The sequence below is a fragment of the Bradyrhizobium iriomotense genome, assembly GCF_018130765.1.
GTDB classification, from domain to species: domain Bacteria; phylum Pseudomonadota; class Alphaproteobacteria; order Rhizobiales; family Xanthobacteraceae; genus Bradyrhizobium; species Bradyrhizobium iriomotense_A.
This window is the reverse complement of the sequence record NZ_JAFCJZ010000038.1, coordinates 1-48851: the sequence shown is the minus strand read 5'-3', so window position 1 is coordinate 48851 and position 48851 is coordinate 1. Positions and strand designations below refer to the sequence as shown.

Here is a 48851-nt window from a genome sequence, read left to right as displayed (position 1 = left end):
GAGCAGGACGTCGGTTCGGCGCAGATCAACCAGGCGATCCAGCAGCTCGACAAGGTCGGCCAGCAGAACGCCAGCGCCTCCGAGCAGGTGTCCTCGACTTCGGAGGAACTCGCCTCCCAGGCCGAGCAGCTCCAGTCGACGATCGCCTATTTCCGTATCGAGCAGGGTGGAAGGGGCCAGGCCGCGCCGATCGACCGCGCGGTGAGCCAGTTGCGCGCCAAGGCGACGACCATGGCGGCCGTCGAGCGTCCGGCCAAGAAGCCGATGGCGAGGCCCGCGCGCGCCGTGAAGGTTGCCGGCGGCGGTGGCGGCTTCGCCTTCGACATGAACGACGGCGAGGACGACCGCGACGCCGAGTTCCAACGCTGAGTGTCTTTGTGGGATCGGCCCCCCAATCGGGGGGCCGATCTGTCTTCAGTCATTGCGTAGACGTGTAGGATTCAAGATGGCCCGTTCGGCCCGACATTCAGTGCAGGCGGCCGTTCTGGGCTGGAGCATGCGGCCATGATGCCCGCCGTGCAGGATACGGCCGTGCATCTGTCGGACCGCCACTTCCGGACCATCGCCGAATTGATCGAGGGCCAGGTCGGCATCAAGCTGCCGAAGGGCAAGCGGCTGATGCTGGAGGGGCGGCTGCACAAGCGCGTGCGCGCGTTGAATTTTTCCGACCTCAACGAATATGTCGACAACCTGTTCGAGGCCGACCATTTCGACACCGAGCTCACCCATCTGATCGATGTGGTGACGACCAACAAGACCGACTTCTTCCGCGAACCGCAGCACTTCATCTTCATGCGGGACGTCGCCGTCCCCGCTTTGCTCAAATCGCATGGCCGCAGGAACGCGAACCTGAAGATCTGGAGCTCGGCGAGCTCCACCGGCATGGAAGCGTACACGACCGCGATGGTGCTGGACGACATGACGCGGAACGGCTCGCGCTTCCAGTATCGCATCCTCGGGACCGACATTTCGACGGCCGTGCTGCGCCTCGCCAGGACCGCGATCTACACCCGCGACGTGCTCGCGCCGGTGCCTGAGAACTTCGTGAAACGATATTTCCTGTCGTCACGGGACAAGTCGCGCGGCGAGGTGAGGGTTGTGCCGGAGCTGCGGCGCATGACGCATTTCATGCGCATGAACCTCATGGACGCGTCGTATCCGGTCGATCGCGACGTCGACATCATCTTCTGCCGCAACGTCCTGATCTATTTCGAGCGCGAGACGCAGCGCAAGGTGATCCAGCAATTGTGCAGCCATTTGCGGCCGGGCGGCTATCTGCTGGTCGGACATTCGGAATCGATGATTCACAGTGCCGTGCCAGGCTTGAAGCAAGTTCAGCCAACCATTTTCCAGGTCTAGCCGGAGCGCAACCACAATGCCGAGGGAGAAAGTTCGCGTGCTGATCGTGGACGATTCGGCGTCGGTGCGCCAAATCCTTCAGACGATCCTTTCCGAAGACCCCGATATCGAGGTGATGGCGACCGCCTCCGATCCCTTCGTCGCGGCCCGCCGCCTCGAGAAGGAGCTGCCCCACGTCATCATTCTCGATCTCGAAATGCCGCGCATGGACGGCATGACGTTCCTGCGCAAGATCATGGCGCAACGTCCGATCCCGGTGATCATCTGCTCATCGCTCACCGAAGAGGGCTCCAACGTTATGTTCGAGGCGTTCGAGGCGGGCGCGGTCGACATCGTTCCGAAGCCGAAGATCGACACGCGGCAGGCGCTGTTCGAATGCTCGACACGGCTGCGCGAGGCGGTGAAGTCGGCGGCTCGCGCGCGGGTCCGTCCGCGCTCGGAGCGCCGCGTGGTCGAGAAGAAGCTGACGGCCGACGCCATCATCCCGCCGCCGGTGCAGGGCAAGGTCCGGCCGACGACGGAACGCATCGTCTGCATCGGCGCCTCGACGGGTGGGACCGAAGCGCTCAACGACGTCCTCGAGATGTTGCCGTCGCATTGTCCGCCCATCGTCATCGTCCAGCACATGCCGGCGGGTTTTACCGCGGCCTTTGCCAGACGCCTCGACAGCGTCTGCCAGATCCGGGTCAAGGAAGCCGAGGACGGCGAGCCGGTGCTGCCAGGCTGTGCCTATATCGCGCCCGGCGCACGTCACATGCTGCTCCAGCGCATCGGTCTGCGCTATCAGATCGCGATCAAGGACGGCCCGCCGGTGTCGCGGCATCGTCCCTCGGTCGATGTGCTGTTCCGCTCGGCGGCCCAGCATGCCGGCGCCAATGCGCTCGGCGTCATCATGACCGGCATGGGCGATGACGGCGCGCGCGGCATGCTGGAGATGCGCAAGCTCGGCGCCTCGACACGGGCGCAGGACGAAGAGAGCTGCGTGGTGTTCGGCATGCCCAAGGAAGCCATCGCCCATGGCGGCGTTGAGAAGGTCGTGTCGCTGCACAATATCCCGCGCGAGATCATGGCCTGGTACCAGGCCGGACATGCCGTGATGGCAGGTTGAGCGCAATGTCCGCCATTCCGCCCAACACGCTCACCGGGTCGGTCGCGGCGATCGAGGATGTCTCGTCGCGCATCGAGGACGTCTTCGCGCGGGTCGGTCACGAGCTCGGCCGTGGCCACATCATCTTCAAGGAGCTGAATCAGGGCCTCGCGGCGCTCTCCGGGGAGCTCTCCGGCGCGGAGATCGAGGGCGCCGCGACCGCCTTGCAGGAGATCGCCGCCCGGCTCAGCGAGCTGGCGCAGGCGCTGCCGGCCGAGAGCGCCCTGCTTGCGACGATCGGCACGAGCACGGCGGAGGCGTCCTCGCTGCTGAAGCCCTTGTTCAAGCACATCCAGATGATCACCATCATCGCGCGCAGCGCACGGATCGAGGCGGCCTCGCTCGAGGGCGACCGCGAGGGCTTTCTCGCCTTCACGCAGGAAGCCTATGATCTCGGCAAGGCCGTACAGCGCTCGCTCGAGGGCTGCGCGAAAGACCAGCAACGTCTGTCGGAAGCCGTCGCCACCGCCTCTGGCCGCCAGAAGGAGTTCGAGAGCCGTTACCGAAATGAGCTGGTGTCGGAGAGCGCCGCGCTCGGCGCGGCGTATAGCGGGTTACGCGACCAGCGCAGCAAGAGCAGCCATCTCGCCGACCTCGCTGGCGCCAGCACCAGGAAGATTGCCGAAGCGGTCGGCAGCGCGATCATCTCGCTGCAGGCCGGCGACAGCACGCGCCAGCGTCTCGAGCACATCTGTCACGGCCTCGGCCTCGCGTCGGGGCCGACCCCCAGCCTCGTGCCCGAACCGGTTGCGAGCGACGACGGCGCGCGCGCGATCTGCCAGTTGCAGGCGGCCCTGCTCAGGGACGCTCAGCGCGAGTTCGGTGGAGATATCGGACAGATCGTCCGTGCGCTGACGGCCATCCTGCACGATGCCGGCAGCGTCGTCGGCCACGGCCGCACGCTGTTCGGCGGTGAGGACGGCGGCTCGTCGTCGTTCCTGGCGCGCATCAAGCAGACGCTGGCGCATGCCTCGACGTTGATCTCCACTTGCGAGGGCGCCGGCCGTGCGGTCGACGACGCGCTTGCGATCGTCGAGGACACGCTGGCGAAGTTTCGCCAAGCGATATCGGGCCTTGCCGAGGCCTCCGTCGACATCACCCTGATCGGGATGAATGCCGGCCTCAAGGCCAGCCATCTCGGCAGCCGCGGCAGCGCTTTCGTGGTGATCGCCAACGAGCTCAAGGCAACCGCGGACCAGGTCTCGGCGGGGGCCGGGCGGTTGAGACCCGTGCTCGACGGTATCGAGCGTTCGGCAAAAGAGCTGAAGGAGCTGCGCGTGCAGGGCGATCCCACGCAGCTTGCCAAGCTCGAGCCGCAGATCCTCCAAGCGCTGCGCGAGGTCGAGGCGGGCAACGAACGGCTCGACAAGCTGATGAGCCGGCTCGTCGACGAAGGCGCCGAATTCGAGGGCCTGATGAATTCGGCGCAGGGCCTGATGACCACGCTTGGCGAAGGCTCCGCGGCCTTGCCTGCCGTTGCGGCGCGCCTCGAGACCGCGAGCGCGGGCGCGCAGCGGCCGCAGGCGCATGACGAGGCTCTGCTCGACGATCTCTTCGCGCGCTACACGATGGAGCGCGAGCGGGACGTTCATCGCGAATTCCTGCAGACGCTCGGGCTTGCGTCGATCGCCGCCACGCGGCGCGTCGAGGCGGTCGAGGCCGCCGATGACGGCATAGAATTGTTTTGATCTCCGCGCCGCCGCCGCGTGTCTCGGCAGCAATTCGACGGATCGGGTTTTCGGGGCGTTAACCTTGCCGACAGCGCCGGCGGATTGGTCATTGTCGCGCCCCAGAGTTGGTCGCAAATAGCCACTCAATTTCACGGCGAGAAATTTCGTATGTTGAGGGACGGCAAATACGCTGCCTGGTTCAGGACCGCGCGCGGCCAGGGCACCGGCGTGGTGGATCTCGCCGAGGGCCGGATTTCAGGCAGCGACAGCTTCTTCACCTATGGCGGCTCGTATCGTGTCGATGAGAAGCGCTTCTCGGCAGTCTTGACCGTGAACCGGCATTCTGACGGTCCGCCGAACGTGTTCGGGCCAGACCAGGTCGAGGTCGACCTCTCGGGTGTATGTAACGGCCTGCTGGCGACCTGCACGGGAACGGCCAGGGAAGCGCCCGACGTGAAGTTCGAGGCGACGCTGATCTACAGCCAGGAGGATGCGCCGGCCTCCGACGCCCGCTGCGCGGTGGTGAAGCTCAACGCCGACAAGCTGCCGAAGGGCCTCGACAACCGGACCCGGCCACGCCCGTGTTCACGCCGACCAAGACTCCGCTGTCCTGAGGCGCCGGTGTCTTAGCTTTGCATTGACGCTGTTGCCGCGAAAACATCGGGAGACTGCACTGCAGCAACCCTGCTTTTAGAGGTGACCTCTAGGTTGAGGCCCATAACAAAAGGCGGACAGGGACATGCCTCAGATTTGGATGACATATGACGAACTCGCGACACTCAACGGCTGCAGCGCTGCCGAGGCACGGCTGCAGGCGCTGCATCTGTCGCTCGATCGTCGCAAGAGCCGCGACGGGAACACGCGCGTCAAGCTGAACCCCGCATTGATGGGCCGGTTCTTCGAGACCATTCGCGAGGCCGACTTCGCGCTCGACGATGCGATCGCGGCGCTGCGCGAGACCCATCGGCAGATGTCCGGCGTTCTCGCGACCGAGCAGGAGAGCCTCAGGCGCGGCGTGGCGTAACTTCGCCGCCTTAGGCCGGTGGCCGCGGCAGGAAAGCCAGGATGGTTTGGGCCAGAAGGACGCCGACGGTGCCGCCGGCGGCCTTCTGCAGCACATCTATGAGCCGTGGATCGCGATCCGGCGTTACCGCTTGCAGAACCTCGAGCCCGATCGCGACCGCCACCACGAACGCGCAAGCCAGTTTGAGCCGCCCGGGTAACAGGAAGGACAGCAGGAAGCCCAACAGGCCATAAGCGCTGAAGCGCTCAATGACGACGACCCAATAGGCCTCCGCGTGGCCCATGAGCGCCGGCCTCCCCGCGAGCTTGGCGAGCGTGGCATAGATGATGAGCGCGAGGCAGATTCCCGCGGCTGCAATGAGATGGTTGCGGCGCATGACGCCAGCATAACGGCTCGGCCGGTCGGCCGCTTTCGAAAGCCAAGAACATCGTTAAGGCCCCGACGTCCCGGCGGGGGATTTCATCCTCGCGGCTCGCGTTGGGACATGCTCGGGCGACACATTCTGCAGCCTGTCCGAATTCAGGCCAGTGATGCGGTCCGAACCAGATCGATATCAAAGATCAGGAAAGAGTTTGTCATGACTCCGCTTCCCGCATTCCTTTCGGAAACAATGCAGGGCGCGGGTGAGGGTTCCGCCCCTTGCCAGTGGCGAGCTGATCGCCCCTGCCCATCTTCTGGTCATCGAACGAAACGCACCGCGGCCGCCATCCCGGCGCGAATGGCGCCGACAACAGCGCGGCGCCTTTGGGCGAAGAGCGAGCGCATTGATCGGCGGTCAGTCGAAAAGCTCGTCCCGGCTCCGCCTTTGTCCGATCTGCCGCTTTGCTGTCCACGGCGCGGGACACCGTGGCCAAGGTTTACTCTTGGCTGACGTTCAATTTCCAATATATTGCGAATGTTTTTACGTGTTTCCGAATAGCGTGTGAGCAATGATGCCTCGGGGAAGCCGGCACTATCCGATTCTTGATGTTTATCGCGCTATCGCATCCTTTGCCGTGCTGCTTTATCATATTGCCGGATCCCTTCAGATCTCGGGCATGGCAAGTCACGCGTATGTTGCCGTTGACTTTTTCTTCCTGCTGAGCGGCTTTGTCATCGATCGTGCATACGGCGCGCGCTTGGAAGATCCGTCGTTCAAGCTGGAATTTCTGTTGCTGCGTTTCGTCCGCCTTTGGCCGATGATCGTTCTGGGCACCTTAGTCGGCGCAGTTGTTTCGGTTGGCAGCCTCCTGAGGGGGCATGCGCTGGACCTGAGCCAGATGGCCGTGGTGCTGGCGTTCGGTTTGCTCCTTTTGCCCTTTGGCCGGATGCCCCTGACCACATCCATCTTTCCGTTCGATGGGCCGCTTTGGTCTCTCTTCTATGAAGTGGTGGCAAATGCCGCATACTGTTTCGCGTTTCGGTGGCTGCGCATTCCGGTGCTCTCGATCCTCGTGGTTCTCTTCGCGATCGGTCTGGTCGTGGCATCGCTCGAACAGGGCGATCTCGAATTGGGTGCAAGAACCGGAGAAATCGCCGCAGGTTTTCTCCGTGTCGGCTTTTCATTTTTCGCCGGCGTCTTCATGTCGAGGATCGGAACGGCGTCAACCGTCAGCGGTACGACGGCCATCACCTCCGTCGCGGTCCTGATTGGTGTGCTGTTCGCACCTCTTCCCCAGCATCCGGTCTATGATGTTGCATGTATTCTTGTCATATTCCCGCTCTTGATATGGGGGAGCGCCGGGACAGCCGTGCCGCCGGGCTGGAGGCAGGCCTGCAGTTTCGTTGGCGAGCTTTCCTATCCGCTGTACGCGGTGCACTACCCGATCACGCGTGTCTTCTTCTATTTTCAGGACACTCTCGCCCTTGGCAGAACGGCACTCTCCTTTTCGATCGTTCTGGAGGTGATCACCTGCCTCGGCGCTGCGTATGTTGCGGCGAAATTTGTCGATCAGCCCGTGCGTGATCGGCTCGGCTCATGGGTCGAGCGCATGCGTTCGCCTCGTGTGGCTCCGCTGACCGGCAGGACCTAGCTCGCGCAGGCACTAGGACGGCGGCCTCGGCAGGAAAGCCAGAATCGTCTGGGCGAGAATGACGCCGAAGGCGCCGCCGGCGGCTTTTTGCAGCACATCGATGAGACGGGGATCGCGGTCGGGCGTCATCGCCTGGAAAACCTCGAGCGCGACCGCGACGGCAATCACGAAAGCGCAGGCCAGCCTGATGCGGCCCGGCAGCAGGAAAGAGAGAAGAAAGCCCAGCAGGCCGTAGGCGCTGAATCGCTCGATGACGACCACCCAATAAGCTTGAGCGTGTCCGACGAGCGCCGGCCTGCCAGCAAGCTTGACGAGCGTGGCGTAGACGATGAGTGCAAGGCAGATGACGGCAGCTGCAATGAGATGGTTTTGACGCATTGGCAGCATCATAGTCATTCGATCGGAGCAACGCTCCGAAAGCCGGGAATATCGTTAAGGTTCCGAACGGAGGTTGGGCCACCCGTAGATATATTCCAACGGTGTCGCGTGCTTGAACCGCCGTTCAAACGGCGTGCGCGGCTCTTGGTTCTGCCGAAGGCGCCGCATCGACAGCGCTCGTATGCCCGAAACCTTCGTCGACGCAACCGCGCCGCCGCTCCGGCTTGGGCAAGATCGTGCCCGGTGCCCTCAACCCTTCTTCGTACCCTTCGATTTCAATGACAGGCCGAGCCGCAGGGCCATGCGTTTGATAGCGTCGGGCGATCGCCCTAGCAGTCTCGCCGCCTCTTCCAGCGAAGTCGAAGACTTCGCCAACTCCATGAGCCGGCGGTCCTCCTTGAACGACCAGGGCCTGCGCGCCATAACCGAAATCATCCTCTCGTCGACACAACGACAAAGCCGCCAAGCGGACCCACGTTCGCTCGACGGCTTTGCTTGGGTGGGGCCGGGCTTGGGGGAGCCCGGTGAGAAGATGGATATGCGATCCTGCAGCATTCGCAACAAACACCGCGGATTAAGCTAACCGCTCAACCTTACCGGGATGAAATCGGCACGCGGCGCTCCGTAGTACCACGGAGTTTTCGCCCGCCGAGGTTGACCCCGCGCCCGATAGTCGCGACGGAGTTCGAATCCCTGCGAGGATGCGGGGCGGGGACGTGTCCGATCTCGCCGCGATCGGGCCGGGGCCCTTGTGCGAAGCCGGGGCCTTCGAAGTCGGCGCGCAACCGCCGCATCTGCGAATGACGAGCGTCGCTCCAGATCCGCAGACATCGCCTCGCCACGATCACTTGGGTGCGATTGCAGAAGCGTTGTCACGACGGCCGCTCCTCGCGGAGCACGGAGTCGATTTGAATCGAATTACCGCGCGGCGCTGATCACAGCCGTGCCGAACCAGAATTAATCCAATCGCGACGGCACGCTTGCCGCACTCAATCTCTACGAGCAGCCTTGCGTTGCTCTCAGGCGAGTCGTCACGAGATCGTCCAATTCACCCGGCTATGATCGCATTAACGACAACGGACCGTCCAGAAAACCGAGATGCTTCAGAAAGCGCGAGCGGCGTTCCCTCTCACCAAGCTGAGAGAACGGGTATTTGAAGGTGCGTTCTTCAGCGTCGCGCTGATCGCGATGGCAGGCTGGGTCTATTTCATCACGCTGTTGCTGGTGAGACTGTTTCTCTGGTCCTTCGGCTGATGCAGACGAAACGATCAGTTCGCGTGCATTGTGCTGCGAAAAACACCCTGCTCTGACGACAAAATCAGCGACGCCCATCATGATGTCGACACAACTCGAAGCTGAGAATGCTGCGTCACGAAGACAACACGCTCGGCAACTGGAAGAAATCAGAATGATGGTGGCTGCGATCCTGCTCTCGATTCTCGCGGGCTTTGGTGGAGGCTATGCGACGCGCGCCTGGCGATCGCGCAGGCGCAGGGTGCGTCATCCGCTCTACCAGCCTTACGATCCGGCGCTGTCGCCACAGAGTGCGTCTCCGGCGAGAGGGTGGCGTGCATTCTGAGGAAATACAACCTTGAACGATCGATGGTGTGGCTGATCCCTTGTCATTCCGCTTCGCGAAAGCACGGAGCTGTGGCAGCTTCGCCACCGCCGTCTCGGCATGATTGGAGGCTGCCATGACCAGGCCGACGAACAACGCTCACCGGCGATATTTTGTCGATGCGGCAGGCCGGCGTGTTCTGATCGGCCTGACGTGCGAGGAAACATTCGAATTCGAGCGGCTCGACAGCAAGCTGGTGCTCGATCCGGCGGCTGGCCAGGCCGAGCCCGACGGCCGCGAAATCTGGTCCGCTGCCGGCGAGCAGCGCTGGCTGGAGCTCTACGAGAAGCACGAGGGCGCCTGGAGGACTTGGAAAGTGCAACACGCACCGACCAATCCATGATTCGATCGCGCACGAAGTCGCGCGGCGCTTGATCATCGGGCGCCCGCGCAAGTCGATATTGGCGGCCGGCAGTTCTATCGAGCCGAGAGCCTAGGGCATGATCCGGAAAAGTGCGAAGCGGTTTTCCGGAGAGATCATGCGTAAACAACAACCCAAAGCGCGATGACGATTCATCCAAATCTCATCGCGCTTTAGGCGCAGTCATCCTGACCAGGCGGCGCTGGGAATAGCTTTGCAAGGCGATCCACACCCATTCCGCGTTCCCTCGCATCGAGAACGCGCCGGGCGATGACGTGCCGAAATTTCCATCCAGGTCCTTCGAATTGATCCGCTGCCCAAATCTGGGGCTTCGGGCGCCCGTCGAGGCCGCGGATCCACACGAAGTAGTACTGGTCCATTTTCTCGTGCAGCTTTCGCGTCAAAGGCGGATGATCCGCCGATGTCCTGCACGTCGGCATGACCCTTCGCAACAGGACATCGATGCGGTTAGCCCAGACCGATGCGCTTTTGCTGATAGCCGCGACCGAGAATGTTCTCCCACCACATCCGATTGTCGACGAACCATTGGACGGTCTTGGCCAGCCCGCTCTCGAAATTCTCGTCCGCGCGCCATCCAAGCTGGTTTTCGAGCTTCGAGGCATCGATCGCGTAACGACGATCGTGCCCTGGGCGGTCAGGGACGAACGAAATCAGGCCCCGCCGAGAACCTGCCCCGGAAGGCGAGATTTCATCCAGCAGATCGCAGATGCCTTCCACGACGTGCAGGTTGCTGCGTTCGTTGCGTCCACCGACATTGTATGTTGCGCCGACCACGCCTCGCTCGAGCACGAGTGCGAGCGCCTTGGCGTGATCCTCGACGTAGAGCCAGTCCCGAATATTCTGCCCGTCGCCATAAACCGGCAACGCCTCTTCGGCGAGCCCCTTGATGATCATGTGGGGAATGAGCTTTTCGGGGAAGTGATACGGCCCGTAATTGTTCGAGCAGTTCGTTATCATCGTCGGCAGTTCGTAGGTCTCGCGCCAGGCGCGGACCAGATGGTCGGACGAGGCTTTGCTCGCCGAGTAGGGCGAGTTGGGTGCGTAGGCGGTCGTCTCCGTGAAGTAACCGTCCTTGCCGAGCGAACCGAACACCTCGTCGGTCGATATGTGAAGAAAGCGGAATCGTGAACGGCGATCCGCTGACAGGCCTTTCCAATACCGCAAGGCTTCCTGCAGCAGCGTGAACGTGCCCACGATGTTGGTCTGAATGAATTCCCCGGGCCCATCGATCGAGCGATCGACGTGGCTTTCGGCTGCCAAATTCATGACCGCGGCGGGCTGGTACCGTTCGAACAGCTTCCTCAGCGACGGCGCTTCGCAAATGCACTGCTTCTCGAACGCATAGCGCGGATTGCCGGCGGCGTTGGGGAGCGACTCGAGATTTGCCGCGTAAGTGAGCTTGTCGATGTTGACGACGCGTGCGTGCGTATCCCGAAGAAGATGACGGACGACTGCCGAACCGATGAAACCTGCACCGCCCGTGACGAAAATCGTGGAGCCTTCAAAACGCTGAGTCATCTTGCCTCAATTCAGACCGTGAGCGGCGAAGGAACGCGCCACCGATTGCAGATATTGTCCGTAGCTGCTCTTGGCGGTCTTCTCGGCAACCTTCGTGAAGGATTCCAGGGAAATGTAGCCGCGCCGCAAGGCGATTTCTTCGGGGCACGCGATGCGCAGCCCCTGCCGCTGTTCCAGAATCTGCACGAAGTGGCTGGCTTCGACCAGGGAGGCGTGCGTTCCAGTGTCGAGCCAGGCAAATCCGCGCCCAAGCACCTCGACGAACAGGTCGCCGCTGTCGAGATATGCGTTGTTCACGTCGGTAATCTCGATCTCCCCGCGCGCGGAAGGCTTGATCTTCGCGGCGATGTCGAGCACGCGATTGTCGTAGAAATAGAGACCGGTCACGGCCACATTCGACTTCGGTTGCGCGGGCTTCTCTTCGATCGATCGAGCGCGCCCGTCGGCGCCGAGCTCAACCACGCCATATTGTTCGGGCGTGTTGACGACGTATCCGAAGATCGTGGCGCCGCTCTTGCGTGCCGCGGCCTTGGCGAGCATCTCGGGAAGTCCGTGTCCGTAGAAGATATTGTCTCCCAGAACAAGCGCGACCGAATCCTGTCCTACAAACTCGCGACCTACGATGAAAGCGTCGGCGAGCCCACGCGGAGTTTCCTGCGAGGCATACGAAAACTTGACGCCGATTTCTGTTCCGTCGCCAAGCAGCCGCTGAAACAGCGGCTTGTCCTGCGGCGTAGAGATGATGAGAATGTCGCGGATTCCAGCGAGCATCAGGGCCGATAGCGGATAATAGATCATCGGTTTGTCAAAAACCGGAAGCAGTTGTTTCGACACCACGGTCGTGACGGGATAAAGGCGCGAACCTGTTCCGCCAGCGAGTATTATTCCCTTCATCGGACCTCTCTGGTTGCTAGCGAGAAAATATCAGATAGAGTGCGCTGCACAAGATTATTGTCAGTGCCGAGGCTGAAGTCCTGCGAATGAACGTTCTCACGACAAATCTACCCGAAGTTCTGATCGTCGAGCCGAAGCTGTTCGGCGATCAACGTGGCTTCTTTTTGGAGTCCTATCAATTCGAGCGATACGTGCAGAACGGCATTACGCGGCCGTTCGTCCAGGACAATCTTTCGCGCTCGCGTTTCGGGGTGCTGCGTGGCTTGCATCTGCAAAATCCCCTTACGCAGGGCAAGCTCGTCACCGTGCTTCGAGGTCGTGTTCTCGATGTTGCAGTCGATGTCCGCGTAGGAAGCCCAAACTTTGGGCGGCATGTTGCCGTTGAACTGAGCGAAGACAATCGCAGGCAATTGTGGGTTCCTCGTGGCTTCGCCCACGGTTTTGCCGTTCTCTCCGAGACGGCTGATTTCTTCTACAAATGCGACGAGTATTACAGTCCGAGGGATGAAATCTCCGTGCGCTGGAACGATCCGGCCATCGGCATCGACTGGGGTGTCGCAGATCCGTCACTTTCGCCCAAGGATGCCGAGGCGCCGCTGTTGGCGGACGTGAAGGGTCTCCCCCGTTACGGGGAGGTCTGAGATGAAGATCCTTCTGACCGGCGCTGCGGGGCAAGTTGGCGGCGCACTGCTCCAGTTGCTCCAGGACCGCGCGAACGTCGTTGCGCCGACGCGCGAGACGTTCGACCTGTCGCAACCGGCGGGCCTCGCTGAAAAGCTGGACTCGATTGTGCCGGATCTGATCATCAATCCGGCGGCTTACACGGCGGTCGATCGCGCAGAAGACGAGCGCGAGGCGGCATTTCGGGTCAACGCTGAATCCCCTGGGGTCATCGCCCAATGGGCTGCGCGCCGCCGCGTCCCGCTGGTGCACTTCTCGACCGACTACGTCTTCGACGGCTCCGGCGACCGTCCGTGGCGCGAGGACAGCGCTCCGCGTCCTCTCTCGGTGTATGGCGAAAGCAAGCTCGCTGGTGATCAGGCGATTGCCGAGGCGGGCGGACCTCATCTAATCGCGCGCACATCGTGGGTCTATGCCGCGACGGGTGCGAATTTTCTCAAGACGATCGTGCGGCTGGCAGGAGAACGGGAAGAGCTGCGGATTGTCGCTGATCAGATTGGTGCGCCCACAACTGCGGGTGCGATCGCACGCGCGATGATTGCGATGCTGCAACCAGCGGGCGAGGATGTTGCTGCAATGTTCGGCAGACGGGGTGGGATCGTCAACCTGGTTTGTGCCGGCGAAACGAGTTGGCACGGTTTTGCGACCGCGATCGTTTCCGGGCTGCAGTCTCGCGGGGCCACATTCGCCGTGAAGCAGATCGTTCCGATCGCTTCGGGTGAATTTCCCGTCAAGGCCAAGCGGCCCTTCAATTCGCGCCTGGACCTGTCGCGTCTGCGAGAACGGTTCGACATTGTTATGCCGAGCTGGCAGGAGGCGCTTGATCGCGAACTGGACGTTCTCAAGGCAAAAATGTGACTCCCTTGGTCTCCGCCGCTTTCCTGCGACGGGGCGCAACGATCCGGGCTTTAATGTTTGTTAACCATCCCGGAGCCATTTTCTGGTTTGGCGCTTCAAACCGGAAATGCACGCATGTTCCAGCTCTTCCTGCGGGCCCGCACCCATAACTTCCTGAAAGATCGCTTCGGGGGAGAGCAGACATTCCGGGCGCGCTCGCCCGAGCGGGACGCCGAAACCGATCGCACGCGCATCGAAGCCATCATGACCGCGATCGAGGATGCGCTCCACGCGGCGGAGCGGGAACAGTCGGGCTTGAACCGCCGGGTCGAAGACGTGCTGGCGCGTGCGGCGGTGACCATCGGCAACGGCGACGACGAATATCTCGAGCGCGAGGCGCTCGACAACCATCACCAGGATTTGTTTGACAAGGAAATTCTGAACGGCCAGCGCCGGCTCAAGGAGCTCGGCGCTTCGATCGCTCATTTCAAGTTTCTGAAGGCGGCGATGCTGAGCCGCTTTCCGGAATACAAGCCTCCGGCAAGCTCCACCAATTAGAGTGTCGGGCGTAGGCCGCTAGATCGCGAGCATGCTGTTGCCCTGGATGGACAGCAGCGTCAGATTTCCGGTGGCATAGGCGCCGGTGTCGATGTTGGCGCGGTTCTCCAGCAGCTCGGCCTGCCGCACCGGCGTGTGACCGTGCACGACATACTTGCCGAACCGCCTCTTGCTCTGGAGGAATTCGTCCCTGATCCACAGCAGATCCGACTCGCGCTGTTCGGAGAGCGGAATGCCCGGGCGCACCCCGGCGTGGACGAAGAAGAAATCGCCGCATGTGAATGTCGGCCGCAGCTGGCGCAGGAATGCGATATGCTCCGGCGGCATCGCGGATGTGAGCTCGCGCACGAGATCGGACTGTTCGTCCTTGCTGAGGCCAGGCGCCGCCGACACGCCGTAAGACATCATGGTCTGGAGCCCGCCGAACTGAAACCATTCGGTGGTACGCGTGGGGTCCTCCAGCACCGAGGTGAAATAGGCCTCGTGATTGCCCTTGAGAAACACCGTGTTGCGGCGGCGGCTGCGCCTGATCAGGAGGTCGAGGGTGTGGCGCGAATCCGGTCCGCGGTCGATGTAGTCGCCGAGGAAGACCTCGATGGCGCGATAGGGCCGGCTGTTCGCCATGTCCGCGTCGATGACGGCAAACATCTGTTCGAGCAGATGCGCGCAGCCGTGGATGTCGCTCATCGCATAGATGCGCACGCCATTGGGTAGCTTCGGCCGGGGCGAACTTTTGGGCGCGGTCGTGGGCATGGGGTGCAACTCTTTCAGAGAGCTTCGCCCGGGATGTCAATATCCTATCGACCAAAACGGGGCGCCACGAGCCGCTTTTTCTCGACCTTCCGCCCATAAAGGTTGATTTGTGCGGCTGACCGATATCCCGCCGCCTGGCGAGCCGTCGATCCCCAGCGCCTCCAGCCGACTAGCCGAAGCTCCGGCCGTCGAACGAAGGCGCGGCCTTGCCGCGATAGGCGGACGCCCGCACGCGGACCACAGCCGCGCCGCAGAAATAGCCAAGCTGGAGCACCGCCGCAAAAACAAGAATCGTGACAACGGTGTGAGCCGAATCATGTCCCTGCCAGGTCAAGCCGGCACCGAGGATCGCCGCGCCGACAACGATGACGGGTGGCAGGATGAAGATTCGGAATCGGCCTCCCAGCAACGATCCGATCAACAGGCTGAAGATGGCAACCGTACTCACGACACAACTCCCAGAAATTGGTCACGAGTGTTAATGGCCGCGAGCTAATAACGGATTAAGCGGCATGGTTGAACAGCCGTTCAAATGCGCGCGACATGTTGCGCTCAAATGACGCGATTTGACGGAAATCGTGGCGTGATGCCCGCATAATTGTCACGTGTGTGACAGTAGTTTGAGCATTCTCTTGCAGCGACGCTGCGTTGCAGAAAAATCGGTTTGATTTTTTCGGTGCACTGCCGCAATGTCGCTTTGTTTAGTTAAGATATACTTCGGCGCACGTCGAAAATTTTGGATCGAATGCTCGCATTCATTGCGAGAGCGTGACGAGGCAGCGAGGTTCGGATGGCTGTAGCAACTTACGGTTCGGAAAACTATTATTCGGGTATATCGAACCGACGCGGTGCCCTCCAGAGACCCCTCCAGGTGGCCTTGATCGCCGGTGACTTCGTCGCGGTGCTGCTGAGCTATTTCGCGGCGAGCGGGTTGTATCGCGTGCTCGTGGTCGAGCAGGACTCATCCGTCGGAGCCGGTCTCGTCGTCGCTGCGGTGTTTGTGATGATCGCCTACTTCCAGGGCGTCTACGATCACCATCGCCTGCTGAACACGATGTGGCAGCTGCGCAAGAGCCTGGCGGTCTGGGTGATCTCGCTGACTATTCTCGCCGTCGAGGCGTTCTTGCTCAAATCGTCTGCGGATCTGTCGCGCGGAACCACGCTGCTGTTCGCCGCGACCGGCGGCATCGCCCTGGGCGGACTGCGCGTGTTGTGGCGCGTGGGTCTCACCTCGAGCTATGCCAAGGGCCGTCTCGTCGACCGGAAGGTCGTGCTGCTCAGCCTCAAGCCGCTCGACTTCACCTCGACCCGCTTCAAGGATCTGCGCAAGCACGGCTTCAACGTCGTGCGGCATTTCGTGCTCGAGCCGTCCGAGGAGGGCGCAGGCTGGGATCGCGAGATCCGCGACATCATCCGTCAGGCCCGGACGGCCGACGTGGAAGAATATCTGCTGGTGATCGACTGGGACGAGATGCCGCTTCTCCAGAAGCTGAGCCAGCACCTGCGCGTCGTTCCCCAGCCGATCCGCCTTTTGCCGGATTTTCCGATCGCCGATCTGGTCTCGCGTCCGTTCCAGCCAGTCAGCGGCACGGTCGCGATCGAGATCCAGCGCGCGCCGCTCAGCGTGTTCGAGCAGGCGCAGAAGCGCTGCCTCGACATCGGCATTGCCTCGTTCGCGCTTTTGTTGCTGGCGCCGCTGCTGGTGACGGCCGCGATCATGATCAAGCTCGATTCCAAGGGCACGGTGATCTTCAAGCAGTTCCGGCGCGGCTTCAACGGCAAGCAGTTCGAGATCTGGAAGTTCCGCTCGATGACCGTGGCAGAGAACGGTCATGTCGTTACGCAGGCGACCAGGAGCGACGCGCGGGTCACCCGTGTCGGCCGCGTGCTGCGGCGGACCAGCATCGACGAGCTGCCGCAGCTCTGGAACGTTTTGCGCGGCGAGATGTCACTGGTCGGGCCGCGCCCGCATGCGCTCGCGCACGACAATTATTACGATCCGATGATCAGCAACTACGTCTACCGCCATCATATGAAGCCGGGCCTGACGGGTTGGGCCCAGGTCAATGGATTTCGCGGAGAAACGCCGACGATCGATCTGATGGAAAAGCGCGTCGAGTACGATGTCTGGTACGTCAGCAACTGGAGCATCTGGCTCGACGTCAAGATCATCTTCAAGACGGCCCTGGCCTTGATCCATCAGGAAGCGTACTGACGGCACGCCTGTATGCGCCGGCCGGCGGCCGGCGAAGGGCTGGTGCCGCCCCTGACATGATGTTCGAGCCAACGATCGCCGAACATGCGTCCTGTCGCAACCAGCCGGTGTCGCCCCGCGACGTGGTTTGTCGTGGGGCCCGCGTCGCGCTTCGTTATCCGTAGAAGCCTGTTCTTCCGGACGTGCCGGTCTTGGCGCGGCACGATAGCTCCGGCGGAGAATCTGCCCCGGGGGAATCAGCGATCGAATGTGGCCTTCAGCTCGAAGGGGGCTTTCGTCGGCAGGTTGATGACCACGGGAGTGGGCCCCAGCCGTATCGTGTTCGATTTCGCCCCTTGCTGGCACAATGGCGCGAACTCCGCTTCTATGCCGTTGGGAAATTCGAACGTCGCCGAAGAGTTGTCTTGCGAGGTCCAGGCGATCAGCTGTTTTCCTGCGGATGTCGTTGTCTCGATCACGAACAAACCGGGGAAGGGTTGCTCAAGCCTCATCTGGCCCGCGCCCTTGATGACACGAATGGCCTCGCGGGTCGCGCATGCAGCAGGCTTTGGTTCGAAGGCGTAGTCATACAGGCCGAAATTGTCTTCGAGGGCGGCGGGATCCGGACCTTGATCCTTCATTTCGTAGATCCAGGCCCCCTTTATCCAAGGCGTGGCTGCCGTCCAAAGCAGGAATTGCGCGATATTGTTCGCTGCCATTTGCGTGGAAATGGGGCACATCTTCGACGTCGTCGGCCATCCGACCTCTGTGACGAAGATGGGGATGTTCGACCTGGCCTCGTCCAGCAACTTCCGCAAGGTGCTGACTTGACGTATCGCAGCCTCGGCGGTTCGGTTGGACACCTCGCGCTCGCAATGATTGTAGAGGTGAACCGACAAGCCGCTGGCACCTTCCAGCGCTCCGGACCGCACGAGCGCCATGGTCCACTTCCAGTCCGGATCCATTCCGACCGCCCCGACCAGCACCGTCGCCTGAGGCGCCACGCTGCGTATTCTGGCGAGGGCTTGCTTCGCGAGGGCTGAATAATTGGCCGCCGCGCGCGGATCGCTCGGATCGCCTTCGCCGACCAGGAAGGGGCGCCCCAGCACGGCGTTCATATTCCATTCGTTCCAGATCTCGTAAATCGGGTTGCGCTTGGCGGTTGCCAGAACGGCCTTTGCCGCAAATTCGCCGAAGCTCTTTCGGCCGACGTCGGTCAGAGGGGGCTGGCCGTCGGGAACGAGCGGATTTGGGTGACCCAGGATGAGCAATGGCCTTGCCTGAGTTTGGTCGAGAAAATCAAACAGCTTGGCTGGCTCTCGAGCGACTTGAGTTGGCCCGCCGCCGACCGCAGGCGCTGCCTGAAACAGGCTCCAGGCGAGATCGTCCCTGACTGAATCGAAGGCATCGGAACGCAACACCTGCGCAGACTTTTGAGGAGAATAGCCATATTCTCCCCCTATCCCGAAGTGCACGCCAAGACCGATGATCGGCCGCTCGGCCCGTTCGGCCAACGGCTGCTTGCCAACCCAGAAGGATGTCGTTTGATTGGCAGCATAGATTTTGCTGAAGAGCAGACCTGCTGCGATGAATGCAACCGCCAACCCAATTTTCGCAGCTCGGACCATCTTCGCCTCTATTGTGTCAGGTAACGAACGTACATGCGGATTCTCTTCGTCTCAGCCTTCTTTCCGCCCTTTGTCCAAGGTGGAGCCGAAATTTCCGCGCGCAATCTGGCGGCGTGGCTCCATGCGAACGGCCATGAGGTCGCCGTCCTGACCACAGCGCCGACGCCCGCGGATGAGGTGAGGGGGGCGATCGTTGACGGTCTCAAAGTCTGGCGCTTTCATATGCCTCGGCCGTACACCGTGTTTGAAGCGGCTCAGAAAGGCGGTTTACAGAAATCCGTCTGGCATCTTCAAGACCATTTTGATCCTCGTAACGAACGGATCATGCGTCAGGTGCTCGACGAGTTTAGCCCCGATCTGGTCAGTATCCACGTCCTGCAAGGCCTCGGTTGGAATGCCCTTCGCGTGATCGGTGCCAGGAACATTCCCGTCGTCTTCACGCTGCACGATCTCAGCCTCGCCTGTGTGAGGATGGCAATGTTCAGGGACGGCCGGGAATGTGAAAGTCTATGCGCACCGTGCGCGTTTTCGTCCAGAGCGAAACTCGCCTTCCTCCGCTCCGTTCCACGGCTGGGGTTCGTGTCGCCTTCGCTCGCCATTCTTCGCCGTTTATCGGCGCTTCAGCCGCTCCAGGGCTGGGCCCAGGCCCATATCCTCAATCCCAACAAATCGCCGACCCCGACGGTCGAGAGAAGCCCATCCAGGACCGTCCGTTTCCTGTATGTCGGTCGACTGCATGAATCCAAAGGATTGTACGTTCTGCTAGAGGCCATCGAGCCGCTCGCGGCGCGCCATGATTTCAAGCTGACGCTGGTGGGGACCGGCCCCAGCGAGGACGATCTCAAACGGCGCTTTGGCCATCATCGCTGGGTCGAATTCACCGGGCATGTTTCGGTCCAGGACGTCACCAACCGGATGATGCAAAGCGACCTCCTTCTCGTGCCGTCCGTATGGTTCGAAAACTCGCCCGGCGTGATCATCGAAGCTCTCGGGCGCGGCCTTCCCGTCATGGGAAGCAACGCGGGCGGAATACCGGAACTCGTCATACACGAGAAAAACGGTGTCCTTGTGGAGGCCGGCGATGTAAGAGCCTGGAGCGCAGCGATAGAGGGAATACTTGATCATCCGGAGCGTCTCGACGCCTACAAGGACAGCGCCGACGCAGCCATGCAGGAATTCGATCAGGATAGTCTGGGGCGGCGCGTTGTTGCCTTCTACGAAAAAGTGAGGACGCAACCGGCATGAATTCCCACTCGACTGAGCAGCCGGTGGCCGGCGCAACAAGCAGGTACAGGCAGGACGACTACGCGGTCGATAATCCGGACTGGCACGAGGACGACGCGCCGTGGAAGGCTGCGCATATCCGGACGATCCTGGAGCGTAATCATGTTCAATGGAGCACGCTTGCCGATATAGGCTGCGGCACGGGTGCGATCGTCGGCATCCTGTCCAAGCACTATCCGCAATCGAGAATGGAAGGATTTGAGGTCTCGCCCTATGCTCACGAACTGTCTCGCAAACGAGCCTCGGAGAACCTGAGCTTCAGCATGGAGAATGCTTTCCAGTCTGGGAAGCAGTTCGACGTGACCATGGCGATCGACGTGGTGGAGCACGTCGAAAATCCCTTTGAATTCCTCAGGGCGATGCGGACCATGTCGCGTTGGCAGGTCATCCATGTTCCGCTCGACATGAATGCTCTTGCGGTCGGGCGCGGCTGGGTGTTGCCCGAAGCCCGTCGCGCGCTGGGGCATATCCATTATTTCTCCCGGGACAGCGCATTGTCGATGATCGCGGAAGCCGGCCTGGAGACGATCGACTGCTTCTATACGGCCTGGGCGATCGACCAGTCGTACAAGACCTGGAAGAAGCGGCTGGCCGCATGGCCACGGCGATTGGCGTTTCGTGCCGCTCCCGACGCCACGGTTCGACTCGTGGGCGGATGGTCCCTCATGGTTCTCAGCCGTTCGAACCCGACATAAGCCGTCGAAGTCGTTGAAGCATGGCTGATGTCTTCCTGAATGGTCGGTTCCTCTCGCAGTCCCTGAGCGGTGTTCAGCGGTTTGCGGCGGAAATCGTCAAGGCAATCGATCAATTGATCGATCGGCAGCAACTGCCTGCCGGGCTGAGCGACGCGCGCTGGACCCTGCTGGTGCCTTCGAATGCCGAGGAACGTCTTGCGCTGAAGCACATCCGCATTGAAAGGGTCGGAACGCGAACGGGACACGCCTGGGACCAGATCGATCTCGCAATGGCGGCGCGGAGCGGTACGCTCATCAGCCTCGCCAATTCCGGGCCCGTGCTCCATCGCCGGCATCATATCGTAATCCATGATGCGCAGGTGTTTCGCCATCCCGAGTTCTTCAGCCGCAGCTATGCGTCCTTCCATCGCGGCCTTGGATGGCTTTATGCGAGGACCGCGAACCTCATCACCGTGTCGAAGTTCTCCCGGAGCGAGCTCTCGGCTGTGCTCGGTGTTCCGCCGGATGCCATTACGGTCTGCTCGAACAGCGCGGAACATCTGGCGGGAGTCAAACCGGCCCCTTCGATCCTTGAGCGGTTCGAACTCGGTCAGGGCAAGTATTTCCTGGCGATCGGGTCGACGAAAAAGAACAAGAACATCCGGCTCGCAACGGACGCAATCAAGTCGATCCCGGCAACCCATCGGCTCGTGATCGTCGGCGGGCAGGATGAACGCGTCTTCCGGCACTCCGGTCCGATCGCCGATGAGCGCGTGGTGCGTGTCGGGCAGATCTCCGATGAGGCGATCGCCGCACTGTACCAGCACGCGGCGGCATTGATCTTCCCAAGCTTCTACGAGGGCTTCGGCGTGCCTCCGCTCGAGGCGATGCTATTCGGCTGCCCGGTGATCGCGTCGGATATCGCCGTGCTGCGCGAAATTTGCGGTGATGCGGCCGAATATTGCAGCCCAACCGATGCAGGCCAATTGTCGCGTCTGATGCTCGATCGGATCGAGAAGGGACCGCTGTCTGCTGCCGAGCAACAACGTCAGGCCGGCCGGCTGGCCCAATATACCTGGACCTCCTCGGCTCTCGCGTTGCTGAACTCGATATAGCCGCGTCTCATGCCACGGGCAGGCGGCGAGCAGCCTGACGCAGCAACCGCGATCTGAAGCGCGCCAGGGACGTGGCGGCGACGATTAGTCAGACGACGGTGCCGGCGCGCGTCCCTGGTAGTTCGATGCGACCGTAGCGGTCCTCGTGGGGGCAAACAGGTTCTGCATCGAGCGGGCATTCAGCAGGGGGGCTTCTATCAGGCGATGGAAAGCGAAGGCCGTCAGCTGGCAGATGACCAGGATCGCCACAAAATACACGGCGTGCGGTATCGCGACCGACTGGTCGATCTTGACCGCGATCTTCACGAGTAGCGAGATCAGCGGATAGTGGATGAGATAGAGCGCATATGACGCCGCGCCTGCCTCCTCCAGCGGGGCAATTCGCCGGTTCAGGTATCGCATCGAACACGCGCCGTAGATGATACCCGCCGCGCCAAGCCCGAACAGCAGGAGCTCCGCCTTTGCGGGAATCTGCTTCGAGATCCCGAAGTAGAACGTGACGGCGAAGACGATCAGGCCGGCGAAGAGGAAAAACGGGCCGCCGGCGGAATATCCGCGAACATAGAGCCACGCGATGCCAGCCCCTGCCAGGAAAAGCAGGTGGTTGTTGTTGAAGATGAAATCGATCAACCAGCCTTTGCCGTCGATCAGCGCGAGAGGCAGGCCGACAAGGCCCCAGGCGAGCAGAAGACCGAATCCAATTCGTCGATTCCACAGGAAGACGGCGAACATCGCGTAGAAGAGAATTTCGTGACGAAGTGTCCACTCCGTCGCCAGGATGACCTCTTCCTTCACCGGCAGGATCAGGAGCGACAGGATGACGTCGCTGCCGCTCGGCACTCTCGTGGAAAAGCCGAGAAACGACAGGATGATCAGGGGAACGAGCACGATCCAAAGCGACGGATAGAGGCGGCGAAAGCGTTTTGCCACGAACCGGGCGATGGCGCTGCCGTTACCCTCGGAATCGCGATGATGCGCGAGGTAGATGACGAAGCCGCTCAGGACGAAAAACAGCTGAACGCCCGAATGGCCCGCCTTGAACAATGGAAAGGTGCTGGTGCCGAAGTATTTCGGCATCAGCATGGTCACCTCGCAGTGGTAGGCCACGACGAGCAGCGCTGCGATGCCTCGGATCCAGTTCAACTGCAGCAGTTGTCCTTGCCGTGGCACCTGGGTTTTTCCTGTCGGCAGTTCGGGCTTCATGAAAGATGACTTCCCTCGTCAGGTCGCAGCGTGAGAATGCCGATGCCCAAAGCTCAGCCGGTGCGCCCGGTGATCTTGTCCACGCCAGGGGGCCGGAACAGCGGCACGGCAAACCGCGACTTGAACAGAAGAAGGCTGCGAATATGCGTCCTTCCTGCAAATGTGAGAGGACCGGCGGCGCTTGACCGCTGATGGTCGTGAACCAGCTTGGCCCCGGGAATGCCTTTGATCCTGTGTCCCGCCCGCCAGAGACGAGCGCAGAGATCGACATCCTCCATGTACAGGAAATAGCTCTCGTCCATTCCCTGGATTTGCTCGTATGCGGTGCGCCGGACGACAAAGCCCGTTCCCATCACCCATTCCGCATCGAACGGTTTTCCGGTCACCCAAGCGTCCTTCATCAGGTGCTGTTCGGTGCGCCCGGGCACCATGGCTCCGATCCAGTCCACGCGCCGGGCAAGGACGTCGAACACCGAGTAGAAGCGGCGCGCCGAGTATTGCCGGCTTCCGTCGGGATTGACGAGGTCCAGCCCGACCAGGGCGGTTTCGGGACTCCGCTCCATGAAGTCCACGACGGAAGCAACGCTGTTGAACTCGAAATAGGTGTCGGGATTTAGGACGAGAAGATAATCGGCCGTGGTTTTCGCCACGCCGAGATTCACGCCGGCTCCAAAACCGCCATTGTGGTCGGCGACGACCGTTCGAATGTCGGGCAGGGCCTTGCGAACTTCGTCGATCGAGTTGTCTCCGGAACAGTTGTCGACGACCAGCACGCCGTCCGAATCCACTACACGATGCTCGAGCATCGATTTTACGCAGCGAATGGTGAGGCGAGCGGTTCTGAAATTGACGATGACGGCCTGGAGCTTCCCAGAACTGCTCATCGCGCGAGATTCCTGCAGAGTTGAAGGCTTAGTCATGCAAAACGTGCTCGCTATGACAAACCGCGTCCATGGCGGACGTCCCGCCTCCGTGTGACGTCACAACTGCTGCTGATCCTTTGCATGGGTCTCGATTTTCCTGGATGTGCTCGGCGACTCTGGTCAGTCTTGATGCGGTCATACCATAACTTTCCGAATGACCCCCGTCACAAACTCAGCCGGAGAGCCTCTATTTTCAGCGAGAATCTGCACGAGTAACATGCACTAACCCAAATTTTGCAGAAGCGACTGTGCAACTTTATGGGGTGCGAACGCCTCTCGTATTTCCGCGACGGTCTCGGCGGGGAGACGTTTGCCGGAATTCAGCGATGCGGTCATTTGTTCCGCCCATGCGCCGACGTTTGTCGGATCGGCAACATATTCCGCTTTACCCAGGGTTGCTTCGGGAAGGGAGGTCACGCCGCTGACGAGCGTCTGGACTCCCATGCCCATCGCCTCCGCTGCCGGCATGCCGAAGCCCTCGTAGAGAGAGGGCAAGACGAAGAGCCTTGCGTTTCGATAGAGCTCGCCGAGATCTGCGTCCGACAATATACCCGTCATCACGATGCGAGCCGCGGTCTTCTCGCTCGCATTTTCCAAGATCAGGCGCTTCTTCTCGTCCGAGGCTTTGCCGGCAAGATACAGTTCGATGTCGGGATTCGATTGGGCCACCCGGTCGAAAGCCTTGATGAGTACTCCGAGGTTCTTGTGCGGGAAGGGGTGGCTCACGGTGAGGATGTAAGGCCGGCTCGCAAGCTTGCGGGTTGCCTCGCCGACTTCGCCCTGTTCGAGCCTGGCCCACTCGATGGCATTGTAGATGACCTTGCACTTGCTGGCCGCTACGTCTCCGAAATGGCGTCGAACGTACTCCTTCTCGGAATTGGAGATCAGGAATACGAGGTCCGCCGTCTCGAACATGCGGGGAAGATAGAAGTCGAGCCAGGCCTTCCTCTTGCTGGAATGGTACTGCGGCAGCACCTTGTACTGGATGTCGTGGAGTATCACGGCCGACCTCGCCCGGCTGCCGGGACGCCGCGGCGGAAGGAAATAGTTCGGATAGACTGCCCAGCCGTTCCCCGACCTTCGCCATTCGAACATAAGCTCTTCGACGAAGCGGCTGTTCTTGCCGGGAAGCGGGTATTGCCGCTGCTGCGCGATCGCAGGAGTTTTCGCCATCCACCGCAGAAATTCGGGGGAGAGGCGGGCCGGATCGGAAAACGCGAGCGTCAACGCGGCCTTGGCCTTGTCGAGCCCGTGAATCAGGTTGTAGATCGCGGATTCAGTGCCGCCGATCTTGTGGTGATGTATTGCGAACAGGGGAATGATGAGTTCACTGGGCATTGCTTCGCTTGACTTTGATCGTGCCAAGAATGAGCTGAGGTCGTTTTCGGGGCGGGTTTTGCGGCAACATCAGTTGAGCACCCGAATGGTGACCGGAGCGGACGCATCGATGTCGTAGATGACCGGATTTGGCTCCACATCGCCTTGAGGACCCGAGGTCGGCGCGCCCTCGTCGCACATCCGCCGCCCCGATGCGTCGGGCAAGTTCAGCGCGTATCGCCCTCTGACGGTCGAGCCCGAGGACCAAAGAACGATGCTTTGCCGCGCGCCGCGTCGAGCCCTGAAAACGAAGATGTCCGGGAGCGGTTCCTGGATGTCGACGTGATCGGCCGAGCGAACGAGATCCGTTGCTTCGCGCACAAAGCAGGCGGCCGGCTTCGGCTCATCGTTGAAGGTGAATAGCCCGAAGTTGTTTTCTCTGTCTGTCGGACTGGGACCGATGTTCTTCAATTCATGCACCCAAATGCCCTTGATCCAGGGTATGGCGGCGCTCTGCATGATGAATTGAGCGAAATTGTTGCCGGCAACCAGCGGCATTACCCCACACGGTTCAGCGGATGTCGGCCAGCTGTATTCGGTCACGTAGATCGGCGTGACGGCTCCGCCACGGTCCTGCATCAGTTCCTGTTGCAAACGCTTGACCCGGCCGATCAGTTCGGTGGCGGTTCTGTTTTGCGGCTTCAGGCAATGATTGTAGAGATGAACGGATAAGCCGTCGGCGCCGTTCAGAGCGCCGTCGCGGACGATCGCCCTGGCCCATTTCCAGTCGATATCGTCCCCCACCGCTCCAACGATCACGTGAGCATGCGGATTTGCGCCCTTGATGGCTCGAACTCCGGAATTCGCAACGCGCACATAGTTGACAGCCGATCGGGGGTCACCGGCCGGTCCTTCGCCGACCAGTCTCGGCAGACGCGTCCCCGTGCCGATGTCGATGTTCCATTCGTTCCAGATCTCATAGATCGGATCGTATTGCCGTGTCAGCTCGACGACTTTCTTGAGGTAAGCATCGAATATGCCGAGCGCGTCATCGGAGATCGGCGGGACACCTCCCGGCACGGACGAGTTTGCTGCTCCGACATTCAGGACGGGCTTCAATTTTGTCTGGGGCAGGAAATTCATCAGCCGCTGTGACTTGACCAGGACCGGCCCTTGAGGCGGAAAGCTGAAGGATTGCCACGGCAGGTAGTCGCGAAACGATGCAGCTCCGATCTGCGCCAACTCGTGCAACGCCGTGCTTGCCGAATCGTATCCGAGCGTGCGTACGAGGCCGAAATGTATGTTTGATCCTATCAGCAACGGGGTTGCCGCATTGGTGCGCGCGACCGGCGGCAGGGTGACGGTTTTATCCGCGGCCGCCGACCGGTCGACACCGGACATGGTGATGCCGCACAGCAGGCACCACGGAAGTGCGCGACGCAGCACCGAAGAGAACGATACGCCGGCGCGTGCCCGACGCGACTCTGCAGGCTCATGGCCAGGCTTGCCGGTCAAAGTTCCCCGGGCCTTCATTGGCTCGCATGCCCGCGGAAGTTGCGAATCTCGTCGATGAACTTGAGGTATTTTGCACCCAGAAAGTCCTGATCGAATTCGCGGGCGCGGCCCATGGCATTGGCTTGGTAGCGGCGAAGCGTGTCGCGGTCCGACAAAACCTTTTCGAGGCCGGAGCGCCACGCCTGAACGTCTCCCGGAGGCAGCAGCAGTCCCGTTTCATCATGTTCGACCAGCTCGGGAATTCCGCCGAAATTGCTGCCGATCACCGGAACGCCGACGCCGAGGGCCTGGATGACGACGCCCGGCGAATTCTCCAGCCAAATCGACGGGATGCAAAGCACGTCACTCGTTGCGATATGATTGATGGCCTCCTGCAGCGGAACGTGGCCCGTGAAACGGATCCACGAATGATGACCAAACCGCTTTCGCAAGGCTGGCTCATGTCCGCCGCCGCCGACGATCGTGAAGGTGAACGGCCAACGATCAACGAGCCCTTCGGCGGCTTCCAGTAGAACATCGATGCCCTTGGCCTCATGCAGCCGCCCGGCGTAGACGAAGCGGACTGCGGCCGACTCGGCACGCTGGACCGTCGGCGACGGGTACTTGTTCGCGTTGAGAATGTGCGCGGTCGGAAATCGCTTCAGCGGCTGAAACTCGGCATTCCGCTCGAGATTGGCGCGGGACGGAGAGCAGAAACCGATTCTGCGCATCGACAGAATTCCGCGCCGCTTGACGCCCGCCGACAGCTTGCACACGCCGCACTGCGTTTCGCAGGTCTTTCCGTCGACGAACATCGTCAGCCGCAGGCAGGACAGCGCCAGGTCCGGCATCACGTACATCATCGGGAGATCGCGCTTGGCGAACTCCTGCAGAACGTTGTGTCCGATGCCCGTCAGATAATGCACGTTGCAGAAGTCGGGCTTGAACGCGTCGAGCACGCGGCCGACGATACGCGAATTTCTCGGATCCAGATGATCTTGCAGATGCCACAACGGCTTCAGGTAGGTTTCATCGACACGCCCCTGTTTGTAGATCGGGTATGGGCGCGGCATGTAGATGCTCCAGATTCTCATGCCATCGACCAACTCGCCGAACTTCTCCTCTTCGCGAGACTTTGCAGCCGTGAGTACGCCGATTTCATGTCCCTGCTTCAGGAGCCAGGACGAGAGGTTGAAGGCAGAGATTTCAGCACCACCGAGCACATTCGGGGGAAACATGGCCGAGACGACCAGAATGCGCATACGTTCAAGCTCCAAAAGATCAGCGAATCCGGGTTCGTTTAGCTGCAGACCCAGCGCCTTTTTATGACGTGCTCGGGCCATCCTGCAGTATCCAGGCCAAATGCAGGGCCCACCGCTGCGTCACGATGAAGTGAGGCAGCAGGACCGCGCACAACCAGGAGTACTGGAAGCGAACGCGGCGCTGCATGATTGCAACGCCGCGTTCCCGGTATCACCAGTTTGTGTCTGTTATCGCGTCAGCGTCTGAATGTTAACGGCCGTGTCCGTTCCTGCGAGCATGAGCGTGAAGAATTTGATCAGCTCTGTGCTCGGCGATTCAGACACCACGATTGCGTCGTGATCTCGGATCTGGAAGGAGTCGGCGAAGAACAACCCGTCCGGCTTGCTCCAGTCAAAGTTGTAGACCGTCGGAACCAGCTCGCCAGGGAAGCGTTCCACGTCGATCCCAGCGGATTTGAGCAGATTCCGCGGCTCGAGACGGAGAACATAGACCGAAGGTGAATTGGCGCGATTGCCGTCGAGGCCGCCGGCCTTCGCAATCGCTTCAGCCAACGTCATCCTGTCGTTTTCGAACGTGAACCTGCGATTGTTGGTGCCGCCGATCGAGCCGGGCGAGGGCGTCGATCCGAAGACCATGAACACCCGCGGTTCCCGTGACAGATAGACGACATCGCCCGGCGCGAGGAACGCATCCTCTTCGGGATGGCGCACGATCGAGCTCATCGTTTCGACGTACGTCTTGCCGCCTCGCTTGATCCGGACCTTCGTTTCCCACGATGGATTTTTCGGACCGCCCGCGCGCGCGATCGCGCCCATCACGCGAATTCCGCCCGGATCGACTGGAAATCTGAGCGGCGCATTAACCTCGCCGAGCACGCTGATCTGGTTCCCGCGCTGCTCAACGACGGAGACGACGGCCTGCGGATCGATCGCGCGGTTCTTGATCCGCTCGCGAACGATGTCGGCTACCGCACGGGCGGTCAGCCCGGCAGCCTTGATGGTGCCGGCATAAGGCACGGTGATGTTGCCGGATTGGTCGACCTGCTGGCGAGGTATGTCAACGAAGTTGCCCGGTCGAACGCTGGCCTCTCGCGGAATGAAGAGGCCGCCGGACTGGGCTTCGAACACGGTGACGGTGACGATATCGCCGACGCCAATGGTGATGTCCTTGTAGTTTCCGCCAGGCAGATTGCGGAAATTGCCGCTGACATGGTCGCTGATCGAATTTGCCGACTTCAGAATATTCGGATCGACCGCGAGAAGCGCGTAAGGCACCGGCGGGCTGGGCGCGACCGTCAGCGCCGCATTGGTGACGACTGAAGCCCCGTTCGGCGCATCTTGTGGCGTAAACCCGGCGCAGCCGGCCAGGCAAATGGCAGAGACGGCAAGCGCAGGAGAAATTTTGAAAATTGATGCCAGCAAAACGCGCGTCCTATCTCAACTCTTACCCTGTGCAAGCTCTTAGCAGTCGCACCATGTGAGACCAAGTCTGGATGAGGTTGCAGCGGACCATTGAAAGTCACTGTTGCATTCCAGCCACGTCGTTGCGCTAGAAGGCAAATTTGGCGAGATGTTTGGGCGACGTCGTGATCACCGCTGCGTAAACTTTAAGCAGCTCTTGGTGCGTCCCGTCGATGCTGAACACTGACACGAACCGCTCGTAGCCAGCCTCTCCCAGTGCTCGCAAATCAACGCGTGAGGCTCGCCTTAGTCCCGCCACGAGTGCCTTCGTTCCGGCGGGATCGCAGATCAAGCCGGTCACTCCGTCCTCGATGATTTCTGGCAGTGCGCCTGCGCGAAACGCCAGGATCGGCTTGTGCGCGCGCATGGCCTCCAGCGCGACGAAGCCGAAGGCCTCCCACCGCGATGGGATCACGCAGAGATCTGCCTGGTCGAGCTGGGCCTCGATGTCCGTTCGCGCGAGCCAGCCCAGAAGGGTGACACTGGGCGGCATGTTATGGTCGCCTTCGCCTTCCTCGCTGACGACCGCGGAGCCGATCATTCGGACGTCAATAGACGCTTCGAGCTGCCTCGCAGCCTCGATCAGGAAGTCGTACCCTTTTTGACGATCGAGACGCCCGATGAACAGGACCTTCAGCTTCGATGTGCTCCAACCGGCGTCATCGTGGCTGATATTTGGGCGCTCGTTTCGCATGCCGCTCAAGACGAGGCTGAGCTGCTTTTCCGGGATGCCGGCGTCCCGCGCGGCGGAGTACTCGTTTTGCGAGATACAGATGATTCTGTCGGTGACCTTGGCGAGCAGCCGCTCCGCGATTTTGGCGACGGCGTTGCTGAAGCGCGACGTCTCGCGGGAGAAGGCCCAGCCATGCGCGCAGTAAACGATGGCAGGTCGTTTGCGCATGAAAACGAACGCCGTGCGCACGATCAGACCGGCGAGCGTGGAGTGAACGTGCACGATGTCCGGCTTGGCAATCTGCACTTGCCGCATCGTCTCAAGCGCCAGTCTCAGCAGGCTGGGCAAGTTCCGGCCTGAGCGGTCGAAGGAGACGATATTGGAATCTGCAATCCCGATCAGGTCGGCCCGGTGGTCCGACGGAACGATGTAGCACACGTTTTCCTTGCCAAAAGTCTGGCACTGAAGCGCGTGCAATTCGGTAAAATAGGTCGCGATCCCACCGCGAATAGTCTCGGCAACGTGGATGATCTTTAGCCGAGGGGAATCAGACGTCATTCGGAAATTGACTTGATGGAGACATATGCAACCCACACAACAAACACCCGGTCTTCAACGGTATTCCTGCTCCCGCCCTGGGCAAGCCCGGTGCGGGCCGAGCATCTTCGCTGACAGACTTAACCAAAACGAGCTTTGTGGCAATTCAGCGCCCCCGCTGAATTTTGCGGGATGCGGCTTCCTGGTCCACCCTTTGCTGATCTCTGGATTGTATACGTAGACACCGACTTGGCCTCGAATGGCCACGCCATCCGATCTGCCGTTCACCGCCAATGTCTATATTTCCGCCCGCATGATTGCAACGCGAATATAACGGCACTTCGCGCGCCTGCCGGCGCGCGAAGTGCCGGAAGAACGACAAGTGCCGGATCGCGAGGCAGTCTGCGCGATCCGTGCAGTCTACACGAGCAGGAAATTGTCGTGCGTAAGGCTGGTCGACTTGACATGCGCGATCAGAATCGAGTCGCCCTCGCCGAGATGAACGATGGCGTCCGCTCCGGCCTGGGTGATGTTCAAGTGAGCGAAGTCGGGTGCGAACGATTTTGATATCTGGATGACGTCGTGGTTCGCAGCAGCACCCGCATGGAAACCGGAGATCTGATCGTTGCCGCCGCTGAAGACGAAAGTCGTCGAAGTGGCCGCCGTGAACAGGTCGTTTCCGTTGCCGCCCTTCAGCGTTACGCCGACTGCGTTCGCCGTCTCGACATGCGTGCCATCGGACTTGAGCAGATCCGTCTTCTGCAGGACGCCCGAGGCATTGTAGGTCTTGTCCTGCACGCCGGACGGCAGGAAGGTATAGACGTCCTTCGCGCCACTGCTCTGGGTCACGACTTTGGACGCCAGCAAGCTCTTCTCGTCGTAGTAGGTCGCGGTCGAGCTGCCGTCCGCGCCGGCCTCGAAAGTATAGTCGAGGGTGCCGTCGGCATGGGTGCGCGTCGCCGACGTCAGCTTGCCGGCGCCGTCGACATGCTGAACGATGTCGACGTAGGACTGACCGACGACGCCGTAGGCATAGTTGTCCTGGCTGTGGTCCGCGTGCAGTACGTACATCCTGGTCTTCACACCGTCCGTGAAGAGAGACGTCAAGGTGGATCCGTCCGCGTTGGTGAGGCTCTCCTGAGTGATCGATCCCGTGGCATTGAACAGGTCGTGGACCGACGATCCATCCGTATGGTGCACGGTCTGGGCCAGCTTCGTGCCGTGACCGTCGTATTGCGTGCTGGTCTTCGTCCCCTGGGTGTCGACGACCTCTGTGTATTCCAGGGTACCATCGCCATGCGTGCGCACGATTGACGTCAATTGCCCTGATGCGCTGACATGCTGGACGATGTTTTCGTACGTTTCACCCGCGATGTTGAACGCGTAATTGTCCTGACTGTGATCGGCGTTTGTGACGTACATTTTCGTCTTGGTGCCGCCGCTGAAGAATGAAGTCGTGCTGGCGCCGCCCGCGGCGGCCACAACTTCGCTCGAGAGCGCGCCAGTCGAGTCGAAATTGTCGGTGGTCGTGATGGCGCCTGTAATCGTGACCTTCTGTGCGTAGCTGCCATCGGCATGCAGGCGCTCGAACAGCACAAGGCGACCCGCTGCGTCGAACCCGCTGTGCTCCGTCACATAGGCCTTCTGCTTGATGTTCAGCGCGTAGATGTCTTTCGTCCCGTCGAGATGCGTGGTCGCCTGGGCGATCTTCCCGCCCTTGGCGTCGAAGCTGGTCGACGTCGTCGTGCCGTCGGGGTTGCGCGCTTCGGTGTAGTCCAGGGTTCCGTCCGCATGCGTTCTGACGACCGATGTGACAACGCCGCTGGCGTTGACGTGTAGGACCTCCGCGACATAGCTCTTCCCGGTGATGTGGTAGAAGTAATTGTCGTTGGAATGGTCAGCATTCGTGACGAACATGGCTGTCTTGACGCCCGAGGTGAAGAGCGTGGAGCTCGACGAGCCGTCGGCGTTCGTCTTGATTTCCGACACGAGCGCGCCTGCCGAGTCGTAATGATCCTCGGTCGAGCTTCCGTCCGCGGCGATATAGGTCTTTCCAGTGACGGCACCCGAGGCGGATTTGTGCGTCACCTCGGTGACATACGGCTTATCCGTGATTCCATAGACGAATATGTCCTTCGACTTGTCGCTATGGGTGACCGTCATCGTCGTCTTGACGCCGTTTGCATAGGAGGAAGCGGCGGTCGATCCGTCGGCGTAGGTCACCAGCTGGTAAACCGGGACGCCGGATTGATAGGCCGTCTCCTCGGTCGACGTGAGCGCGCCGGTCGAATCGTAATTCTCGGTGAGACGCCAGGTTGGCGCAGTGGTGGTCACCGCGAACGAATAGCCGCCCTTGATCGTCGAAAGCACGCTGCCATAGTGCGAGATCATGTAGTCCATCGTCGCTTTCGTCGACACGGCAAGGACATGGGTGTCGGTCAGCGTGATGGATTTGACGGTTCCGGCGGCATTGAGGTCGGATAGGTCGGCCACGATTTCGGCTGCGGTGCCAGTGACATCGGTCACGGCCGGCGGCGGCGGCGCCGAGACAGCGGGAGCGTCGATCTCGATGATGAGCGGATGGTCGCTCACCGGAACGGTGAAATCCTGCACGTTGGTGTAGGTCGCGATCGGCTTCGTGGTGTTCAGCGGGTCATAGACCGCGACGGTTTTGTGCACACTGTTCAGATGAACCTGAGCTTGCTTCGTCGGGTTTGAAATTTCGACGTCTTTCGCGTCGTCCCAGAGCTGCGGTTCGGCCCAGACCACCAGCTCATATGCTCCATTGCTCTTGCCGAGGACCAGGCTGTTGCCGGTCGAGGGCAAGTTATCGATCGTGTAGCCGAGCGGCGTCGTGGGCGTGCGGCCTCCGTCACCATCGTCGGCGAGGAGCGTCGTCAGATTGTGGATTGCAGTTGCGGCCAGCTTCGGCGTGCCATCCGCATTGAAGAGGCCGAACTTGCCTTCAGGATCGGAGCTGCTGCCGTGGTCGAGCAACTGGTACAGATATGTTGTGGTGACGCCATTCTTGAAGGCATCGGCGAGCGAATTCAGAATGGACTTTGCCTGCACGAGCTGGTCGACGCCGAGGCCCGAATAGCTCGCCAGCGTGGTGTAGCCCGTCTCGGTGATGACGGAAGGGTTGTTGGGTGAACTGGTGGCCGCGAGGTCGACGGCGTACTTGATGCCGTAGTTCTCGGGCGTCGTCGTCGCAACGTAGGCATGGGAGGTGGAAAAGTCCGAATATTTCGAGAGATCGCCGAGTTCGGCGTAGCCGCTCTCGTCGTTCAGTCCCAGCGTCAGATTATAGACCGCGACGTCGCTGAGATGTGCGTCGGCCCTGATGGCCGTGTAAAGGTCCTTCTGGAATTGCGCGGCAGCCTGAATGGAGGAACTGCCGTGGTAGGTGAAGGGCTGGATGTTGGCCTCGTTGAGACCTTCGATTGCGATGACGCTGTTCGGATAGGCTGCGATGAAGCCATCGAGGGAAGCGAGGAACTGGGCAATTCCTGCCGCGCCCGAGGCCGGTAGATTGGATGCCACGACGAAGTCGAACTTCACGCCGGCCGCTGCAAGCGCATCGATCACCGGGACTGACGACGGGTCCATCGAGAGGGCATCCCGGATCGTCGTGACGCCGAGATAGCGCAGGTCGTCGATGATCAGACTCGAGTTGGCGTAAGTTCCCCAGGAGGAGGCGGCTGAATAGGCTGCATGCGCGTTGACCGCGATTGAATCCACGAACGCATGCGCGGAGAGGACAGCGGATGAAGTGCTGGTCGTCGTCATGAGGCGATTCCAGGTTTGAGACTTTCGCCACATTTCTTCCACGCAACTTGGAGCTTTTCATGTTTGAAGAAGACGAAAGTTATCTTCGTTGTGCTCTTTAAATGAGCTCGATGATCGCGCGCGCCGCAGCAGCATGTGTGCGCAATGGTTCCGCAAGGCGCGTGCTCAACGGTTCCGCAACGCGTGTCTGATCGTTCTCAATGACGCCGATGCGGAACCCGAGATCTTTTCGGTGATCTCACGGACAACGACGATGTCGGTTGCGATGAAAAAGTTGGCAGATGCTTTGTTCGTGGTCAGCCGCGTCGGGCGTCGCGCATCGCCCGTGAATCGAACGCGCGGTCGGGCCACGAGTTTGTTCAAGTGTTGTTAGCCAGATGTCCATTGCGTGTTTCGCGTTGCCATTGTCGTGACGGTGCAAGCTCGTCTGCGAGCGAGCGGCGTGGTGCGCGGCGCGATCCGACCAGGCGCAGCCGCGCGTGACCTCGGCGCCGGACAATGGGCGCTTGGAAAGCGTGTGGAACTTGCTACACCATTGTCGCGAGGCCGATCGCACGCATCGGCGGGAATCGTCCAGCAGAGTGATGAATGAGCATGTGGAGACAGGATCTCGAGCGAAACGCCGCACGCAGCGGTCTGGCCGGCGCTTTGATCGCCTACGTCACGTCGCCCGGCTTCGCCCTCGTGTCACGGGCAAGGCTCGCGTCCTGGCTGAACGTCCGGGGCAAAGGGGGCAGGCTGCTTTCGCGGCTGGTCTGGCGGTCGACCGTCAGGAACTACGGATGCTATGTGGCCCCTGCCGCACGGCTCGGAGCCGGTCTATGCCTGCCGCACCCGGTCGGCATCGTGATCGGCGAAGGTAGCGTGATCGGAAACGACGTGACGATCTACCAAGGCGTCACGCTCGGCCGGGCTTCGCATGACGTCGACGCCTACCCGTCGATAGATGATGGTGCGGTGATCTACGCTGGCGCAACGTTGCTGGGCCCGATCAGGATCGGGCGCAAGGCGATCGTTGCGGCACATTCGGTGGTGCTATCCGACGTGCCGGACTTTGCCACGGTCGTGGGTGCGCCTGCACGCATCGTCGGCACGGCCAGACCGGAAGGCCGGTCACCGGCCGCGGACGTCAAGCTAGGGGCGGCGTCGCGCTAGGCGACTTCCGACGCCAGACCCTGCAACTCGTCCTGGGACTTCGGTGAAATGTCGGAGCGCGGCAGGATCTTGGCAGGGGCGCCCACCGCAATGGAATTGGGCGGCACGTCCTTGAGCACGACCGCGTTTGCACCGATCATTGAATTGCTGCCGATAGTGATGCTGCCGAGGACGACGCATCCGGCCATCAGGGAAGCTCCATCCTCGATCCGCGGCCTGCCCCGATCGGAATGGTCCTTTCGACCGATCGTAATGTGCTGCAGGAGTGTCACGCGTTTTCCGATATCGCTGTCGCCTACCACGATTCCGTACGGATGGGGGATATAAAGGCCGCCGTCGACGTTCGCTGCCAGGGCGATTTCCGAGCCGAACAGCAGGCAGGAGAACCACCAGACGATGCGACGCAGAATTCTGCCGACGAGCGGTACCCGGAAGAGCGCTTCCTGGATGCGCCAGACGAAGACGAACTGGAAGCCCGGCGTCAACAGCAGCATGCGCGCGACAAATGCGGAATTGACCGGGGTGCGCTCGCGCGAGGCGTAGTGGGCAAGATCCTCTTTGATCTTGTCGATGATCTTCGTCTTCTGGGTCATGAACGTGAGCTCCGCAACGCCGGCTGGGCGCTGGCTAGATCCAAATGGCCTCGGCCGGTCGGCAAGGCGGTCTTCGTTCCCACTCATCCGCCGTTGTCGGAAGAGGGCGATGCACCGGTCGAACGAAACGCCCCTGCCAGGAACCAAGCGCGCATGAGCAGCAGGATAACTGCGGTCGCGAAAATTGCAATTCCCGCGCCGGTCAGGCCGAAAGTGACGATGCCGACGCAGGTCATTGCGGTCGAAAGACAGACGCCGATCGTGTTGATGGCCGCGTAGGATGCGTCCTTTTTTGTGCTCAGGAGACCGACATTGCCCAGATCCGAGCACGAGCGCAGCACCGCCGCCGCAAGCAGCAGCAGGAACAGGCCCCGATGTTCGCTCAGTCCTTCCATGGCCATGTAGCGCAGCGCCACTTCGCTTGCCGCGAAAATGGCCACGGCCCCACCCGTGGAAATCGAGATGACCTTGTAGAATTCAACGCGAAGAGCTTCGCGCCATGCCTCGCGATTGCCGCTCGCATAGGTCGACACGAGAATGGGCAGCGCAGCTTGAACGACGGCAGTCGATACCAGCGTCTGTAACGAATTGGCGAGCGACCAGAAGAACGTATAGATGCCCGTTGCCGACAGTCCGAGGAAGAAGCCCACGATGTATCGGTCGAGATACATGAGCCCGACAAGGCTGACGTCGCTCACATAGATGTGCCAGGACCTCTTGAGGCGGTTGCTGATCCAGTCGAAATCGACCTCCCGCGAGAGCACGCCGCTGAGCTTCCACTTCCTCGCCATGACGCTGAGCACGACAAGGGCAAAAACGTTTGAGATGATCCAGGCGCACAGCACCGTTTCGATCGAGCGGAATTGCGGAAACAACAGGCCGAGGCCGATGACAAAGGGAATCCACGCGGCGGAACGCAGCAGAACGAGCACATTGGCTTCGAGCGCCTTGTCGAGACCGATCAGCGGAAGATGCAGATCGAGCCCGATGGTCTCGAGCCACACCAGGACGGCGATCAGCGCGTAAAGCAGGGTGATCGTCCGGTGCAGGTAGAACGACAGCAATACCGCCACGACCGTAGCCAGAGTCAGCGAAATGATTGTGACGAACAGACGATTCCGGACCCGGATTGCAGCTTCAGCCGGCGACAGTCCGACCACCTCGCGCGCCACGAAATAATTCAGGCCCCATCCGATCACCGCCGGCGCGAGGCCGGTCACGCCGACCGTCAGCCCATAAACACCGGCCGCGTCATAACCCAGGTATTTGATGACGTAAAAGGACAGCAGGAATCGAAGCCCGAGCGTCGCCAATCGAATGAGCACATTCGCGAAGGCAACCAGCTTCTGGGGGATTTGCATTGTCGGGGCACCGATCATCCGTGATAGCGCAGGGCAAGCACATCATCCGACCGGTGTCAAAGGCGAAGCGTCATCGCGCGGGATGGTGCTCGCTCTGTACGCGCGAAAACATTCGACGGCCTGTCAATCCGCCGAAGTTTTAGCCGCTGTGCCTCATGACAGGCAGGGATCTTGTCAGAACCGATGGCGCAAGACTCTCAAGGTCAACGTCGCAGCATGAAGTTGCCAAGATAAAGGCGCGCGTCGATCCAGAGCTGTCGGAAAGTTGTTGTCGAGAATGGCCGCAGTGCAAGGAGGCATCTCGGGCCGAAGTGCCATATCCGCTTGTCGCTTGCCCGTGCAAGGAGGTGATCGGCTGGCTGGCTTCCATCGCGGCTGCCTTCGCAATTGTGCAGTCCGAGAGTGGGCAGGGCTGACCCGGTCCGAGAGCGCTTGCCGTGTGGTTCCCGCCCGATACACCGAGCGCCGGCCTGTCGGGCGAATGGTCGCAGCGATGGCGTCAATCCCGCGTTCATTCGATCTTAGCCTTCGTTGCGCGATTGCCGGATTCCGGGCAATTTGGTCAACGCACCTTTTACCGTTCCGGGCCTAGGCTGATCGAAAGGCGAGAAAACAGAAGGTCCGGGTTAACCAAGGGGAGGCTGGGAATGAAGGCAAAACTCACGCGCGAGAGCGCGAGGGCGCTTGTTGACGCAGGCTACATGCCTCTGGCTCATTATATAGAGTTGTTCGGTGAAGACGCTCCGCCGGAGACGGTCTCGCCCAGCATCGTGCCGAAAAAGCGGCGCAGCGCATCGGTCAAAAAGCTCCCTGTCGAGGCAGCTCAGGTGAAGCATCACTCACGCCGGCGGCCCTGACGATCGAATCTTGGCGTGGTCGCGCACCTCATCCCGCAAGAGCGGGCTGGCGACCGCACCCTGCATTTCGACCGAGGTCTTCCGATCATGCGTACCGAGGAGGGCTGCGATGGCGTTCCGCAGCCGGACCTCGATCAGTTCATATGTGATCGTCGAGGCAATGACCGAGGCCAGCAGCCCGAAAACAACGAACATGGGCCACACCACCCAGGGCGAGTAGCCGTGGGAAACCAGCCGCGCTCCGATCACCTGCAACGGGTAGAGCGCGAACGGATGAACGAGATACAGGCTGTAGCTGATCTTGCCCACGAATTGCGGCGTGGCCTTCGACAACAGCTGCGCAAAGGTCGAGGCCGGATTCAGGACCGTCGAAAACAGGATCAGGCCTGGAAGCAGTCCCAGGAACGGATGAACATACTCCAGCAGCATATACATCAAGGCGAGGCACCCGACGCTGAGCAGCAGCCCCGATAGGCCTCGCGCTGCGATGCGCAGTTCGACCGCCCTCAGCGCGAATCCGACCAGGAAATAGGCCGCGATCGGAAAGTAGAGAACGGTGACGACGCCCGCCAGAACCAGCAGGGCGGTCACCAGCCGGGAGCGCGTGGCGAAATAGAAGGCCGCTGCGAACCACAGGTAGAAGACCCACTCGTATGTCAGCGTCCATGCGTTCTGCTGCCCAATCGGCAGGTTCAGGATGTCGGGAAGGAAGAACAGGTTCGCGAGGAAGATCGTCACGTAGTCCAGCGCGTCGATGCCCTTGAAGAATTTGTATCCGACCAGCGGCCCGATGGCGAACAGGGCGAGATGAAGGATGACAAATACGGGAAGGATGCGCAGACAGCGGTCGATGAAGAACTTCGAGACCAGTTGATGCCGGACGAGGCTGGCCGGGATCAGGTACCCGCTTATCATGAAGAACACTTCGACCCCGCGGCCGAAGGTTCCGATGATTGCATCGAACCATGACGGCACCGGCGGCAGAAAGCCGGCCGTGAGCGGCATGTCGTAGAGATGAACGAGCAGGACGCTCAGCGCGGCAAGGCCGCGCAGCCCCTGGATCGACGGTTCAAACAGCCGGCCCTGGGCCGCGGAGCCGTGCCGCCCAAAGATGTTGTGCCTGCTGTCGGATGCCCTCTTGGCGAAATTCTTCGCTTTGTCCGCGCCCGATGGACGTTCGAGGAGAGCCATCACCCGCTTGCAACCTTCAGGAGCTGTGGCGGCGGCGGTCTCATGGCATTGCGGCTCACGCGCGGCAGCGGCGAGGCCTTTCCGAAGACTTCACTGAACGCCATGGTGATCACCAATAGACCGCTCGCAGGGCCGTAGCCGAGAACGGTTATGGTGTAGAAGTTCATCACAAAGATGGCAGTGAGCTTGTAGATGTCGCGGGTCCTGGCCACGGCCATGATCACGAAGATCACGAAGATCACGAAGATCGGACCGAACATCAGGTAGGTTCCGATGTAGAAATTGTCCACCGGCACGTAATAGCTGACCTTGTTCGAAAACAGCTGCTGGGGATAGTTGAAGCAGCCCAGCCCGCAGCCAGTGAAATATCCCAGCGGCATCAGATCGTTCATGTAGACGAACGGCAGCTGCCAGCTGTTGTTGATGCGATCCTGCAGGCTGTACAGGCTCTTCGCGATTCTGCCCAAATTGGTCCCGCTGAACGCCAGCATCAAAGCCGGCGGGACGAGGAGGCAGGCAAAGGACCAAAGCGCGAGTGAACGAAGCGCGGCGAAACGATGACGTTCGTCGAACGCGCGAACCAGCAGCAAGCCGCCCAGGTAGATCACCAGGACGCCAAGCGCGGTCTTGTTGGTCGAAACCTGAATCGCATAGAGGGCCGGCCCCGCCCAAATCAGGCACCAGAGCACGCTCTTGCGGATGGAGGTGAAGACATAGGTTATCAGCACGAAATATGCAGCCATGGTGCTGTCAGCGGCGAACCCGGAGATGCGGCTCTCGCCGCCCGTCCACCAGAGTCGTGCCGCGGTTCGCGTCGCGCCGAAAGATTCGTATGAGAAAGCGACCCACGGCAGGCGCGAATGCGCGGACCAGAAGATCCCGATCATCGACGCGAAGAAGAGAAAATAGATGACGTTCAGCAGGAGCTTTTGGTCCTTGAACTCGCGGCCGCAAAAGCAAAATCCGACAAAGGCGGGCGCGATCATCTTCATCGACGAGGCCAGCCCCTTCGTCTCTCCCAGGAATACGTAGCCGAGAAAGAGCGCGAAGATCGTATAGAGAACGAGCAGGATGGCGATGATGCTGCCTTGCTTGAACGCATATCTGTACGTGAAGGCTGCGACGCAGGCGAATGCAAACAGGTCGGGAACGAACCAGAGGGCGTCCAGATGCGTGAGGCTCGCATAATAGCGGAAGACGCCGGCGAAGGCGTCGCGGCTGAAATAGAGCAGCACCGCGCAGCCTTCGAGCGTAGGCAGGGCCCAGGCCGAAAGTGGGGCAGCCTCGCGATTTTCGGCGAGCGGCGTTGTCGGTTGATCCATCATAGGGCCTTCGGTTAGATCGCGCGTGCTGTCAGAGACCGATAGGCCTGATCGATAGCGTAGCAAATTGTCTCGATTTTGGTCATTCTACACGTCTGGCTCAATGAAGTGATCGCCGATTCCGCAGCTTGCCGATTGAAATTTCAGTGCATCGTATTTCCCGGTTCATCGCGATTGTAGTCTTCGTATTGGCCCCTTTGCCCTTCGGGTCGGTCGATCTGATCTGGATCTGGATCTGGACGATGCTCCTGATCGCGAGCCTGCTCACCGCCAACCTCTCCCGCGTTTGCAACTCGGACCTCTGGGTTATCGGACCGACGGGGGCGATCCTGCTGCTATTATGTGCACTCGCGGTTTTTCAGATCTCTCCCGGAGTGAGTGACGCGCTCGCCGATCCGTCCTGGCGGATTGCCAGGGATGTCGCGGGAGTGACGGAGCCGAACCGCATCTCCGCGACCGCATCGGTGCCCTGGATCGCGTTTGGCTCTTGCTTGCTCTTTGTCCTCGCGTTGTTGCGGGCCTATCTGCTCGCCACCGGCGAAGAGGCGGCGCGGCAGATGTTGAAAGCGATCGCGTATGCAGGGTTTGCCTATGCGCTCTATGGCATCCTCGCGCATCTCCTGGCGCCGACCATGCTGCTCTGGAGGAGCAAGGAATACTATCTTCCCTATGCGACGGGAACGTTCGTGAACCGCAACACTGCTGCCGTTTTTTGGGGCAGTTGCTCGGTCTTGTTCCTCGGCCGTCTGGCGCCGATCGTGTCGGACGCCTTGATGGCCAAGCCGGCGCGCCGGCACTATGACTATTCATTCACAGACCATCCAGCCAGTCTTGCTGTCGGCTTTCTGACATGTCTTGTCGCCACCGGCATGACAGGCTCTCGGGCCGGAGTTCTGTTGACCCTGCTGAGCCTTGCCTGTCTTGCCAATCTTCATCTCATGCAACTTCGGTTCCAATCCAGGCATTACTGGCTGGGAGCGGGAGCCGTCGCGGCCGCCACCATCGTGGGATTCCTGTTGATCGGCGGAAATGTGATCGGCCGGGTTGGTCTGTTCGGCTTAACGGATGGTCAGCGTGCCGAAGTCTATCGGACGGCACTCGAGATTCTGCGCGGGCACGAATTGTTCGGCATCGGCATCGGCAATTTCGAGACGGCGTTTCCGCCCTACCGCCCGGGAAATCTTGGCAGTCAAGGCATCTGGGACAAGGTGCACAGCACTCCCTTGGAAATGATGGTTTCGGTCGGGCTTCCCCTGGGAGCGGCGATTTGCGCCATCGCTGTGTTCTTTTGGGGGCGGATGCTTTGGGGAGCTTTTTCCCGACTTCGTGATCGCGACATTCCCGCAACGGCTGCTTCGGTGTTTCTGCTGGGAGTGTTGCATTCGTGTATCGATTTTTCGCTACAAATTGCTGGATTTGCGGTGGTGTTCGCGGCAATTTGCGGCTGCGGCCTGGCTCAATCGATATCGACGACACGACGTCCGCAAAGAGCCTAGGCAGTTTACCATCCGTTAATTATAGTCGAGCGGTTCCTCGAAAATCCTGTATGTCCAAAAAATGTCTATTCGTGGAAAGAATTGGGGTTACCAGATGCGCATGATACCCGGGTTGGTGATTGCATTGCTGCTAGCACCATCGACATCCAACGCTGCAACGGCCGTCGACGTTGCTTGCGTGCCTGCTGCTGCAGGCGTGACCGCTGAAAAGGCAACTCAGTTTCTCGACAATCCGGCTGGATTGTTGAATGGAATCCCCGAGGGTGAGGAAGGCAGGCTTTCCGCGGCGATTCGAGATTTCGCCTCGATGCGTCCCGAGACGGTGGAGGGCATTGGCTCGCTCTCGAGCGCCAGTTCCCCGGCGCAGAACCGGGCGATTGGCGCCGGACTGGGCACTGCTGCATCGACCTGCGTGCTGAATCGTCCGGCGACCGCCATGGCGATCCAGGAAGCTGTCCTGAAGACCGAGAACAGCGACCTGATTCAGTCTTTCGTAAGCATCACTGGCGATGTTCCGACGAACGTCGTTCCCGGCTCCGATCCCAACGGCGAATCGATCGCTGGAGGTGGGCGCGGCACCGCTCCGGTGCAGTCCCCTGGCGCGGTAAGTACTTCAGTGAGCACCACTTTTACCGCGGCCTCGCCTCCGTCGACGACGACCTTCTTCTCGGCGGCCTCAGTCACCTCGATTAACCCGCTCGCGCAGACCAGCCCGACAAACTGAACGAGCGCACGCCATTTAGGTGCAATTTTACGAAATTGCGCAATCGGGTTGAGAACTTTCGAGGCTACCGTCGAGCGATCAAGAGTATCGCGGGAGGCGGTGATGAAGCGTCTGGTTGCAGCCCTGTTCGTTCTGAGTTCTTCGTTGCCGTGCCTTGCGGCTGAACAAGGAATGAGCAAGGGCGTCTTTCTGAAGGAGGCCCAGAACGTTCTGGCCCCATTGCAGTTCGTGAAGTTCTGCATGAACTATTCGCGCGAGTGCGAGAAAAGCTCGCCTGAGGCGCAATTGCCGGCACGGGATGCCGCTTTTTCGACGCTCGAAGAGGTCAATGCGAGCGTGAATCAGGCGATCTCGCCTGTGATGAAGTCAACTGATCCGCTACTGGCGCGCTGGACGCTCTCGCCGTCATCGGGCGATTGCAACGACTATGCGATCACCAAGCGCCATCTGCTTCTCGCCAAGGGCTGGCCTGCGAGCGCCTTGCGTCTTGCGGTCGTCTATGCACCGGCCGGCGGGCATCTCGTGCTGATCGCGCGGTTGCAGGACGGTGACTATGTTCTGGACAACCTCACGTCGGACGTTCGCGATTGGCGGGGAGCGGGCTATCAGTGGGTGTCGATGGAATCCGGCGAGGATCCTCGCGTCTGGGTTTCGATTGCCAAGCAAGATCATCGCGATTTTGCCGAACTCGGAAGCAGGTGAGGGACGCCGCTAGGAGTCCCGATCGGTTTTCTTTTGCAATGCACAAAGACTTGCCGTATTTATCCGCTAACCGCGGCTAATCCATTAACTACGGTGAGACCAAGTGCTTCGTAGAGACCGCAATCGCCTGCTGGGCCTTCATTCGCGTGCTCCGATCCTGGCACGATCACTTCTGGCCGTGACGTTCTTGACGCTGGCCGGTGTGCCGTCGGCAATGGCACACTGCCTGCCGTTGCTGTTGAGAACTCCGCCTGTCGAACTTCGCCTTTTTTCGGCCGATCCAGGGCATCTGCTGAAGTACGCGAAGAACGACAAGAACAAGATCGAAGACAAGATAACGGAATATCTGGCCACTGATCCCGATCTGCTCCCGCAGATCGGGAAATTGGTATCGATGGCTCCGGCCTCGAATCGCTCGGCAATCGGGCGCGGCCTTGGTCGAGCGGCGCAGCATTGTGGCCCGATTGAGCCCAAAGTTGTCCAGAGCATTATCGATTTTGTCCGGAAATTGCAGGATTCGTCGGTGAGCGCCGGATATGCGTCGATCGAGAACGACGCGCCTGTCCAGGCTTCGGCACCGAGCAAGCCGGTTGCCCCATCCAATTCATTATTTGAGGGAGAATGGAACATGGACGTCGGCAATCCGTTCGCCCCCGTCCCGCTTCCTCTCGAATTGCCGCGATAGTGCCGTATGTATCAGCCGCGAAACACCTTCGACGCCGCACAGTCTTCGTCGTTGCCGCTCAATACCGCCGTTTTGACGTTCGAGAGGACGCTCGACATTGTGCGCCGGCAGTGGCCGTTGATCGCTTCGGTCGTGGGTTTCTGTCTGGTGGTGGTCGTGGCGTATGCGCTGACGGCCACCCCTTATTACACGAGTTCCGTCAGCATTCTCGTCGATACCCGTCAGGCCGTTCTGAACAAGTCCACTGACGCGGCGAACAGCACGCTGATCGATCCCGGCTTCGTCGAGAGCCAGGTCGAGATTCTCACGTCCGACGATTTGGTGCGCTCGGTCGTCGATTCGCTGAACCTCACCAGCGATCCCGAATATACCCAGCCGGACATGATCTCCACTGTGGTTGGGACGATCGTCAATCTGCTCGGTCTCGGCGAGCCGGAATCCAAGGATTTCGTGAAGCGGATGGTGGTCGCCAGCCTCAAGAAGAATCTGAAAGTGGAGCGCGTCGGCGTCACTTACGTGCTGACCATGTCGTTCCGGTCGACCGTGCCCGAGAAGGCGGCGAAGATCGCGAACGCCCTGGCGGATTCGTACATGACCAGCGTCCTCGAGGCCAAGTACCAGTCCACCAAGCGGGCGAGCGAGTGGTTGCAACGGCGAAGCGCCGAGCTGCAGCAGCAGGCGATGGAGGCCGATCGGGCCGTCCAGACGTTCAAGGCCGAGAATAACATCGTCGGCACGAGCAAGGGCTTGATGAACGAGCAGCAGCTCTCCGACGTCAACACGCAATTGATCCAGGCGCGCGCCAGCACCGCGGAAGCCAAGGCGCGGCTCGATCGAATCAACGCGATCACCGACCAGGATCTCGCCCAGCCGACCGTGACCGACGCGCTCAGCAACACCGTGATCACGCGACTGCGCGCGCAATATCTCGATCTCGCCGCCCAGTATGCGGATTGGTCGAACAAGTACGGCAAGGACCATCAGGCTTCGGTCAACCTGGCGTCCCGCATGCAGGAACTGCGGCGGGCGATCAAGGACGAGGTCAAGCGCATCGCCGACGCCTACAAGAGCGACTACGAAATCGCGCGCAGCAGGGAAAGCTCCCTCGAATCGGACCTCAACAAGCTCGTGAGCCAAAACGGCAGCGCGAGTCAGGCCCAGGTGAAGCTGCGCAATCTGGAGAGCGCGGCCGACACCTACCGGACGCTGTACAACAATTTCCTGCAACAATTGCAGGAAGCGACGCAGAACCAGAGCTTCCCGATCAGCGAAGCCAGAATCATCAGCACGGCCCAGAAGGCGGACAAGAAGAGCTGGCCGAAAACGGGGCTGCTGCTCCTGGGCGGACTGGTCGGAGGCCTGTGCTTCGGCCTCGGCGGTGCCGTCGGCAAGGAGATGCTGACCGAAGTGCTGCGCACTCCGTCGGAGGTCGAGGCCGAGACGGCGCTGCAATGCCTTGGCACCCTGCCGGAGCTTCGCCCCGACGCCGCGGATGGGTCGTCGTCGGACGTGCGCGGCGCGGCGCTCACGCGATACGCCCTCGAACATCCGTTTTCGCGATTTGCCGAGACGCTTCGCAACATCAAGACCGCCGTTGACCTGTCGCGCCTGACCAGGGAAACGAACGTCATTGCCGTCGTCTCTTCGCTCCCGAAGGAGGGCAAGACGACCGTTGTCGCGAACCTCGCGCATCTCGCCGCCCTCGCAGGGCATCGCACCTTGCTGATCGACGGCGATCTGCACACCCAGTCCCTGACGCGGAAGGTCGCGCCCGGCTCCAAGACCGGTCTCGTCGAGGCCCTCGCCGATCCGTCGCAGTTCGAGCACCACATCCAGGTCGATCGGCAGTCCAATCTCAATTTCCTGCCGTCGGTCGTGCGCGCGCGGCTGGTCAATTCGGCCGATTTGCTGTCGTCCCAGTCGATGTCGGATTTTCTCAAGGTGGCGAGAAAGAAATACGACTACATCTTCGTCGACCTCGCCCCCGTGCTTCCGGTGACGGACGCCAAGGCCGTCGGACATCTGGTCGACGCCATCGTCTATGTGGTTGAATGGGGCAAGACGCGCCGTGCGGCGGTGAATGAGGCCATCGTCGACCTTGAGGTGTTCAGAGGCAAGATCGTTGGTATCGTGCTGAACCGCGCCAATCCGAAAACGCTGAAGCGCATCGAGTCGTACAAGGGGCGGCACTATTCCGACTATTACGTCGAGCAGGCCTGAGAAGAAGCAGGGGTCCCGCCGCCCGTTTGCGGTATATGCGGCCATTGTCAACGTCGTCGTCGCGACGACGGCGCTGGTCTGGCTGCTGTCGGTTGCGAGCTATACGTTTCGCCCCACGCTGCAGGACCTCGCCGCGCGTCTAAGCCGCGGCGAGAACTACGACAATGAGGTTCTCGAACGCATTGCGTCCCGCTACGAGGACGCCTCGGGTATCTTCTGCGACGCCAGGCAGCGGCGCAACCTGCTCCTGGTCAACCTGCGGCTCATGAGCAATCACCTCGAATCCGGCAGCATCAATTCGCTCGATGCGAGCTTGCAAGACGTGACGCGCTCCGCCAAGCAACTGATCGCGTGTTCGCCCTCGGAATCGATCGCCTGGCTGGCGCTGTACTGGGTCGAGATTCGAGCTGAAGGCTTTGGCCCGACCGCGATTTCCTACCTCACCCAGTCCTATCATTTCGGACCGCATGAGATCTGGGTGCAACTTTTCCGCGCGCCGCTGGCCCTGCGTGCCTACGGCTTCTTGCCGGACGACCTCAAGCGACAGACTCGCGCCGATTTCGACGACATCGTTGGCGCTCGTCTCTTTCCGACGGCTGTCCTGATGTATCAGGCCGCATCACAAACAACCCAGGCAGTGCTGCTCGAAGGCATGTGCACCGACCCGATCGAGGTGAGGCTGATCTTCCGTCGCTTTGCCGAAAGTCGCGGGCTGCGCATTGCGCACGCGTGCTTTGCCGAACCCGACAATCCCATCCGCGGCTAGCGTCTGTCAGCCGGTTGAGGGTCTACTGTCGCGTACGAAGCGCCGGCGCTGTGCACGAAACTGCCGCAAATCGGAGCCTTGCTTCGGACGTATCAGTCTGGCATTGCAGTGCGGTAAGGACGAAGCGACGAGTTGATCATGGCTCCTGTGATTGTTACCGGCGCTGCCGGCTTTATCGGCATGCATGTGTGTGAACGCCTGCTTGCGCGCGGAGAACAAGTTGTCGGTATCGATGCGTTCACGCCATACTACGATCCGGCGCTGAAGCGTGCGCGTCTTGCAACGCTCGAGCACCGTCCCGGGTTCAAATTTGACGAGATCGACCTTGCTGATTTCGCCGCGGTGACGCGCGTCTTCGACGAGGTCTCGCCCGACCGCGTCGTGCATCTGGCGGCGCAGCCCGGCGTGCGTGCGTCGATCGACGACCCCATCACCAGCATCCGCGCCAATTGCGACGGCTTCGTCACCGTGCTCGAGGCCGGCCGGCGCCATGGCCTCAAGCATCTCGTCTACGCCTCGTCGAGCTCCGTCTACGGTGCCAACCGCACCCTGCCGTATTCGACCGAGCATTCGGTGAACCATCCGGTCAGCCTTTACGCCGCGAGCAAGAAGGCGAACGAGCTGATGGCGCACACCTTCGCGCATGTTCACAAGCTACCGGTGACCGGCCTTCGCTTCTTCACCGTCTACGGTCCCTGGGGCCGGCCCGACATGGCCGCCTGGCTGTTCACGCGCGCGATCTTCGCGAATGAGCCGATCAAGATCTTCAATAATGGCGACATGTGGCGCGACTTCACCTATGTCGACGACATCGTCGAAGGCGTGATCCGCACGCTCGATCGGCCTGCGGCGCCGAATCCCGCGTGGAACGCGGAGCGGCCCGAAAATTCGTCGAGCTATGCGCCGTATCGGGTCTACAACATCGGCAACAACCGCTCGGTCAATCTGATCGAGTTCGTCGAGACGCTGGAGAAGATCATCGGCAAGCCCGCGATCCGCCAGTTACTGCCGATGCAGGCCGGCGACGTCCTGGAGACGCGCGCCGACATTTCCGCCCTCCAGCGCGACGTCGGTTTCTCGCCGTCGACGTCGATTGCGGATGGCCTCGGCCGTTTCGTCGAATGGTATCGCAAATATCACGGCGTCTGATTCCGCGATCGGCGGCACTTGCGTGCCGCCCGGGGATGCTGGTTCGGTGGTTCTTGCGCTTTTGGCCCCCGGCGAGCTTGTCAGCAGGCGCGAACGGTGCTTATCCGTCCTCCAAACCCCTTTTGACCCGGAATCAGGCGCAAGCCCAAAGCTGAGCGGACATGGCTAAGCGGATCGCTCTCATCACCGGCGTGACCGGCCAGGACGGCGCCTATCTCGCCGAATATCTGCTGTCGCTCGGCTAT

The 48851-nt window shown here is 60.9% G+C and carries 43 protein-coding genes and 2 pseudogenes; 26 read left to right on the top strand and 19 right to left on the bottom strand.

The window, feature by feature from the left end; all coding sequences use genetic code 11:
- The 6 genes and pseudogenes from JQ635_RS37640 to JQ635_RS37615 form a co-directional block, all read left to right on the top strand.
- A pseudogene (locus tag JQ635_RS37640) lies at positions 1–369 on the top strand (methyl-accepting chemotaxis protein); the annotation flags it as partial.
- Positions 370–504: 135 nt separating this feature from the next.
- Complete coding sequence (locus tag JQ635_RS37635) at positions 505–1359, top strand: CheR family methyltransferase (RefSeq protein ID WP_211414811.1); 855 nt, start codon at positions 505–507, stop codon at positions 1357–1359.
- A 16-nt stretch (positions 1360–1375) separates the two neighbouring features.
- Positions 1376–2467 carry a protein-glutamate methylesterase/protein-glutamine glutaminase gene (locus JQ635_RS37630; RefSeq protein WP_211414810.1) on the top strand — a complete coding sequence of 364 codons (1092 nt, stop codon included), beginning with the start codon at positions 1376–1378 and terminating at the stop codon, positions 2465–2467.
- Between the two features lie 5 nt (positions 2468–2472).
- Complete coding sequence (locus tag JQ635_RS37625; protein ID WP_211414809.1) at positions 2473–4194, top strand: chemotaxis protein; 1722 nt, start codon at positions 2473–2475, stop codon at positions 4192–4194.
- Positions 4195–4344: 150 nt separating this feature from the next.
- Positions 4345–4790: pseudogene (locus JQ635_RS37620) on the top strand (hypothetical protein).
- Between the two features lie 125 nt (positions 4791–4915).
- On the top strand, positions 4916–5200 hold the full coding sequence (locus tag JQ635_RS37615; RefSeq protein ID WP_211414806.1) for a hypothetical protein: 285 nt from the start codon (positions 4916–4918) through the stop codon (positions 5198–5200).
- A 10-nt stretch (positions 5201–5210) separates the two neighbouring features.
- Here JQ635_RS37615 and JQ635_RS37610 read toward each other — a convergent pair whose 3' ends face one another.
- Positions 5211–5576, bottom strand: a complete 366-nt coding sequence (locus tag JQ635_RS37610; protein WP_211414805.1) for a VanZ family protein — start codon at positions 5574–5576, stop codon at positions 5211–5213.
- A 553-nt stretch (positions 5577–6129) separates the two neighbouring features.
- Here JQ635_RS37610 and JQ635_RS37605 point away from each other — a divergent pair.
- A complete protein-coding gene (locus tag JQ635_RS37605; RefSeq protein ID WP_211414804.1) occupies positions 6130–7212 on the top strand; it encodes an acyltransferase family protein in 1083 nt (360 codons plus the stop codon).
- A gap of 12 nt (positions 7213–7224) precedes the next feature.
- Here the strand turns inward: JQ635_RS37605 and JQ635_RS37600 are convergent, their stop codons facing one another.
- Entirely contained in the window at positions 7225–7590 is a 366-nt protein-coding gene (locus tag JQ635_RS37600; protein WP_211414803.1) for a VanZ family protein, read from the bottom strand.
- 1098 nt (positions 7591–8688) lie between these two features.
- On the opposite strand from JQ635_RS37600, the gene JQ635_RS37595 reads away from it, so the two are divergent.
- Both JQ635_RS37595 and JQ635_RS37590 read left to right on the top strand, forming a co-directional pair.
- Positions 8689–8844 (top strand): hypothetical protein, encoded by a 156-nt coding sequence (locus JQ635_RS37595; RefSeq protein ID WP_211414802.1) that lies wholly within the window; start codon positions 8689–8691, stop codon positions 8842–8844.
- 440 nt (positions 8845–9284) lie between these two features.
- Complete coding sequence (locus JQ635_RS37590) at positions 9285–9551, top strand: hypothetical protein (protein ID WP_211414801.1); 267 nt, start codon at positions 9285–9287, stop codon at positions 9549–9551.
- A 486-nt stretch (positions 9552–10037) separates the two neighbouring features.
- Here JQ635_RS37590 and rfbB read toward each other — a convergent pair whose 3' ends face one another.
- Positions 10038–11108 carry a dTDP-glucose 4,6-dehydratase gene (gene rfbB, locus JQ635_RS37585; protein WP_211414800.1) on the bottom strand — a complete coding sequence of 357 codons (1071 nt, stop codon included), beginning with the start codon at positions 11106–11108 and terminating at the stop codon, positions 10038–10040.
- Positions 11109–11114: 6 nt separating this feature from the next.
- Positions 11115–12002, bottom strand: coding sequence for a glucose-1-phosphate thymidylyltransferase RfbA (gene rfbA / locus JQ635_RS37580; RefSeq protein ID WP_211414799.1), 888 nt, complete (start codon positions 12000–12002; stop codon positions 11115–11117).
- A gap of 86 nt (positions 12003–12088) precedes the next feature.
- Between rfbA and rfbC the strand changes: the two genes are divergently transcribed.
- From rfbC to JQ635_RS37565, 3 genes are all read left to right on the top strand, one after another.
- Positions 12089–12643 carry a dTDP-4-dehydrorhamnose 3,5-epimerase gene (gene rfbC / locus JQ635_RS37575; protein ID WP_211414798.1) on the top strand — a complete coding sequence of 185 codons (555 nt, stop codon included), beginning with the start codon at positions 12089–12091 and terminating at the stop codon, positions 12641–12643.
- Between the two features lies 1 nt (position 12644).
- On the top strand, positions 12645–13541 hold the full coding sequence (gene rfbD / locus JQ635_RS37570) for a dTDP-4-dehydrorhamnose reductase (RefSeq protein ID WP_211414797.1): 897 nt from the start codon (positions 12645–12647) through the stop codon (positions 13539–13541).
- A gap of 114 nt (positions 13542–13655) precedes the next feature.
- Positions 13656–14078 carry a hypothetical protein gene (locus JQ635_RS37565; RefSeq protein ID WP_211414815.1) on the top strand — a complete coding sequence of 141 codons (423 nt, stop codon included), beginning with the start codon at positions 13656–13658 and terminating at the stop codon, positions 14076–14078.
- An 18-nt stretch (positions 14079–14096) separates the two neighbouring features.
- Here the strand turns inward: JQ635_RS37565 and JQ635_RS37560 are convergent, their stop codons facing one another.
- Together JQ635_RS37560 and JQ635_RS37555 are read right to left on the bottom strand one after the other, a co-directional pair.
- Complete coding sequence (locus JQ635_RS37560) at positions 14097–14831, bottom strand: metallophosphoesterase family protein (protein WP_211414796.1); 735 nt, start codon at positions 14829–14831, stop codon at positions 14097–14099.
- 169 nt (positions 14832–15000) lie between these two features.
- Entirely contained in the window at positions 15001–15279 is a 279-nt protein-coding gene (locus JQ635_RS37555; RefSeq protein WP_211407552.1) for a hypothetical protein, read from the bottom strand.
- Positions 15280–15621: 342 nt separating this feature from the next.
- On the opposite strand from JQ635_RS37555, the gene JQ635_RS37550 reads away from it, so the two are divergent.
- On the top strand, positions 15622–17046 hold the full coding sequence (locus JQ635_RS37550) for an undecaprenyl-phosphate glucose phosphotransferase (protein WP_246584027.1): 1425 nt from the start codon (positions 15622–15624) through the stop codon (positions 17044–17046).
- Positions 17047–17282: 236 nt separating this feature from the next.
- On the opposite strand, the gene JQ635_RS37545 is transcribed toward JQ635_RS37550, so the two are convergent.
- A complete protein-coding gene (locus JQ635_RS37545) occupies positions 17283–18629 on the bottom strand; it encodes a cellulase family glycosylhydrolase (protein WP_211414795.1) in 1347 nt (448 codons plus the stop codon).
- Between the two features lie 57 nt (positions 18630–18686).
- Here JQ635_RS37545 and JQ635_RS37540 point away from each other — a divergent pair, with 57 nt between their 5' ends.
- The 3 genes from JQ635_RS37540 to JQ635_RS37530 are packed head-to-tail and all read left to right on the top strand — an operon-like array spanning position 18687 to position 21726.
- Positions 18687–19898: a glycosyltransferase family 4 protein gene (locus JQ635_RS37540; RefSeq protein WP_211414794.1), complete on the top strand. Its 1212-nt coding sequence runs from the start codon at positions 18687–18689 to the stop codon at positions 19896–19898.
- Positions 19895–20632, top strand: coding sequence for a class I SAM-dependent methyltransferase (locus tag JQ635_RS37535; RefSeq protein ID WP_211414793.1), 738 nt, complete (start codon positions 19895–19897; stop codon positions 20630–20632). The genes JQ635_RS37540 and JQ635_RS37535 overlap by 4 nt, the downstream gene beginning before the upstream one ends.
- Positions 20633–20652: 20 nt before the next feature.
- On the top strand, positions 20653–21726 hold the full coding sequence (locus JQ635_RS37530) for a glycosyltransferase family 4 protein (protein ID WP_211407548.1): 1074 nt from the start codon (positions 20653–20655) through the stop codon (positions 21724–21726).
- Between the two features lie 84 nt (positions 21727–21810).
- On the opposite strand, the gene JQ635_RS37525 is transcribed toward JQ635_RS37530, so the two are convergent.
- The 8 genes from JQ635_RS37525 to JQ635_RS37490 all read right to left on the bottom strand — a co-directional run bounded on the left by JQ635_RS37525 (position 21811) and on the right by JQ635_RS37490 (position 34385).
- Positions 21811–22929, bottom strand: coding sequence for an acyltransferase family protein (locus tag JQ635_RS37525; RefSeq protein WP_211414792.1), 1119 nt, complete (start codon positions 22927–22929; stop codon positions 21811–21813).
- 53 nt (positions 22930–22982) lie between these two features.
- Positions 22983–23813: a glycosyltransferase family 2 protein gene (locus JQ635_RS37520; protein WP_211414791.1), complete on the bottom strand. Its 831-nt coding sequence runs from the start codon at positions 23811–23813 to the stop codon at positions 22983–22985.
- Positions 23814–24074: 261 nt separating this feature from the next.
- Entirely contained in the window at positions 24075–25190 is a 1116-nt protein-coding gene (locus JQ635_RS37515; RefSeq protein WP_211414790.1) for a glycosyltransferase family 4 protein, read from the bottom strand.
- 69 nt (positions 25191–25259) lie between these two features.
- Positions 25260–26702: a hypothetical protein gene (locus JQ635_RS37510; protein WP_211414789.1), complete on the bottom strand. Its 1443-nt coding sequence runs from the start codon at positions 26700–26702 to the stop codon at positions 25260–25262.
- On the bottom strand, positions 26699–28006 hold the full coding sequence (locus JQ635_RS37505) for a glycosyltransferase (RefSeq protein ID WP_211414788.1): 1308 nt from the start codon (positions 28004–28006) through the stop codon (positions 26699–26701). The genes JQ635_RS37510 and JQ635_RS37505 overlap by 4 nt, the downstream gene beginning before the upstream one ends.
- Positions 28007–28153: 147 nt before the next feature.
- Positions 28154–29347: a polysaccharide biosynthesis/export family protein gene (locus tag JQ635_RS37500; RefSeq protein WP_211414787.1), complete on the bottom strand. Its 1194-nt coding sequence runs from the start codon at positions 29345–29347 to the stop codon at positions 28154–28156.
- Positions 29348–29474: 127 nt separating this feature from the next.
- Positions 29475–30617 carry a glycosyltransferase gene (locus JQ635_RS37495; protein WP_211414786.1) on the bottom strand — a complete coding sequence of 381 codons (1143 nt, stop codon included), beginning with the start codon at positions 30615–30617 and terminating at the stop codon, positions 29475–29477.
- A 399-nt stretch (positions 30618–31016) separates the two neighbouring features.
- A complete protein-coding gene (locus JQ635_RS37490; RefSeq protein ID WP_211414785.1) occupies positions 31017–34385 on the bottom strand; it encodes an RHS repeat protein in 3369 nt (1122 codons plus the stop codon).
- A gap of 588 nt (positions 34386–34973) precedes the next feature.
- On the opposite strand from JQ635_RS37490, the gene JQ635_RS37485 reads away from it, so the two are divergent.
- Complete coding sequence (locus JQ635_RS37485; RefSeq protein WP_211414784.1) at positions 34974–35540, top strand: serine O-acetyltransferase; 567 nt, start codon at positions 34974–34976, stop codon at positions 35538–35540.
- Here JQ635_RS37485 and epsC read toward each other — a convergent pair.
- Positions 35537–36133, bottom strand: coding sequence for a serine O-acetyltransferase EpsC (gene epsC / locus JQ635_RS37480; RefSeq protein WP_211414783.1), 597 nt, complete (start codon positions 36131–36133; stop codon positions 35537–35539). The two genes, JQ635_RS37485 and epsC, sit on opposite strands and share 4 nt — an antisense overlap.
- Before the next feature lie 83 nt (positions 36134–36216).
- Complete coding sequence (locus JQ635_RS37475; RefSeq protein WP_211414782.1) at positions 36217–37512, bottom strand: lipopolysaccharide biosynthesis protein; 1296 nt, start codon at positions 37510–37512, stop codon at positions 36217–36219.
- 629 nt (positions 37513–38141) lie between these two features.
- Here JQ635_RS37475 and JQ635_RS37470 point away from each other — a divergent pair.
- Complete coding sequence (locus tag JQ635_RS37470) at positions 38142–38351, top strand: hypothetical protein (RefSeq protein ID WP_211414781.1); 210 nt, start codon at positions 38142–38144, stop codon at positions 38349–38351.
- Here the strand turns inward: JQ635_RS37470 and JQ635_RS37465 are convergent.
- Positions 38334–39542, bottom strand: a complete 1209-nt coding sequence (locus JQ635_RS37465; protein WP_211414780.1) for an acyltransferase family protein — start codon at positions 39540–39542, stop codon at positions 38334–38336. The two genes, JQ635_RS37470 and JQ635_RS37465, sit on opposite strands and share 18 nt — an antisense overlap.
- Positions 39542–40930, bottom strand: a complete 1389-nt coding sequence (locus tag JQ635_RS37460) for a hypothetical protein (protein WP_211414779.1) — start codon at positions 40928–40930, stop codon at positions 39542–39544. The genes JQ635_RS37465 and JQ635_RS37460 overlap by 1 nt, the downstream gene beginning before the upstream one ends.
- Positions 40931–40992: 62 nt before the next feature.
- Here JQ635_RS37460 and JQ635_RS37455 point away from each other — a divergent pair, with 62 nt between their 5' ends.
- The 8 genes from JQ635_RS37455 to JQ635_RS37420 all read left to right on the top strand — a co-directional run.
- Complete coding sequence (locus JQ635_RS37455; protein WP_246584026.1) at positions 40993–42360, top strand: O-antigen ligase family protein; 1368 nt, start codon at positions 40993–40995, stop codon at positions 42358–42360.
- Positions 42361–42454: 94 nt separating this feature from the next.
- Positions 42455–43084, top strand: coding sequence for a hypothetical protein (locus JQ635_RS37450; RefSeq protein ID WP_211414778.1), 630 nt, complete (start codon positions 42455–42457; stop codon positions 43082–43084).
- A 102-nt stretch (positions 43085–43186) separates the two neighbouring features.
- The gene (locus JQ635_RS37445; RefSeq protein WP_211414777.1) at positions 43187–43786 is read left to right on the top strand and encodes a transglutaminase-like cysteine peptidase; all 600 of its coding nucleotides are present in this window, start codon (positions 43187–43189) and stop codon (positions 43784–43786) included.
- Positions 43787–43964: 178 nt separating this feature from the next.
- Positions 43965–44471, top strand: a complete 507-nt coding sequence (locus JQ635_RS37440; protein ID WP_211414776.1) for a hypothetical protein — start codon at positions 43965–43967, stop codon at positions 44469–44471.
- Positions 44472–44477: 6 nt separating this feature from the next.
- On the top strand, positions 44478–46691 hold the full coding sequence (locus JQ635_RS37435; protein WP_211414775.1) for a polysaccharide biosynthesis tyrosine autokinase: 2214 nt from the start codon (positions 44478–44480) through the stop codon (positions 46689–46691).
- Positions 46692–47013: 322 nt separating this feature from the next.
- Complete coding sequence (locus tag JQ635_RS37430; protein WP_211414774.1) at positions 47014–47457, top strand: hypothetical protein; 444 nt, start codon at positions 47014–47016, stop codon at positions 47455–47457.
- A gap of 138 nt (positions 47458–47595) precedes the next feature.
- A complete protein-coding gene (locus tag JQ635_RS37425) occupies positions 47596–48606 on the top strand; it encodes an NAD-dependent epimerase (protein WP_211414773.1) in 1011 nt (336 codons plus the stop codon).
- Positions 48607–48767: 161 nt separating this feature from the next.
- Positions 48768–48851: GDP-mannose 4,6-dehydratase (locus JQ635_RS37420; protein WP_211414812.1), on the top strand; the 84-nt coding region annotated here is incomplete at its 3' end.

Excerpts from the sequence above, each read along its gene's own strand:
- JQ635_RS37635 (WP_211414811.1), top strand. The coding sequence starts at position 505 with ATGATGCCCGCCGTGCAGGATACGGCCGTGCATCTGTCGGACCGCCAC.
- JQ635_RS37435 (WP_211414775.1), top strand. The coding sequence starts at position 44,478 with ATGTATCAGCCGCGAAACACCTTCGACGCCGCACAGTCTTCGTCGTTG.
- JQ635_RS37475 (WP_211414782.1), bottom strand. The coding sequence starts at position 37,512 with ATGATCGGTGCCCCGACAATGCAAATCCCCCAGAAGCTGGTTGCCTTC.
- JQ635_RS37590 (WP_211414801.1), top strand. The coding sequence starts at position 9,285 with ATGACCAGGCCGACGAACAACGCTCACCGGCGATATTTTGTCGATGCG.
- JQ635_RS37615 (WP_211414806.1), top strand. The coding sequence starts at position 4,916 with ATGCCTCAGATTTGGATGACATATGACGAACTCGCGACACTCAACGGC.
- JQ635_RS37485 (WP_211414784.1), top strand. The coding sequence starts at position 34,974 with ATGAGCATGTGGAGACAGGATCTCGAGCGAAACGCCGCACGCAGCGGT.
- rfbA (WP_211414799.1), bottom strand. The coding sequence starts at position 12,002 with ATGAAGGGAATAATACTCGCTGGCGGAACAGGTTCGCGCCTTTATCCC.
- JQ635_RS37550 (WP_246584027.1), top strand. The coding sequence starts at position 15,622 with ATGGCTGTAGCAACTTACGGTTCGGAAAACTATTATTCGGGTATATCG.
- JQ635_RS37445 (WP_211414777.1), top strand. The coding sequence starts at position 43,187 with ATGAAGCGTCTGGTTGCAGCCCTGTTCGTTCTGAGTTCTTCGTTGCCG.
- JQ635_RS37535 (WP_211414793.1), top strand. The coding sequence starts at position 19,895 with ATGAATTCCCACTCGACTGAGCAGCCGGTGGCCGGCGCAACAAGCAGG.
- JQ635_RS37625 (WP_211414809.1), top strand. The coding sequence starts at position 2,473 with ATGTCCGCCATTCCGCCCAACACGCTCACCGGGTCGGTCGCGGCGATC.
- rfbC (WP_211414798.1), top strand. The coding sequence starts at position 12,089 with ATGAACGTTCTCACGACAAATCTACCCGAAGTTCTGATCGTCGAGCCG.
- JQ635_RS37505 (WP_211414788.1), bottom strand. The coding sequence starts at position 28,006 with ATGGCCCGAGCACGTCATAAAAAGGCGCTGGGTCTGCAGCTAAACGAA.
- JQ635_RS37565 (WP_211414815.1), top strand. The coding sequence starts at position 13,656 with ATGTTCCAGCTCTTCCTGCGGGCCCGCACCCATAACTTCCTGAAAGAT.
- JQ635_RS37495 (WP_211414786.1), bottom strand. The coding sequence starts at position 30,617 with ATGACGTCTGATTCCCCTCGGCTAAAGATCATCCACGTTGCCGAGACT.
- JQ635_RS37560 (WP_211414796.1), bottom strand. The coding sequence starts at position 14,831 with ATGCCCACGACCGCGCCCAAAAGTTCGCCCCGGCCGAAGCTACCCAAT.
- JQ635_RS37465 (WP_211414780.1), bottom strand. The coding sequence starts at position 39,542 with ATGGCTCTCCTCGAACGTCCATCGGGCGCGGACAAAGCGAAGAATTTC.
- JQ635_RS37425 (WP_211414773.1), top strand. The coding sequence starts at position 47,596 with ATGGCTCCTGTGATTGTTACCGGCGCTGCCGGCTTTATCGGCATGCAT.
- JQ635_RS37530 (WP_211407548.1), top strand. The coding sequence starts at position 20,653 with ATGGCTGATGTCTTCCTGAATGGTCGGTTCCTCTCGCAGTCCCTGAGC.
- JQ635_RS37490 (WP_211414785.1), bottom strand. The coding sequence starts at position 34,385 with ATGACGACGACCAGCACTTCATCCGCTGTCCTCTCCGCGCATGCGTTC.
- rfbD (WP_211414797.1), top strand. The coding sequence starts at position 12,645 with ATGAAGATCCTTCTGACCGGCGCTGCGGGGCAAGTTGGCGGCGCACTG.
- JQ635_RS37515 (WP_211414790.1), bottom strand. The coding sequence starts at position 25,190 with ATGCCCAGTGAACTCATCATTCCCCTGTTCGCAATACATCACCACAAG.
- JQ635_RS37595 (WP_211414802.1), top strand. The coding sequence starts at position 8,689 with ATGCTTCAGAAAGCGCGAGCGGCGTTCCCTCTCACCAAGCTGAGAGAA.
- JQ635_RS37525 (WP_211414792.1), bottom strand. The coding sequence starts at position 22,929 with ATGAAGCCCGAACTGCCGACAGGAAAAACCCAGGTGCCACGGCAAGGA.
- JQ635_RS37610 (WP_211414805.1), bottom strand. The coding sequence starts at position 5,576 with ATGCGCCGCAACCATCTCATTGCAGCCGCGGGAATCTGCCTCGCGCTC.
- JQ635_RS37540 (WP_211414794.1), top strand. The coding sequence starts at position 18,687 with ATGCGGATTCTCTTCGTCTCAGCCTTCTTTCCGCCCTTTGTCCAAGGT.
- JQ635_RS37630 (WP_211414810.1), top strand. The coding sequence starts at position 1,376 with ATGCCGAGGGAGAAAGTTCGCGTGCTGATCGTGGACGATTCGGCGTCG.
- rfbB (WP_211414800.1), bottom strand. The coding sequence starts at position 11,108 with ATGACTCAGCGTTTTGAAGGCTCCACGATTTTCGTCACGGGCGGTGCA.
- JQ635_RS37520 (WP_211414791.1), bottom strand. The coding sequence starts at position 23,813 with ATGAGCAGTTCTGGGAAGCTCCAGGCCGTCATCGTCAATTTCAGAACC.
- JQ635_RS37470 (WP_211414781.1), top strand. The coding sequence starts at position 38,142 with ATGAAGGCAAAACTCACGCGCGAGAGCGCGAGGGCGCTTGTTGACGCA.
- epsC (WP_211414783.1), bottom strand. The coding sequence starts at position 36,133 with ATGACCCAGAAGACGAAGATCATCGACAAGATCAAAGAGGATCTTGCC.
- JQ635_RS37450 (WP_211414778.1), top strand. The coding sequence starts at position 42,455 with ATGCGCATGATACCCGGGTTGGTGATTGCATTGCTGCTAGCACCATCG.
- JQ635_RS37605 (WP_211414804.1), top strand. The coding sequence starts at position 6,130 with ATGATGCCTCGGGGAAGCCGGCACTATCCGATTCTTGATGTTTATCGC.
- JQ635_RS37600 (WP_211414803.1), bottom strand. The coding sequence starts at position 7,590 with ATGCGTCAAAACCATCTCATTGCAGCTGCCGTCATCTGCCTTGCACTC.
- JQ635_RS37510 (WP_211414789.1), bottom strand. The coding sequence starts at position 26,702 with ATGAAGGCCCGGGGAACTTTGACCGGCAAGCCTGGCCATGAGCCTGCA.